The organism is Hyphomicrobium sp., from assembly GCF_036780825.1.
Lineage (GTDB): Bacteria > Pseudomonadota > Alphaproteobacteria > Rhizobiales > Hyphomicrobiaceae > Hyphomicrobium_C.
Map to the genome: position 1 here is coordinate 1 of NZ_DAIQCD010000017.1, position 56,216 is coordinate 56,216.

Here is a 56,216-nt window from a genome sequence, read left to right on the forward strand (position 1 = left end):
TCGTCTACGACAGCGTGCCGGAAAAAGAGCAGCAGGAGTGCATCAACAAAGCCAAAGCCATCGTGCGCGCGGCCGAGGAGGCGGTTCGGTTCGCTGCGCGCGGCGCGAAGACGGGGCGCTAGAGCCGTTCCGGTTTAAGTGGAGCCGGGGTACGGCTCTTGGCTTATGGTGCAAAGCGAGCATCGCCATAGGCGTCGGCATGCTTTGCTTTTCTCGCTGATACGAAACGGGCCGCCTTTAATTTTGCTTGGCCCAGCCAGCTTTGATGGATTTTGAGACCTCGTCGACGAACAGCCGCGTTTTTGCCGGCACCAGCCGGCCCGGCGGGAGCACAGCATAGACGCCGCCTTCGCCCTTGCCGCCCCAACGCGGCAGCACTTCCACAAGCGTGCCCTCCTTGAGGGCGGGGCCGGCGAGCCAGTCTGCCGTGAATGTAATGCCCGCGCCCGCGATCGCCGCGAGCAGCACTGCCTCCGAGTTATCTGCAACGAGCGGGCCTTGCGGGCGAATGGTCCTGCGCTTTCCCGCTTTCCACAACGACCAGTCCGGCCAGCCCGCATAGCTGGAAAAGCCGATGCACGAGTGATTTTTCAGATCGTCCGGGGTGCGCGGCTTGCCGTGAGCTTTGAGATAGGCGGGCGCGGCAACGAGCAAATTTCTGTAGGACGCGATTTTCCGTGCGGTCAGCGTGCTGTCCCGAAGCCGACCCACTCTGATGGCGACGTCGAAGCCATCCGCCACGACGTCCACGAAACGATCCGAGAAGCGAATATCAAGCCTGATATGCGGATGGCTTGCGAGGAACGGAGGCAGCAAAGGCGTGATCCACTGGCGTCCGAACGTCACCGGCACGGACACTCTGAGCAGGCCTTGTGGGCTTGCCGCAATGTCGCTCGCCTCGCGGCTGGCCACCGATAGTTCTTCGAGCAAGCCTTGCACGCGCCGATGGTAGCGGGCGCCGACTTCCGTGAGGACCACCCGCCGCGTGGTGCGCGAGAAAAGGCTGACGCCCAGCTCCTCTTCAAGCTGGCTCACCCTTCGAGAGATGACAGAGGCATCGCGGCTGAGTTTTCTGGCCGCCTCGGTGAAGCTCCCGCTGTCGGCCACAGCCACGAAGGCCGCCAGCAGCTCCAACCCCCCGCGCTCAAATAATTCCTGCATAGTACGCACGAATGAAATGTCACCAGGCCCGATTATCTATGGGCTGTTTTGGAATATCTCCTTGTCATCGCAACGTCGAGGAGAAAACCGACATGAGAACATTCTTAAGCATCGGCGCCGGGCCAGGCATGGGCTTCGAGACGGCCGAACGCTTTGCCAGGGAGGGCTTCGACATCGTTCTCGGCGCCCGCAATGAGGGCACGCTCAAGGAGCTGAGTGATCGGCTGAGAGCGAAGGGCCATAAGGCGAACGTCCGTGCCGTTGATGCCGGCGAAGCACGGAATGTGACCAGGCTCATTGCCGATGTTGAACGGGACTTCGGCCGCATCGATGTGCTGCATTATAACGCCGCATCAATGCGTAATGCGACGATTGCTGACCAGCCTGCCGATACCTTCAATTCAGATCTGGCGGTGAACATAGGCGGCGCACAAACTGCGATACAAGCCGCCCTGCCGGGGATGATCGATCGCGGATCGGGATCGGTCCTTTTGACGGGGGGCGGCTTCGCCCTTCAACCGCATCCCGACTATCTGTCACTCAGCGTGGGAAAAGCGGGAATTCGAGCCCTGGCTCAAGGATTGTTCGAGAGCCTGAAGCAGAAGGGCATTCACATCGCAACGGTAACGGTTGCCGGCTTCGTAGAGCCAAATTCGAAGGATGCAACGGCCGTGGCGGAGGAGTTCTGGAGGCTGTATAGCCAGCCGAAAGATGCATGGGCGGTCGAAACGACCTACACGCCGTAAAGCTTATTCGGGCAGAGCCGTTCACTCTGCCCGATGCCGGCTACCGCGCGAGCAGGGGCAGCAGGGCCTTGGTGATGGCGCTGTTGCCGGCGAGGACGTTGCCGGTCTCGTAGGCCTTGTCGCGGCCTTCCACGTCCGATACGAGGCCGCCCGCTTCGCGCACGAGAACGATGCCGGCCGCGAGATCCCATGCCTTGAGGCCGCGCTCCCAATAGCCGTCGTAGCGGCCGGCGGCGACGTAGGCGAGATCGAGGGCGGCCGAGCCCGAGCGGCGCAGGCCCGCGACCTCCATCATCACGGCGCTCATCTCGTCCATGAAGCGGGGATGGCCCGGGCGACCGCGGTGAGGGATGCCGGTGACGACGACCGCGTCCGCCAGCGTGCGGCGGGCGGCGACGCGAAGCCGGCGCCGGTCATTCAAAAAGGCGCCCTTGCCCTTCTCGGCGGTGAAAAGCTCATCGGTCGCTGGATTGTAGACGAGGCCTGCAACCAGCACGCCCTCACGCTCGAGCCCGATCGAGATCGCAAAATGCGGAATGCCGTGCAGGAAGTTCGTTGTGCCGTCGAGCGGGTCGACGATCCAGCGATGGGTCTTGTCGTCGCCCGGAACCTCGCCACGCTCCTCCATCAGGAAGCCATAGCCGGGGCGCGCCCGCGAGAGCTCCTTGAAGATGATGTCCTCGGCCTTGTGGTCGGCGGCGGAGACGAAGTTTGCCGGGCCCTTCACTGAGACCTGGAGATGCTCGACCTCGCCAAAGTCGCGTGCGAGGGACCGTCCGGCCTTGCGCGCAGCGGAGATCATCACATTCATCAGGGCTGAAGCGGGCATGGTCCTCGGTGTCTTGTCGAAGGGAAAGCGGGGGTGCGGGGCACGAGCGGATGGCGAGGCCATCGCCGTTTCGCAAAGGAACGTCAACCCCTTTTACCGCAACGAGCGCGAAAGAGCGCCGCTTCGCTGCGTCGCGGGCAAGGGAGGAAAAAGGGCCGCGCGCCGCCGTCCGGTGGGGTGATTAAGGCAAGGCAAGCACCTGGCGCTTCTCGCGCCACTCGGCTGCCGCGGCGGTGGCCTTCGCGCGATCGGCCTCGGATAAGGCGGCGACATGGGCGTCCAGCTTCTCGTCCTCGATGCCTTGCGCCTTGGCGATCAGACGCCACTTGGCGGCCTCGATGGGATCGGCCTCGACGCCTGCGCCCTCGATGTAAAGGTGGCCGAGACGGTTCTGGGCACCGGCGACGCCCTGGTCGGCGGCGGCTTGCAGGTAGGCGACCGCCTTCTTCTCATCCGCCTTGAGGCCGCGCCCCTGGAGAAGGAGGACGGCGTAATCGTACTGAGCGGCGGGCAGGCCCTGCTCGGCAGCCTTGGCGCTCCAGCGTGCGGCTTCGAGGGCATCGTTCGGCACGCCATTTCCTTCGAGGTAGAGCGCGGCGAGATCGTATTGCGCCGATGCCACGCCTTTCTCGGCGGCGTAGCGGATGTGCTGGGCGGCGCGATAGGGATTTTCGGGCTTGCCGGTGCCGCGCAGAAACATGAGGCCGAGATTGTAGTTGGCGACCGGGTCCCCCGTGGCGGCCGCTTTCTCGAACATCTCAGCGGCGAGATTGATGTCCTTGGCGACGCCGCGCCCCTCGGCAAGCATGGTGCCGAGCGCCAGCGTGCCTGGGATGTCGCCAAGCTCGGCGGCGCGAGCGTACCAGCGTGCGGCGGCGCTTTCGTCCTTCGGCACGCCGAGGCCGTCGGCATAGATGCGGCCGATCAGAGTGTGAGCCTGCGGATCATCACGGCGCGCGGCTTCCTCCGCGAGTTCGAGCGCCGTCAGGTATTTGCCTTCGTCAAAGGCCGTATAGGCGGGATCATCCACGGTTTCCTTGGCCGCAGGTGCCGGGGGTGCTTGCTCCGGCGCAGCCGGGCGGCTCATGCCGGGCAGATAGGGCGTCAGCATGCCGGTGGCGATGAGCGCGCCGAGGGCACCGAGCGCGAGGCCGGCGCATCCCAGGATGACGAGGTTGATCGTGCGCACGATGCCTCCTCCTCAGGCGGCGCCGGAGGGGGAGCCGAGCGCTGCGATGAGTGCTGCCGCCCACGCCGTGTCGTCTTTTTCCGGGGCCGCATGCGGCAAGCGTACGGCGATGAAGTCCGCGCCGGAATGAATGACCGCGCTGGCTTCGGCGGGCGCCTCTACATCGAAGGCGACGACGGGTACCACGAACAGGTCCGACCACCACGCGACGAGCGCCTGCTGTGTCGCGGGGAACGTTGCGGATCCATCTGTCCCGACCGATCGGCTGAATGCAATGTAGTCGGCGCCGGCGTCGCCGAGCGTCATGGCGTCGTGGCGGGAGCCGCCGGCGTCGACGCCGACGATCGCCCTGTCGCCGAGGGTGGCGCGTGCAGCGGCGTAGGCCTCTTCTATGTCAGGGCGCGAGGTGAGATGCACGCCGTCCGCGTGCACGGACCGGGCGGCTTCCACGTCATCGGCGAGTAGGGTAGCGATATCCATCCCCTGGGACATCTCGACAAGGGGACGTGTAACGCCCGTATCGAAGGCGGCACCTTCGGGCGCTGTCAGGATAAGGGTTTGCGCCTTTGTTGCGGCAAGGGCCGCGCGGAGGCGTGCGAGCCAACCGGCGCCGGCTTCAGCAGACGCGACCAGGCAAAGGCCCGGCTCTGGCTGTGGATCTGTCATGATGTCTCGCATTCTTTGGCCAACAAAAAGGCCGTGAGGCTATCCGGCTCAATTCAGGCGGAAAAGAGACTCATCCCGCCGAACGGGGCTGTCGTTTTGGACGAAGGCCAGCGGCGGCCAGTTCACCCTATGCCGCCGCACCCCTTCCAGCTATCGTCCTTTCTTGCGAATCCGGTGCGCCTGTCGCGTTCACGAGCATGAAATTGCCATGCTGTAACTGCACCTGTGGGTTTTGCCCACGTGCGGGCTGGGGGATTCGTTTCATGTGGTGCCGCGTCCCGCTCACGGAGAGACTGATGCCCACGATTGCTTTCAGGCGCCTTGCCGCGGCCACAGCCGTAATCCTTTCATTTGCGGCCGCTTCCGCGGCGGCCGCCCAGGCGACGGCGGAAAAAGAAGCCGTAAAGGAAGCTGCGCCGGCTCCGGAGACGACGGGCGCCATTCCCGATGTGCGGCCAACCGAGCCCGCTTCGCAGACCGCCGCGCCGGAGGCCTTGACGGACGAGAAAGCACCCGGAACGAAGCCGGTGGATAGCGCGGCCCCCTCGCTCGCGAATGCCGAAACGCCGGCGCCGCCGAAGGATGCTGAACCCGCAGCCGCCGCTCAGCCCTCTGGCGAGCAACCGACCGGTGCAACACCGATGGGCGCAACAGGCGCCGAAACGCCGGAGAAGCCTGGAACAGCCGCGGCGCCGTCATCTGAAGTAACGCCGCCTGCTGCCGCCGAGGCAGCGCCTCCTGTGCCTGTCGTCGATCCGGTGGTTGCGGAGGTGCGCACGTGGCTCTCGGTTTCCGCAAACACGGCGGGCGCGCACAAGGATGATGCGGCGGCCGCCGTCGCCTTCTATGGCGAGCGGAGCGATGGGCCGCTCTGGGTCGATGCCAACGGTTTCACCGCCAACGCAAAGAGCGCGATCGCCGAGGTGGGCAAGGCCGACGACTGGGGTCTTTCGGCTGACGACTTCGAGCTGCCGCGGTTCAACGTCCCCACGCCCTCCACGGGCGCGCAAGCGGAAGCCGAAGCTCGCCTTACGCTCGAGTTGCTTAAGTATGTGCGCCATGCGCGGGGTGGGCGCGTCAATCTCGCGTCGCTCTCGCGTATTCTGGATCAGACGCCCCCGGTCAAGGATCCGAACACGGCTCTTGCCGAGCTGGCCAAGGCGCCGGCGGCAGATTCCTATCTGCGCGATCAGCATCCGAAACACGCGCAGTTCAAGCTCCTGCACAAGGCATTACTCGAAGCGCGCGGGCATAGCGGAAAAGAGGCGGAGATCGATCCCGCTCTCACGGTCAGCCTGCCCGCCACGCGGGAAATGCTCAGGGTGGGTGTGGAGCATCCGAACGTAGCGCTGCTGCGTAAGCGCATGAAAGTGCCGGCGGAAGACGGTGCCAAGGAGACGCTGTTCGATGAGAAGCTGGCACTCGCGCTCACAGCGTTCCAGGCTGAGAAGGGCCTCGCCGAATCCGGCGAGCTCACGGGGGCGACGCGCAAGGCGCTCAACCGCGATGTGGAGGCGCTCCGCGTTCCCGATCCGGGACGGCGCGAGCTGCTTCTCGTTCTCAACATGGAGCGCTGGCGCTGGCTGCCGGAGGAGCTGGGCCGCGTTCATGTGTGGAACAACATCCCCGAATACATGACGCGTGTGATCAAGGGCGACGAGGTGTTGTTCCATGAGCGCATCATCGTCGGCCTGCCGGCATGGGCCACGCCGGTGTTTTCGGAGACGATGAAGACCGTCGTGTTCAATCCGTCCTGGGGCATGCCGGACGGCATCAAGACGCGCGAACTTGCCCCGCGCCTCCGCTCGGCGGGCGGCGGCTTCCTCTTCTTCGGCGGTGGCGGCGGCGGAAGCATCATTCGCGCCTATGGGCTCGACGTGTATCGCGGCGGCCGGAAGATCGATCCCGACAGCGTGGACTGGAGCGTGGCGGATGTGCGCGCCTATAGTTTCATCCAGCCGCCGGGCGGGCGAAATCCGCTCGGCCGGGTGAAGTTCATGTTCCCGAACCGGCATGACGTCTACATGCACGACACTATCGAGCGATCGCTCTTCCAGCAGTCGAGCCGGGCGCTCTCCCACGGCTGTATCCGTGTTCAAGATCCGATGCGGTTTGCCGAAGTCATGCTGGCGGAAGGCAATGGACTGGATGAAGCGGGCGTCGCGCGAGCGGTCGCTTCGGGCGGGGAGGTGAGGCTCAAAAACCCGATCCCGGTACACACCACGTACTTTACGGCGGTGGCCGACAAGGACGGTCACGTCTCGACATTCCGCGATCTCTATGGGCACGACAGCCGCCTCTCGGCAGCCCTCTCGGGACGCGCGTTGCCGCCCGAGACCGTCGCCGAAAGCACTGCTGCACAGCCGGCTTCCGGTAGCACGCAGCAACGCAAGAAGAAGCAAACCTATCAGGCGCCCAATACGCTTGCCGACGTGATCTCCGGCTTTTGGCTGAACTAGAGTGCTTCCGGAAACGTGGGAACCGGTTTTCCGACAAGAAGCACGAAGACACAAAAGCCCGTTTCTCGATTCGACTTAAATCGGAACGGCCCTAGAGCCGGTTCCAGTTTGAGGGGCATTTGGGAACGGCTCGGCGAAAAGCAGTCAAGGCGCAATAAGGGGGGCTTATTGCGCCTTGCTGTTCAGCCCCCGTCCAGTGGTCGAAGGCGTGAAAACGTGGTTCCGCCGCTCGATGGGAGTCACGTCAAGTGGGGCGGATCCGGTGCCGCATCATGGGCTCGCAAAGACAACGGAATCGCGCGCGCGTTGTTCCGCAGCGCACACAAAAAATTCGGTGCACACACGCAATGTCTTGAGGCCGCCCCGTTCGTGGGTTTGACGTGTTGTACAGTGCCTTCGGATGTCGCGGAAGTGGGTGGTGGCGTAGATCCCGGCCTTCGCCGGGATGACATTGAGAAAGCAAGCGGCGCCCACCACGCCGTCATCCCGGCGAAGGCCGGGACCCACGCAAGTCTCCAGCCTTTACGCTGAAGGGGTTCATGGTGCTGCTGATGCAATGTTTTGGAAATGCGCGAAGCTCAGATGGCTTCCGGAAAAGCGGGAGCCGGTTTTCCGAGAAGAAGCACGATCAAACAAAAATTTAGAGCCGTTCCCCGATTCCGCCTAAAGCGGAACGGCTCCGGCGCAGTGCGCGATAGAGGACGCGCCTGTCTGAACGAGCTACCCAAGCGAAGACTTGAACTGCTTCGACTGCTTCCCGAGCAGCATGAAGCGATCCCTGGCAGGAAGAGCATGCTGCAGGTGAGAGCCTGAGGGGAGGTTCGTGTCTGCGTGTGAATGGCCGACGCAAGCGTTCGACGCGAGCCGGTGAGGCTCGCGTCGCCGTGGCGAGACGTTGCGTTTCGTAGGAGGCCCTACGCGGCCTGCTCGAGGTCGGCGTCCCACTTGCCGAGCGCAGCAAGGCCGTTCATGTGTGCACGGTGAGCGAAGGCGCGCTGGGCCGTGGCCACGTTCTCGGACTTTCCGCCCCAGGCCTTCAGCGCCGCCGCCTGCAATGCACGACCATACGAGAACGTCAGCGCCCAGGGCGTGCCGCCGGCGGCGTTCATGAGCGAGAGATGCTTCGTCGCCAACTCGTCCGACTGGCCGCCGGAAAGGAAAGCGATGCCCGGAACCGAAGCCGGCACCGTCGCCTTGAGGCAGCTGATGGTCTTCTCGGCGACCTCTTCGGGCGAAGCCTGGCGGGCGCACTTCTGGCCGGCGATGACCATGTTCGGCTTCAGCACCATGCCTTCGAGAGAGACGCGCGCATCGTAAAGCTCGCGGAAGACGGTGCGCAGCGTCCATTCCGTGACGCGGTAGCATTCGTCGATGTCATGGGCGGAGTGTGCCCCGTCCATCAGCACTTCCGGCTCGACGATGGGCACGATGCCGGCTTCCTGGCAGAGCGCGGCGTAGCGTGCGAGTGCGTGTGCGTTGGCCTTGATGCAATTCCACGTCGGAATTCCCTCGGCGATGGCGATCACGGCGCGCCACTTGGCGAAACGGGCGCCGAGCCCGTAGTACTCGGCGAGGCGATCGCGCAGGCCGTCGAGACCCTCGGTGATGGTCTCGATGCTGGAGGTCGGGCCGGCGAGACGCTTGGCGCCGGTGTCGACCTTGATGCCAGGGATCGAGCCCGCAGCCTTCATGATGTCGACCAGCGGCGTGCCGTCCTTGGCCTTCTGGCGGATGGTCTCGTCGTAGAGAATGACGCCCGAGACGTGGCTCTTCATGGCGTCGGTGGCGCGAAAGAGCATCTCGCGATAGTCGCGGCGGGCATCCTCCGTGGAGGTGACGCCGATGCTGTCGAACCGTTTCTTGATGGTGCCCGAGCTTTCGTCGGCGGCAAGGATGCCCTTTCCGGGCGCCACCATGGCGATGGCAATATCTTCGAGCTTCTCGGTCATGGCCTCTTTCCGTTATCCAATCGTTGCAACTTGCGGCGCGCTGCCGGCATCGGGGCGCGGGGGCGATCAGGCCGCAGTGAGCTTCTTCAGAACCTCCTCCGACACCTCGAAGTTCGCGAAGACGTTCTGAACGTCGTCGTCGTCCTCGAGGGCGGCGATCAGCTTCATGATGCGCTCGGCGCCTTCCTCGTCCACCTCGGCCGTGAGCGTGGGCTTCCAGACGGCTTTGACGCTCTCCGGCTCGCCGAGCTTCTCTTCAAGTGTGCTGGCAACCGTGCCGAGGCTGTCAAAGCTGCAGGTGATGAGATGGCCGGTATCGTCGGAGGCCGCATCACCGGCGCCGGCCTCGATCGCAGCTTCGAGCACCGCATCGGCAGAGCCTGCGTCGGGCTTGAAGCGGATCTCGCCGACGTGCTCGAACATGTGGGCGACGGAGCCCGTCGCGCCCAGGTTGCCGCCGTATTTCGTGAAGGCAGCGCGCACAGCGCCGCCCGTGCGGTTGCGGTTGTCGGTCAGAGCTTCGACGATGACGGCCACGCCGCCCGAAGCGTAGCCCTCGTAGCGGATCGTCTCGTAGGCGTCGCTCTCGCCGCCCTGGGCCTTCTTGATGGCGCGCTCGATGTTGTCCTTCGGCATGTTCTCGGCGCGGGCGGTGGCAATGGCCAGCCGGAGGCGCGGGTTCATAGCCGGGTCGGGCATGCCCTGCTTGGCAGCGACCGTGATCTCGCGGGCGAACTTTGCGAACATCTTGGCCCGGGCCGCGTCCTTGCGACCCTTCTTGTGCATGATGTTCTTAAAGGCTGAGTGGCCGGCCATTTGTCTCCGAGGCTCTAGTGGTTGCGCAGGCAAGGCTCGCGCGGGGCATGATGTCGTGTCGATTTAATGCGGGGCGGCCCGGTGTGGGTCAAGTCCTCCCCATGCTCAAGGCTGTTTCCATTCAAGTGGAAAACGGAACGGCTCCAAGCGCGGGTCCCGCGCATCGAGCAGCACTTTAGGCCGGCACAAACAACTTTCAAAGCTGACGGAATTTTCGGCCTGGAAAAGGGCCGGGCTCGCGAGCCGGGGCAGAATCACATAGGATGTCTCTATACCGCTTCTGCCCAATCGCGGATCTAGGGTGAGCAATGCTCACCGTATGCACTGAGGGCGAGCATGCTCCTCCTCATGCAATTGCCATAACCTCTCTCACTCGACCCAAAAGAGCGGCTCGGTAGGCTCAAGAACGCCACCGAGCCGCAAACTTTTTACGCGTGTTGCCAGCCCCGTCCGGTCGTCGATCTCGACGGCGAGGCCGGCAACCGTCGCGGGGCCGAGCGCAGGCTCGAAGCGCTCGCGCGGCAGGCGCGTCAGGAAGCGGCTGATCGGCTCGCCAGGATCCATGCCGAGGACCGAGTTGTAGTCGCCGCACATGCCGGCATCCGACATGTAGGCGGTCCCGCCCGACAAAATGCGTTCGTCGGACGTCGGCGTGTGCGTATGAGTGCCGACGACGACGCTCACACGTCCGTCGAGGAAGTGGCCGAGAGCCTGCTTCTCGCTCGTCGCTTCGGCGTGAAAATCAATCAGAATGGCGTCCGCGCCGGTATTGAGCGGACAGGCCTGGAGCTCGTTGTCGATGGCACGGAACGGGCAGTCGATCTCGTTCATGAACACGCGGCCCATGGCGTTGATCACGAGCACGTCGGCGCCGTTGCGGGCCTTGAGGAGGGCAGCGCCCCGGCCGGGCGTGCCCGGCGGAAAGTTGATCGGGCGGATGAGGCGATCCTGGCGCTCGATGAAGACCAGCGTATCCTTCTGGTCAAAGGCGTGATTGCCGAGCGTCACGGCGTCGGCGCCGGCATCGATCAGCTCGAGGTGGATCGTTTCGGTTATGCCGAAGCCGCCGGCTGCGTTCTCGGCGTTGATGACGACGAAATCGAGATCGTAGCGTTTGCGAAGGCGCGGGATGGCTTCGACGGCGGCGCGCCGGCCGGCACGGCCCACGATGTCGCCGAGGAACAAAAGGCGCATCAGAAGAGCCCTCCCGGCAGCGGAACGCTGCCAGCTCCGCGCGTGCGAGGAGAGGGGAGGCTAGGCCGAGAAACGCTGCTCTCCCGATGCAGGCGAGAGGACGGCGGCAAGCTGCCCAGCGGATTCGCGTCGATCGAGGCGGTCATTCCAGCGTCATTGCGTCCGGCACTTCAACGGCCCCGAGGGGGTCAAGATCCAATCCAGACGCTCGTCATAATCGCCATAAGGCACGGCGTCGACTCGCTGCTCGTCGAAGGCGAGGCCGATGGAGACGACGGGCTTGAGTGCGCGCAGGCGGGCCAGCGTGCGATCGTAGAAGCCGCCGCCATAGCCGAGACGATAGCCCTTGGCGTCAAAGGCGAGGAGAGGGCCGAGCACGATGTCCGGGTCGAGAACGGGTGCCTCGGGCAGGGGCTCGCGAATGCCCCAGGCGGCTTCGCCCATGGGGTCGCCGGGAGACCACGCGCGGAAGATGAGCGGCTTGCCCTTTCCCTCCATGATCGGCAGGCACAGGCGGTAGCCTTCGCCGAGCAGGCGGCGCATCAGGGATCCTGGGTCGATCTCGTCGCCGATGGGGAAAAAGCCCGAGACGATCGCCGGTGCGGGCCGCCCTGCGAACGCGATTCCGTGGCGTGTGATGGCCGCCGCAGCGTCTTCGCCCGCGCGGACGAACGCCTCTTTGCGGATCGAGCGCGCCTCGCGGCGCATCGCTTGCTTGGCGTCGTCGGTGGAAATGGCGGCGGCCCTTTGCGAAGATCAGGGAGACGAGCGGGCGGGAAGGCAACTCCGCCGGGCACGCCGGCGGAAGCCGAAAAGGAAAGAGCCGCGGTGGCCGTTGGAACGGTTGATCTCGCCGGGTCCCTACAAATGTAAGGTGGGCGCCATATGTCCGGGGCCACGGCCCCGGCCAGGGACAGCTCCCAGGCAGATCTTATAGGCCCTGGAGATGTGTGTTCCTGACGAGCCCCGCAGCGCTCGTAACATAGGGGGACCGGGAGAAAAAAGCGAGGGCTCAGCCGTTCTTTTCGACCACGGTGGTCAGCGACTCGATGATCCAGTCGATGCGGTTGGCGACAGCGCTCCGATTCTCCTCAAGCGCCGCGATTCGCTGGCGGGCGGTTTCGAGCTCGCGTTTCAAGGCATCGCGCTCCCGCTCGAGTGTGCGCACGCGCGTATCTGCGGACCCCGCAGGCGCTGTCGCTTTGGCGGCGGCGCGCGGCGATGTCTTGGAGGCAGCGCGTGCGGACGTCTTGGACGTCTTGGACACTTTGGATGCGGCGGGCGCCGCGGTTTTGCGTGCTTTCGCGCGAGCGGCTGGACGCTTTACTGTTTCTTTCGGCCGCTGAGCCATGAATGACCGCGCCCCCTCCTTGAGCTAAGGATAGCAAGGACCCCCTTGGGGCCGTCGTCCCCCCGACGGCCTTCTCGTCCGACCGTCAGCATAAGTAATCTCATCGTGCGGCGCAAGAAATCAGCCGGTTCAGCCTCTTGAGCGCGCGCGCGACAGTGTGCGGCGGGCAACAGCATTGACAGGCCGGAAAGTGCCCAACTTAATGGCGTCCGCTAGGTAGACGGCGCGGCGCATGGAGCCGCATTCAAAGGGCCGCCCGGCAGAAACTTCCCAGGCATCGGAGGACGTTCATGGCAGTCAAGGTCGCAATCAACGGGTTTGGGCGCATCGGCCGTAACGTTCTGCGTGCGATTTACGAATCGGGGCGCACCGACATCGAGGTGGTGGCGATCAACGATCTCGGCCCGGTGGAGACCAATGCGCACCTCCTGCGTTTCGATAGCGTGCACGGGCGGTTTCCCGGTGAGGTGACAGTCAAGGGCGATGCGCTCGACCTCGGTCGCGGTCCCATCAAGGTGACGGCGATCAAGAACCCGGCGGAGCTGCCACACAAGGACCTCGGCGTCGACGTCGCGCTCGAATGCACAGGCATCTTCACGAGCAAGGAAAAGGCCTCGGCGCATCTCGCAGCCGGCGCCCGGCGCGTGCTCGTCTCGGCGCCCGCTGAAGGGGCGGACCTTACGGTCGTCTACGGCGTCAATCACGACAAGCTCGCCAAGGATCATCTCGTGGTGTCGAATGCGTCCTGCACGACCAACTGTCTGGCGCCCGTGGCGGCCGTGCTCAACGACCTGGTCGGCATCGAAAAGGGCTTCATGACAACGATCCACAGCTACACGGGCGATCAGCCGACGCTCGATACGCTGCATAAGGATCTCTACCGGTCGAGGGCGGCAGCCGTGTCGATGATACCGACGTCCACGGGCGCGGCGAAGGCCGTGGGCCTCGTGCTGCCGGAGCTCAACGGCCGCCTTGACGGCACGGCAATCCGGGTTCCGACCCCCAACGTCTCGGCCGTCGATTTCAAATTCGTGGCCAAGAATGAAACCACCCGCGATGAGATCAATGCCGGCATCGAGGCGGCCGCGCGGCAGCATCTCAAGGGTATTCTCGGCGTCACCGATCAGCCGAACGTGTCGATCGACTTCAACCATGACAGTCGGTCGTCGATCTTCCATCTCGACCAGACGAAGGTCATGGATGGCACGCTCGTGCGCGTTCTCGCCTGGTATGACAACGAGTGGGGCTTCTCGAACCGCATGGCCGATACCGCCGTCGCGATGGGCAAGCTGATCTAAAACAGGAACGTCAGAGATGGGAGCAATGCTCCCATCAAAAACGTCGGGCTCTCTCTCGGACAGAGCAGGAGAAGCCTGAAAGGCGATGCCTTGAGCCGGACGATGGGCCGGCTCAAGGGGAGGGAGCGGCCTTGCCCTTCCACCAGAGCGCCAGCAGAACCAGGATCGATCCTGCAAACGATGCCACAACATCGCGAAGCGAGATCGTGATGGACTCGAGCTGCGGCAGAAGCCCGAGCAGGCGGAACAGAAGTCCGCCAACAAGAGCGCCGGCCAGGCCGAGGCCGAGATTCCTCCAGAAGCCGAAACCGCGCTTTTCGCCCTTGGCGAGCAGCCCGGCGAGGCTGCCTCCCAACAGCCCGATGATGATCCAGACGATGATCTGATCGAGGGTGACGTTCATGGCGACCTCCGCGGTCTCGGCGCGGCGATGGCTCCGCGCACGGGCGCAACATTAGCACGGGCTGCGCTTCCTGAGACCGTTCCCGTTCTCTCCCGGGGCAGGCTGCATTCCCATGGTTTATGAAGCCCCGTTCCCGTTAAGGTGAACGGCTGGTCCGCATACCTCTGTAGAAACCAGAAGCCGGTGGCCGCGTTATCCTGCTCGGGGTATCATGATGTGGGGGTGATTTCATTCCGGCCCAATCGGGAGTATTGGCCATGCAAGCTTCGCCTTCCACTTATCCTCCAGGAACCGTCAGAATGCGTCCCATGCTCCACGCGCTGGCGCAAAACTGGTGGCTTATTCTTCTGCGCGGCATCGTGGCCATTCTGTTCGGCGTGCTCGCCTTCGTCTGGCCCGGCATCACCCTGCTCACGCTCGTCCTGTTTTACGGCGTATTCGCGTTTTTCGACGGTGTCCTGTCGCTTGCGGCTGCCGTTCGTGGCGGTGCGCCAGCGCCGCGCTGGTGGCTGGCTCTCGTGGGCGTGTTCGGAATCGCGGCCGGTATTCTCACCGTGTTTTGGCCGCAGATCACGGCCCTCGTCCTCTTGCTCTTCATCGCCGGCTGGGCGATCGTCACTGGAGTTCTCGAGGTCTGGGGAGCGATCAAGCTCAGGCACGAGATCGAGGGGGAATGGCTGTTGATCGCAAGCGGCGTTCTCGCGATCGCGTTCGGCATCCTGCTCGTGATGTGGCCGGGCGCCGGCGCACTGGCCATGGTGCTCGTTATCGGCTCCTTCGCGATCATGTACGGATTGCTGCTGATCGGTTTCGCCTTCCGGCTGCGCAAGCATGCCACGGTGCATATCTGACCATCCGACAAGCCGCTTTCGGCGCGAGGATGCTGGAGTGGCTGACGCTTGAGCTTGCGGCCGCGGGAACTGCCCAGGCCGGAAGCTCGCCGTGGCGCCAGTCGGCATGACCATAACGTGCTCATTCCCGCAGCCTGCCGGCCTTAACCCCGCGTGCGGCGACGAATCATATGCCCCATGGTATGCGGGGGCATGCAGGGGGAGAGACACGTTCGAATTATCGGTATCGATCCGGGGCTGCGGCGGACCGGCTGGGGCGTCATCGAAACTGATGGCGTGCGCTTGGTCTATGTCTCGTCGGGGGTGATCACGTCCACCGCGGGCGAGGCGCTCGCCTATCGTCTACGCGAGCTGTTCGAGGGGCTCTCGGGCATCATCGCATCCTCGCAGGCGGGAGAGGCCGCCGTGGAGGAGACCTTCGTCAACGACAATCCGCGGGCGACGCTGAAGCTTGGCCAGGCGCGCGGCATCGCGCTGCTGGCGCCGGCAATGCGGGGGCTCAGCATCGCCGAATATGCACCCAACCTGATCAAGAAAGCGGTCGTGGGGACGGGGCATGCGGAGAAGCGGCAGATCCAAGCCATGATCGGGTTTCTGTTGCCGAAGGCGCGGTTCGAGAGTGCGGACGAGGCCGATGCGCTCGCCATCGCCATCTGTCATGCGAGCCATCGCGGGGCGGCAGCCCTCGCCCGGCGCGTGGCTAGAGAAGGGGTCTAGCGGTATGATCGGCCAGCTCAAGGGCAAGATCGACGCCATCGGGGAAGCCCATGCCATCGTCGACGTTGGCGGCGTCGGCTATGAGGTGCAGCTTTCGGCGCGCACGCTGCGCAATCTCAGCCTTGGCGAAGCGGTCGTGCTCACTATCGACACCTACGTGCGTGAGGACGCGATCCGGCTGTTCGGATTTCAGAGCGAGATCGAGCGGAGCTGGTTCCGCAGCCTGCAGAACGTGCACGGCGTCGGCTCGAAGGTGGCCCTCGCCGTACTCGGGGTCCTCTCGACGCAGGAGCTTGCCAACGCCATCGCCCTCGGTGACTGGGCGGCGGTGGAGCAGGCGCCGGGCGTCGGCAAGAAGCTGGCGCAACGCATCATCTCCGAGCTCAAGGATAAGGCGCCGGCGCTGTCGGCTGCTGGCCTCAAGGTAACGGCGCCGGCCGGCGTGGGAAGCGCGCCCGCGGACGGCATGGCGGCGGCCGAGGCCATCTCAGCGCTTGTCAATCTCGGCTACAGCCCCGCCCAGGCCTCAATGGCCGTCGCCGCCGCTATGAAAGAGCTTGGAGCGGACGCGGACACGGCCAAGCTCATCCGGCGCGGGCTCAAAGAGCTGGGCCGATAGGAGAACGTGCATATGAGACGGCTGATCTCGTTTCCCGCCTGGTTTGTGCTGTCCCTGATCTGGACGGGCATCGTCGCTTATCTCGCCTATACGACGCTGCCGTACGTGCCGATGGACATGTCGCCTTCCGATCCCGCGACACAGGACGCGTTTCGCGCGACCATGACCCGGCACCTCATTCTGTACGGCCTGCTGGCGGCCGGGCCGCCGGCGATTGCGCTGGTCTTCGGGAGCCTTCTTTGCCGGCGAGCGTAGCTCGCGGCAGACGTACGGGTCTGATGTAGATTGACGACGAGCGCGGTCCACCCGTACTTGACCGGTAGCGCGAACACAGCCACAGAACAAAACATGACCGATCGCCTCATCAGCGGGGCGAAGCGCGAGACGGATGCCTACGAGGCGTCGATCCGCCCGCGCTCGCTCTCGGAATTCGTGGGCCAGGAGCAGGCGCGCGCGAACTTGCGTGTTTTCATCGAAGCGGCCCGCGCGCGGGGCGATGCCCTCGATCACGTGCTGTTCGCTGGGCCGCCCGGTCTCGGCAAGACGACGCTCGCGCAGATCGTGGCCCAGGAACTGGGGGTCGGCTTCCGCGCGACCTCCGGTCCCGTGATCTCGAAGGCCGGCGATCTGGCGGCGCTGCTCACCAATCTCGAGGAGCGCGACGTTCTCTTCATTGACGAGATCCATCGCCTTACGCCCGCAGTCGAGGAGATCCTGTATCCAGCGCTCGAGGACTTCCAGCTCGACCTCATCATCGGCGAGGGACCGGCGGCGCGCTCGGTGCGCATCGATCTCGCCAAGTTCACGCTCGTCGGAGCGACGACGCGTCTCGGCCTGCTCACGACGCCGCTGCGCGACCGCTTCGGCATTCCCGTCAGGCTCAATTTCTATACCGTCGCGGAGCTCGAAGCGGTGGTGACGCGTGGCGCGCGGGTGCTGGGCGCGCCGATTGCGCCGGACGGGGCCGCTGAGATTGCACGCCGCGCCCGAGGTACACCGCGCATCGCCGGGCGGCTTCTGCGTCGGGTGCGCGATTTCGCGGCGGTGTCCAAGGCGCCGATCATCGACGCGCGCATGGCGGACGTGGCACTCCGGGCGCTCGAGGTGGACGAGGCGGGGCTCGATGCGCTCGATCATCGCTACCTCCGCTGTATCGCCGAGGCCTACGAGGGTGGGCCGGTCGGCATCGAGACGCTTGCGGCGGCGCTCTCGGAGCCGCGCGATGCGCTCGAGGAGATCGTCGAGCCGTTCCTCCTCCAGCAGGGTTTCATCGGGCGAACGCCGCGTGGGCGCGTGCTGACGCTGAAGGCGTTTCGGCATCTCGGCCTCGAGGGGCCAGCGCGCGGCGCCTCGCCGGAGCTGCCGTTCGAGGGCGATGAGCCGTAGCCGGCCGCATGTGCCGCACTGAGAGCGGCGCTCGCAGCGGATCGGTGCCGCATGGCGTCGCCGCGTTCAAGATGGGATTGGATCGGAAGCAGGCTTGCTATCACGTAGACAAATTCTGAAGGGGCTCGGACTTGCGGGGGCCAGCTTCGCCGCGCTCGGCGGTTATGCCCTGGCTGAGCCGCTCCGCGTCGGTATCACGCGCTTTACCGTTTCGCCGCCGGGATGGCCGGCGGGCTTGACGCTGCGGGCCGCGCTCCTTGCTGACCTCCACGTGGCCGAGCCATGGCTTGGGCTGGATCGCCTCGGCGGTATCGTTGCGCGCACCAATGCGCTTCAGCCGGACCTGATTCTTCTGCTCGGCGATTACGTCCAAGGCCGAACGCTTGCGTTGTGGAGCCGGCCCGTGGCACCCGCCGCATGGGCTGCCGTGTTGGGCAAGCTCACCGCGCCGCTCGGCGTGCATGCGGTGCTCGGCAATCACGACTGGTGGGAGGATGCCGAGGCGATGCGGCGGCGCGCTGGGCCCGTGGCCTCGCGCGTGGCACTCGAAGGAGCCGGGATCGCGGTCTACGAGAACGACGCTGTGCGGCTTGAGCAGGGCGGATTTCCGTTCTGGCTCGCAGGGCTCGGAGATCAATGGGCCTTCCGGCCCGCGCGTCACGCGGAAGACGCGCCGGACGGTGTGGACGACCTCGACGGCACGCTCCAGCTTATCGGAGATGACGATGCGCCGGCGCTGCTCATGGTGCACGAGCCGGACATCTTCCCGCAGGTGCCCGCGCGTGTGGCGCTAACGGTGGCCGGCCATACGCATGGCGGTCAGGTGGCGATTGCGGGCTATGCGCCGCTGGTGCCCTCCCGCTATGGTCAGCGCTACCTGCGCGGACACATCGTCGAAGAGGGGCGCAACCTCATCGTTTCGGCTGGGATCGGGTGCTCGCGCCTCCCCATCCGGCTCGGTGCGCCGCCGGAGATCGTTTTCGTCACCCTCACATCGGGGCGTGATTTCGCCTGACGGCGGCATCTGCGCGTGCGCCCTGCCAATTCCATCGGATCTCGATCATGAGCGAAGCAAGCAACACTTGGCCGGATCTCGCCGGCCGCATCATCGACGACGAGAGCGGGCGCCGCCACGTGCTGCCGGTCCGCGTCTACTTCGAGGATACGGACGCGGGCGGCATCGCCTATCACGCGTCCTATATCCGCTGGTGTGAGCGCGGGAGGACGGATTTTCTACGCCTGCTCGGCACGGATTCGCGCCAGCTTATCGACGGCTCGACGAGCACGGAGCCGGCGGCCTTCGTCGTGCGGCGCATGATTTGCGATTTCCTGCGGCCGGCGCGCATGGACGACGTGCTGATCGTGGAGACGCGGGTGAAGGAGCTCGGGGGTGCCAGCGTGACGCTCATCCAGACCGTGCGTCTCGACGGCCGCCGTGTGTTCGAGGCCGAGGTGACGGTGGTGCTCATCGCCGTTTCGGGAAAGCCGCTCCGGCTTACGTCCGCCGTGCGCAGCGCGTTTGGCGGTGGGGAGGGCGTGCAGGTTCCCGGCCCGGGCGCCGCGAAGGCCTGAATGTCAGGCGCACGCGGCCGTTTCAAATGGCATGGACAAGTCGAGATCGTGCGGAGATGATGGCGCGGACAATCAGGGGGTTTTGGCGGGGGCGCCATGACGACCGCGAAGGACGCGAACGGGATCGACCTCGACATCAAGGACGCGATGGAGGGCTACGAGCGCTTCCGCCTCGCGTTCGAGCGCGACCGAGCCTTCTATAAAAGCCTGGCTACAAGGCAGCAGACGCCGCGGCTTCTCTGGATCGGGTGCTCGGATAGCCGGGTGGTGCCGTCGCAGATCACGCAGGCGGATCCCGGCGAGCTGTTCGAAGTGCGCAATATCGCCAACTGTGTGCCGCCTTCCTGGGCGGACGACGAGGCCGTGGGCGCGGCCATCGCCTATGCGCTGGACCATCTCGGCATCGACGACATCGTGATTTGTGGGCACACCGGCTGCGGCGGTCTTGCGGCGCTGGCCGAGCCCATGACGCCCAAGTGCACCTCACATCTCGGGCGCTGGATGGACTATACGCGGCCGGCGCACCGGCTCGTGGCGGCCGCGCGCGTGCCCGAGGAGGAGCGTGGCCTCGCCACCGTCCAGGCGCACGTCCTTTTCCAGGTCGACAATCTCATGACCTACGAGGCGGTGGCGCAAGGCGTCGCCGAGGGGCGGGTTGGTATTCACGGCTGGCTCTATGTCATGGAGACGGGCGAGATCCAGGCCTACGATCGCGAGAGCGGCCACTGGCGCGACCTGCTCGCAACCGCCAATTGACGCGCGCTCCCCTCCGATGAAGCGAGACGCCCTCGAGCGCAATCAGGTCTGGCTCTATCTGGCCGCCGTCGTGGCCGGGCTCGGGGCCGGAAGCGTAGCACCAGGACTTGCGCCTTCGATGGAGCTGCTGCTCTGGCCGAGCCTGGCTCTCCTGCTCTATGCAACCTTTACCCAGGTTCCGCTGGCGCACCTTCCTGCCGCATTCCGCGACATGCGCTTCATGTCGGCGGTGCTCGTCGGCAATTTCCTGGTCCTGCCCGTATTGGTATGGGGCCTCACCGCCTTCGTTCCCGAGGATCCGGCCGTGCAGCTCGGCGTGCTGCTCGTGCTCCTCGTGCCGTGCACGGACTGGTTCATCACGTTCGCGCATCAGGCGGGCGGCGACGTGCGCCGGGCCATCGTGGCGACACCCGTGGTGCTCGTAATCCAGATCGTGTTGCTGCCGCTCTATCTGTGGCTCTTCATGGGCGACGGCCTCGCCGTGCGCCTTTCGGCCGGGCGCATGGCGGCGGCGTTTCTGAGCATCATCGTCGTGCCTCTGGTGCTCGCCGGCCTCACCGAGCGCTGGGCGGAGCAGAGCGGCGTGCGCGGGGAGCGGCTGATCCAGCGGCTCGGGGCCCTGCCGGTGCCGCTGCTCGGGTTCGTCGTGCTCCTGATCGCGGGATCGCAGGTGGAGGCGGTGCTCGGCTCTCTGGACCTGTTCCGCGGCGTGCTGGCTCCGTTTGTCGTGTTCCTTGCCGGTGCCGCGGTGTGCGGCGTGGTGCTGGGACGCGCCTTCTCGCTGCCGCCCGACCAGGCGCGCACGCTTCTATTCAGCTTTTCCACACGCAACTCGTTCGTGGTGCTTCCGCTGGCCTTGGCCTTGCCACCGGGATGGGAGGCGGCCGGGCTCGTCATCGTGTTCCAGTCGCTCATCGAGCTCTTTGGGATGCTCCTGTTCCTGTGGCTCGTTCCGCGTGTGCTGATGCCCTTTCGCGGAACCTGATAGCCCGGGCCGCCGGCCCTTGTTTGGTCATATTACGCGGCAACAAGGTGCTTGATGGTCCGTGCGCGCCAGTGCACGTTGCAGCCCGCCAGGGGGGCGCGATTGCCGAGTCGGCCTACTGTTCTTTACGGGGCATTCTGCCGCCAACCCTCGAGCGCGTTCACTCTTGCCGGAATCCAATCACGCTGTGTGAACGTGTGCCAAGTCTTTGGTTGAGAGACTGATCCATACTCTTGATGCGAGTAGTTGCTTTACGCTTGCCCGGCAACACCGCCCGCGTCGCAAATGATCAGGCTCTAGATAAGATAGGTGAAGCGCTCTCCTTCGGGCGGATCGTCCGCGGCGATCATGGCCCGAGCCTCGAAAGACGGTTGATGCAATGAATCCGGCAGACGTGACGCAGGCCCCTCTTGCGCCCCAGGCGCATGGTGTTTCCTTCATCGAGCTTTTTATGCAGGCTTCGCCCACGGTCCAGATCGTGATGATCGGGCTCGGGCTTGCCTCCATCTGGTCATGGGCGATCATCGTCGAGAAGCTGATCGCCTTCCGGCGCGCGCGCATCGAGGCCGATCGCTTCGAACAGACGTTCTGGTCCGGTCAGTCGCTCGATGAGCTCTACAACGGGCTCTCGCGCGGGCACACGATCTCCATGGCGGCGCTGTTCGTCGCCGCGATGCGCGAATGGAAGCGCTCCGTCGAGGGCAACATCCGCGCGCTCGGCGGCATTCAGCTTCGCGTCGAAAAGGTGATGGACGTCACCATCAGCCGCGAAATGGAGCGGCTGGATCGGCGCCTCCTGTTCCTGGCGACGGTCGGCTCCACGGCGCCGTTCGTAGGGCTGTTCGGCACCGTCTGGGGTATCATGCAGAGCTTCCAGGCCATCGCCATTTCGAAGAACACCAGCCTTGCTGTCGTGGCCCCGGGCATCGCGGAGGCGCTGTTTGCGACCGCGCTTGGGCTCATGGCCGCCATCCCGGCGGTGATCTTCTACAATAAATTCTCGGCCGACTCGGCGCAGATCAGCCAGCGGCTCGAGGCGTTCGCAGACGAGTTCGCCGCCATCGTCTCGCGGCAGATCGACGTCCGGAGCTGACGGGCCCATGGGAATGAGCGTCAATGGCGGGGGCGGCAGCCGGCGTCGGAGAGGGCGCGGACGAGGCGGGCATGCCCCCATGAGCGAGATCAACGTCACGCCGATGGTCGACGTGATGCTGGTGCTGCTCATCATCTTCATGGTGGCGGCGCCGCTGCTCACCGTTGGCGTGCCGATCGAACTGCCGCAGTCGCAGGGTAAGCAGCTCGAGAGCAATCACGAGCCGCTCACGATCTCGGTTTCGTCCAATGGAGATGTTTTCATCGGCGAATCCCAGGTTCCGCTCGACGAGGTGGCCGAGAAGCTCAAGGCCATTGCGAAGAACGGTGTCGACGAGCAGATCTTCGTGCGGGGTGACAAGGGCACCACGTATGGCACGGTCATGAGGGTCATGGGCCGCATCAGCGCCGGCGGGTTCAAGAAGGTGTCGCTGGTCACAGAGGTGGAGGACGGGGCTGCCGTCCAGTGATGGCACGGGCGTGCGCTGGCCGGGGATCGCGGCCGCCAAGCCTTGCGAGGAAGAACGAATGAGGCATGAGGGGCGAGCACACAAGATGCGCACGACCGCCGCTCCCGTGATGATGCCGGGGCTGCGGCCGCGCTTGCGTGGGCTCTCGGCAGCGGGTGATCGCGCCTCCAGCGGTGGGGATCGGACGTGCCGTTCGGACTGACCGTCTCCATTCTGCTGCATGGCGCGGCACTGGCGTGGGCTTACCTCGCCATGCTTTCGACGTCGCCGTTGAAGCCGCCCGAGCCCGAGCCGATCGAGGTGGCGCTCATCACGCCGTCGGAGCTGCTTGCCCTCAAGAAAGGCAGCGTGACTGCAACCGAGCTCGAGGCGAAGGCCAAGGACGAGCCGAAGCCGGAGGTCTCCAAGGTGGAGGCCGAGACGGCGAAACCGATCATCGCGCCCGAGCTGCCGGTGGAGCCAACGCCCGAGCCCGTTGAGGATAAGGCCGCCGAAACGCCGCCTCCGCCGCCTCCCGCCGAGCCCGCCAAGGAGCCGCCGCCCAAGGAGGATCCGATCGCGGAGAAGCTTGCCGCGCTGCCGCCGCCCGATCCGCCGGGCCCCACGCCCGATGAACTGAAGCAGATCGAGGAGAAGAAGGCCGAGGAGCAGCGGAAGGCCGAGGAGGCCAAGAAAAAGGCTGAAGAACAAAAGAAAAAAGAAGAGGCCGAGAAAAAGAAGAAGGCCGAGGCGGAGAAAAAGCGGAAAGAGCAGGAGCGCAGGAAAAAGCTCGCCGAGCAAAAGCGCAAGGAAGAAGCCAAAAAGAAAAAGCAGCAGCAGGCTGACCGGCTTGCCGCGCTTCTCGACAAAGATCCGACGCGCAAGGGGGCGCCCAATGCCGCTGCGCCGCCGCAGTATGAAACGGACTATACCGGCCCGACGGCGGGGGCGCGCGAAGGCGACGCTCCGGTGCTCTCCGTGCGCGAGCAGGATCTTTTGCGCTCGCAGATCAGCGCCCAGCTCCGCCGCTGCTGGAAGCTTCCGGGCGGCGGCGGCGGCATCGAGACCATGGTGGTGACGATCCGCTGGCGGCTTTTCCCCGACGGCTCGCTCGATGGGGAGCCTGCGATCGAGGCGCCGCAGGCTGGGCCCGTGTTCCAGATTGCGGCCGAGGCCGCCATGCGGGCCGTCAAAGCCTGCTCGCCGTTTACGCTTCCGCCCGATAAGTATTGGGCGTGGCGATCGATTATTTGGGATTTCGATCCCCGCGAGATGCTTTAGAGCCGTTCCGGTTTAAGTGGAAACGGGAAACGGCTCTAAGTTTTTGTTTCTTTCTGCTTCTTGCCCGAAACCGGTTCCCACGTTCCGGAAGCACTCTAGGCGTGAGCCGCACACGTTCAGGTGATGATGAGACCGATGACCGAAGCTCTTCCCCCGTCTCAAGGTGCCCGCGCCGTCGCGCCGAGGGCGTCTCTGTTTTGGCCGCTCGTGCTGGCGTTGCTCGCGTTTCTCGCCGCGTTCCCCGCAGCTGCCCAAGTCGACGACGCGTACCGGCCCCCGCAAGGCGGTGGCGGTGGCTTTGGCGATCAGCTGCGCCAACAGGGCTACGATGTCCCGGCACCCGCGCCGCCCCCGCGTGGGGGTATGGGGGACGGCGCCTATCGAGGCGGCGGCCAGGACGGGCTCACCTCCGACGGTTTGCGCGGCACGCAGCGCCAGGGCGTCGTGGCGCCGATCCCCATCGCCATTCCGATTTTCACAGGCGACGATCCCAAGCTCGCGCAGGATGTGGCCCAAGTGCTGATGGCGGATCTCGAGCGCTCGGGCCTGTTCCAGCCGCTCGACCCAGCATCGTTCCTTGAGCGTATCAGCGATATCAATACGTTGCCGCGCTTCCCGGATTGGCGCCAGATCGGCGCCGAGGCGCTTGTCGTGGGGCGCGTGTCGCGCGGCGGGGATGGTCGGCTGACGTCGGAATTCCGGCTCTGGGACGTGACCAGTGGCAAGCAGCTCGCGGGACAGCGTTTCACCACCGGAGCACAGAACTGGCGGCGCGCCGGTCATCTGGTCGCGGATCAAGTCTATGAGCGCCTTACCGGCGAGAAGGGCTACTTCGATACACGCGTGGTCTTCGTGGACGAGACCGGCTCCAAGGCGAAGCGCGTCAAGCGGCTCGCGATCATGGATCAGGACGGCGCGAACGTGCGTCTTCTCTCCCAAGGCCAAGAGCTGGTGCTGACGCCGCGGTTCAATCCGATCGCCAGCGAGATCGTCTACATGGCCTATACAAAGGATCAGCCGCACGTCTTCCTGATGAACCTCGAGACCGGCAAGCGCGAGGCCGTGGGCGAGTTTCCCGGCATGACCTTCGCGCCGAGGTTCTCGCCCGACGGACAGCGTGTCGTGATGAGCCTGCAACAGGGCAGCAACGCGAACATCTTCGAGATGGACCTCAGAACGCGACAATCGCGCCAGCTCACCAATTCGGGCGCACTCGATACGGGTCCCAGCTATGCGCCGGATGGGCGCGCGATCGTGTTCGAATCGGATCGCGAGGGCACGCAGCAGCTCTACGTGATGGGGTCGGATGGCTCGAATCCGCATCGAATCAGCATGGGCGATGGGCGCTACTCGACCCCGGTCTGGTCGCCCCGGGGCGACTACATCGCCTTTACGAAGCAACTCGCGGGACGCTTCCTGATCGGGGTGATCAGACCCGATGGTTCGGGTGAGCGCATCCTCACCGAGGGGTATCATAATGAAGGCCCCACATGGGCACCGAACGGCCGCGTCCTGATGTTCTTCCGTGAAAGCCAGAGCGAGGAGGGGGGGCCGCGAATCTATTCGGTGGACCTCACGGGCTATAACGAGCGAGTCGTGAGCACGCCCTCCTACGCCTCCGATCCGGCCTGGTCACCGCTCCTCAATTGAGGCACCGCTTTACCTGCGCTTAACCTCCAACAGGCTATTCTAACCGCCGCGCCCCTGCATTGCAGTGGGTGCGGTTTTGCCTTTGGAGTCAAAGGCTTCCTGGTGCTCTCCGGGCAGTGTAAGAGCGTGGCGTGGAGCATCAACAACGGCGTGGCATTTTCGCATCTACAAGGGTGGAAAACAGTACGCTCCGACCCTGTGTTCTTGATCAAATCATGTCGTGCCAGTACCCAAATATTCGGCTCGTTGCCGAACAAGCATCAGGAGATGAGACCATGCAGGGTGTGAAGGGGCTGATCGTTCTGTCGGCTGCCGTTGTCGCTGTTGCACTCGGCGCCTGCCGTCGTGAAGAAGCGGCACCGCTGAAACTCGGCGCCGAGGTTCCGACTGCCACGGAAGTGGCTCGCTAAGTCCGAGTTTACTTTGGGACACAACAGGAGATTACTATCATGAAGGGCGCTATCGTTCTTGCCGCCGCTATCGTTGCTGTCGCTCTCGGCGCCTGCCGCCGCGAAGAGGCTGCTCCGCTGAAGCTCGGCGTTGACGCTCCGGCAATCGCCGACGTTCGCTAATAGCGAAATTCAGAGCCGGCCTGAGCCGAAGGCCGGGCCGGCTTGGAATTATTAGGGCTGTCGTGGCGTTGCCGCGGCGGCTCTTTTCTGTTTTGAGAGCCATTCATCTTTTTCGACTCCGAAGGTCCGTCTGTCCCCAGGCTTTTCGCTGCTGCCGCATTTCGCGCCTTGCCGCGTCGGACGGGTTCCCGCATTTTCTCCGCAAGCTTCGATGAGGCGTGGCCCGAATCGCAGCGCCGTGCTGCGCCGGTCCTTCGGAAGCCAATGAGAAAGGCGACGACTGCTATGGCGCTCAGGGTGGATAAATTCGTGACGGTTTCTTTGCTGGGCCGCGCATAGGCAACGACTGGCCACATTTTCGTACTCAAGACTCGGGTACAGGGTGCCCGGGAGATCATGGGGCTCCGGTGAGCGATGCCGCCGTCGAGCCGATGAAAGGATGGATTGATGGCGGCTGTCTTTCGAGCCTCCGGCTTCGCATGCGCTATGCTGCTTCTCGTTTTGGGTGCGGCTCTTGGCGGTTGCGCCAATAATCAGAACGATCCCAACTCGCAGCTCGGCCCCGACGGCCGCGGACCGATAACGCCCGGCACGCAGCGCGATTTCAGCGTCAACGTCGGGGATCTCGTGTATTTCTCGTCGGACAGCAGCGACCTGACGCCGGAAGCCCAAGCCACGCTGCAGAAGCAGTCGCAGTGGCTGCGGCAGTATCCGCAATTCACGATCACCATCGAGGGGCACGCGGACGAACGGGGCACGCGCGAATACAACATCGCGCTTGGCGCACGGCGCGCCACCTCCGTGCGCAACTTCCTGGCGCAGAACGGGGTGGCGCCGAATCGCATCCGCACCATCTCCTACGGTAAGGAGCGCCCGGTGGCGGTGTGCAACGACATCTCGTGCTGGTCGCAGAACCGCCGCGCGCAGACGGTGCTCAACAGTCGCGTCGCGTCGTAGAGCACCGCACGCACGCCTGCTTCCGTCCGTTACCCTGGGCGAGCGCGCTCCGAGCTTTCGGTTGAGGGCCGCTCGCTCACTTTCTCACAAGGCAACAAGAGAGCGGCGGTTGGACACCGCTCCACCGCCGGCCATCGCTTGCCTCCAGCGGGCTCGTATCTCAAACGATCGAGCCTTATGCTGCCTGCCCCCGCGGCCACCTCTACGTGCATCGGGCAATCTCCCTATAATGCCGCTTGAAAGCCTGCCTTCCAACGCTCGCCTGGCAAAGTTTGGCCTCATTGAAGGCGCACAGCTTTTATCTCGACGAATGAGGTGTTTGGCTCATCCGACTGTAAGCGGGAAACGAGGATGCCAAGCAAGTATCGCGCACGCGCGGGACGACAGAGAAAGGCAGGCGGGGCTTGCCGCGTTCATGCCGGCGGCACGTTGGGGCTGCTGTGGCTGGCGACGCTTCTGGTTGCGTTCGCCTATGAGCCGGCACGTGCCGAGGGTGTCGAGAACGGCGGCGACAAAGCTCCACCCCATGACGGTATCGATCTGGGCACTCCGTATGTCGGCTTCTCGGTGGCCGATCCACCGGCCGGTGTTTCCGAACCAAGGCGCGACAGCGCGAGCGAGGGCATCGGACGCTGGTTCTTTCAGAGCTGGAGCGCGAAGCCCGCTCCGCAGGTATCTGCCGAAACGCTCTATACATCAGCCATGGACGCACTCCGGGACAACCGTCGCGATGAGGCGCAGCGGCTTCTGGAACGCCTGATTTCCGAAGCGCCCGAGAGTCCGCGCGCCAGTGCTGCACGCCAGCAGCTCGGGCGCATCTATCGCGGCGTCGACGGCGAAGCTCGGGCGGTGTCCGTAGGGCGCACCGATGGGCGCCGTTTGCCATCCTCATCGCAGAGCGGTGTCCCGGCGCCCGCCAAGCCGGCCCTGGCCGGGCTTTCCCAGCCGCTCTCACAGGGCAGTCTGCATCAGGCGCGCGTTTCACCCGCCATTGATGCGCAGTTTCTCTCAGATGCCGGCGACCGGGTGTTCTTCGGCACTGGCAGCGCCGTGCTCGGTGCGCGCGCATGGGGTGTCATACAGGCCCAGGCGCGCTTCCTCATCCGGTATCCGAACCTGTTCGCCGCAGTCGAAGGCCACGCTGATGACGGCGCGCTGCCCGACGCCGAAACGCTGCGCCTCTCCGAGCAGCGCGCCGCCGTGGTGCGTGACCGGCTGATCGCTGAAGGGGTCGATGCTCGCCGGCTGGTCGCCTACGGCCGAGGCAGAGACGACCGCGTTTCAGATTGTGCGGCCTCCGAATGCATGGCGCAGAACCGGCGCGCCGTCACCGTTCTCCTCAACCGGCGGGTCGCAGCCAAGCCGATGCGGCGGGCGCAGGGTGAAGCCTCGGCCGGCAGCACGGACGTTTCACCAACGCAATGATCATGGAGAGCCGCCTCGAGGGCCGATCAAGTTGACAACGGCCGGCAGAGGACGGAGAGCAGAGGCGCGCCTGCAAGCGGTAGCTGGCGCAGCCTGTAACACTCATCTGGAGGGCGTTTGCCCATGACGTTGGCCAAGCCATCTCTCTGGACGGCGGCCCTTGGCGGGGCTTCGTGTGCGCTGATTGCGCTATTCGCCGGAGCCGGCGGCGCGTTGGCCCAGGGTGTCGCGACCGAGCAGCTTCCAGCCGTCAAGGGCGCGCCGCAGGGCAAGGCGCAGCAGAAGGGGGACGCCAGCAGCGGCGGCGACGCGGGGCTGCGCGAGCGCGTCGAGCAGCTGGAGGGCCAGCTCGTCGACCTGCAAGTGGTGATCGGAACGCTCGAATCGCTGGCACGTACGGGAGGGGCCGTTTCGGCGCCGGTGCGCTCTGACGCAGGTGGCGGCATGGGCAGCGGCGACCGTGCGCGCCTCGACAGCATCGAGACGCAGATCCGCGCCTTGACGGCGCAAGTGGAGCAGCTCGCAGCAGATGTGCGCGCGGGCGGGCAGCGCCGCTCGGACGCGGGACAGGCCGACTTCGGTGACGGAGGTATGGAATTCGGCCGCTTCGGTTCGACCACGGTGACGTCTGACACGGCGCCGCCGTCCGCCGGCTTCGATGGCGGCGGTTTCGGCCCCACAGGGGCGGGTCCTGCGGGCGGGACGTCGAGCTTCGCTGCGCCGCCGGCGGGCGGCGGTTACGGCGGCCCGACCCCGCCGCCGACATATGGCAGCGAAAGCCTGCCGCCGCCGGGTGGTGACCAGTTCGCGGCCGTCGGAGGCGCCGGCATGGGTGCGGCTGCCGGTGGCAGCGTGGCCGCGAGCCCGAAGCAACTTTATGAAACAGCCTACGGGCAGCTCCTGCAGCAGGACTACGGCGCTGCGCAGGCCGGGTTCCGCGAGTTCCTCAAGACCTATCCGCAGGATGCCCTGGCGCCGAACGCACTTTATTGGCTCGGCGAGGCTCATTACGTTCAGCGCCACTATGCCGATGCGGCCGAAGCGTTCGATCTCGTGGTCGCGACCTATGGATCGAGCGGCAAGGCCCCGGATGCCCAGCTGAAGCATGGCATGTCGCTGGCCCAGCTCGGCAAGCGCCAGGATGCCTGCAATGTTTTGCAGGGTGTCGGCGCGAAGTTTCCGAACGCGCCCGTGCAGATTAAGGCCAAAGCCGACAGCGAGCGCCAGCGGATCGGCTGCCCCTGATCCGGCGCGGCTGGGGCCCGGACACGCTCTGGCGCGCGCGGGATAACGGAGACAGCAGGCGGGCCGCACGTGCAGGATGAAGACCTCAATGCCGTGTTCGGCACTCTCTTCGCGCCTTTCAGGCGGGTTGTGCTCGCGGTCTCGGGCGGCTCCGATAGCATGGCGCTGATGCTGCTGGTCCGGCGGTGGCAGGCCGCAGGATTTGCGCCCGCGGGCCTCGCCATCGATGTCGCGACCGTCGACCATGGATTGCGGCCCGGCTCGGACGGAGAGGCGGAGTGGGTCGGCAGACGCGCCGGGGCGCTTGGCTTTCCCCACGCGATCCTCAGTTGGGGCGGCGAGAAGCCGGGCTCGGGGCTCCAGGAGCGGGCGCGCGAGGCGCGCTATCGGCTGCTTGTTGATTGCGCCCTTGGAGCGGGGCTGCCGGCCGCTGTCGTAACGGCCCACACGGCTGACGATCAGGCGGAAACGCTCGTCATGCGGCTTGGGCGCGGCAGTGGGCTCGATGGGCTCGCCGGCATGGCGCGGAGCCGGCCGCTCGTGCCGGACGGTTCCGTCAGTCTTGTGCGACCGCTACTCGGGCTGTCGAAATCCTGCCTCAGGAGTCTGCTCGCGGAGGCTGGCGAAACCTGGCTCGAGGATCCCTCGAACGACCGACTGAATTTCGAGCGCGTGAGACTGAGGCACGCGCAGGCGCATCTGGCGGCGCTCGGGCTTTCGAATGACAAGCTGGCGCTCAGTGCGCAGCGGCTCATGCGCGCGCGCGACGCGCTCGATCGCCTGACCGAGGAGCGAATCCAGGCGCTGGTCGATCTCCACGGCGGCATCTACGCCTCGCTCGGCCGTGATGCGTGGGAGGCAGAGCCGGAGGAGGTTCGCGTCCGCATGCTCGCCCGGCTTCTCGATGCGTTCGGCGGAGCGGCGAAGCCGGCGCAGCTCTCCCAGATCGAGGCGCTGGTCCTGGCGCTTGCGCGCGGCCGGCCCGTGGCTCAGACACTCGGCGGCTGCATCGTCTCGCAGGGGCGCACGACGCTGCGGCTCTATCGGGAGCCGGGTCGTCAGAGGCTTTCGGAACTGGTGCTGGGGGCCGGAGAGGACGTCCTCTGGGACGGGCGCTTCCGCCTCCACTATGGGCCGCACCCGGACCAAGGTGGGGGAGACGCCACCGGCGTGGCGGCGGCAGCGCCGGCGCGCGCCTCCGTAACGGTGAGGCCGCTTGGTTTCGCCGCCTATGCAACCTTGAGGCCGGAGATCAAGACAAAAGAGCGGCCGCCGGCGCGCGCGGCCGCCGGGCTGCCGGCCTTCTGGGAAGGATCGCGCCTGCTCGCCGTTCCGAGTCTCGGGGCGGCGGCACCGGGAGATGGCCGCTTCCACGCCGAATTCGTGGGTTTTAAGTGCCAACCGTGCCGGGATGCCGCGGGGTGACGCCGGGTGTGTCATGGAGGTGCTGCAACCGGCCGTGGCCCGCCGGAATGCGGCGCTCTTGCCCGTATCGGCCGGGCATTGAACTTGGCAAAATAGGGTGCCGCACCTATCTTAGGGCGCAGTTGGACGCGGATCCGGACCGGCGCACCGTCTCGCCTTTCCGCGGTCCATTTCAGGAAAACAGATGAATCCGAATTTTCAGAAGCTTGCGATCTGGGTGGCGGTGTTCGTTCTGCTCGCCGCGCTGTTCAACCTCTTCAACAACCCAAGCCAGTCGCGCCGCGGGGCGGAGATCAGCTATTCGGATTTCCTGAATGCGGTGGATGCGGGCTCCGTGGCCGAGGTGACATTGGCCGGCAATCGCATTTACGGCACTATGCGCGATAACGCCACGCCATTCACGAGCTATGCTCCATCCGATCCGAGCCTCGTCGAGCGCCTCAAGGTCAAGGACGTGAAGTTCAAGGCGCGGCCTTCGGATGAGGATGTGCCGTCGATCCTCTCCGTCATCCTTAACTGGTTCCCCATGCTGCTGCTGATTGCGGTGTGGGTGTTCTTCATGCGTCAGATGCAATCGGGATCGGGGCGCGCCATGGGCTTCGGAAAGAGCCGCGCCAAGCTGCTCACCGAGCGGCAGGGGCGCGTGACGTTCGAGGACGTTGCGGGCGTCGATGAGGCCAAGGCCGATCTCGAGGAGATCGTCGAATTCCTGCGCGATCCGCAGAAGTTCCAGCGCCTCGGCGGGCGCATCCCGCGGGGCGCGCTGCTGGTCGGTCCGCCGGGCACGGGTAAGACGCTGATTGCACGGGCGGTCGCGGGCGAAGCGAACGTGCCGTTCTTCACCATCTCGGGCTCCGACTTCGTCGAGATGTTCGTCGGCGTCGGTGCATCGCGCGTGCGCGACATGTTCGAGCAGGCGAAGAAGAACGCGCCCTGCATCATCTTCATCGACGAGATCGACGCGGTGGGCCGGCATCGTGGTGCGGGCCTCGGCGGCGGCAACGACGAGCGCGAGCAGACGCTGAACCAGCTCCTCGTCGAGATGGACGGCTTCGAGGCCAACGAGGGCGTCATCATCATTGCGGCCACCAACCGGCCGGACGTGCTTGATCCGGCGCTGCTGCGCCCGGGCCGCTTCGATCGCCAGATCGTGGTGCCGAACCCGGACATCGCAGGCCGCGAGAAGATCCTGAAAGTCCATATGAGGAAGAGCCCGATCGCGCCGGACGTCGATCCGAAGGTGATCGCGCGCGGCACGCCCGGATTCTCGGGCGCCGATCTTGCCAACCTCGTCAACGAGGCGGCGCTGCTGGCGGCCCGGCGCAACAAGCGGCTCGTGACGCAGGCCGAGTTCGAGGACGCTAAGGACAAGGTGATGATGGGCGCCGAGCGGCGGTCCATGGTCATGAGCGAGGAAGAGAAGCGCAACACCGCCTATCACGAGGCGGGGCACGCCATCGTGGGCATGTCGGTGCCGTACGATCCCTTGCACAAGGTCACCATCATCCCGCGCGGGCGCGCGCTCGGCGTGACGATGAACCTGCCCGAGGGCGATCGCTACAGCCGTACCCGGCAGTGGTGCGAGGCGCGGCTTGCGGTGCTGTTCGGCGGGCGCGAGGCGGAGATCATCCTCGGCGGTCCGGACAACGTGACCAACGGTGCCACCGGCGACATCCAGATGGCGACGCAGCTCGCCCGCGCGATGGTTACGGAGTGGGGCATGTCCGACAGGCTCGGACGCGTGCGCTACAACGGCAACGAGCAGGAAGTCTTTCTCGGCCATTCCGTGACGCAGACCAAGAATCTCTCCGATGAGACGGCGAAGCTGATCGACGAGGAAGTCCGCCGGCTCGTCCAGGAGGGCGAAGCGAAGGCGCGCCAGATCCTGAACGACAAGATGGACGCGCTGCATGCGGTGGCCAAGGCGCTGCTCGACTTCGAGACCATCACCGGCGATGAGGTGGCGACGATCCTGCGCGGTGAGACGATCGTGCGCAGCGACGACGATTCCTCCAAGGGCTCGCCCTCTTCGGCGGTGCCGACGACTGGCCGGGCGCGGCCGCGCGAGGAGCCGGATGCGGGCGGCATGGAGCCACAGCCGCAGACTTGATGCGCGGAGACTGGCTGGCTAAAGACTTGAACGGCCGCGACGGTGTCGCGGCCGTTCTTTTTCGAGAGATCCTCAATGCAGCGCTCGATCTACATCCGCCCGCTCGGCATCTATGCGGCGCGCCATGACGTACCGGGCGAGCCCCTGCGCGAGGTCTGGGGCGGGCTGCCGCTCACAGGCGGGCCGCTCGCGTTCTCGGCTCTCGAGGTGCTTGAGCGCGGCCCGAGCGGCACTTTGCGGCGGACGCTGGGGCTTGGCGAACTCTTCGAGCGCGATTGGGGCCGCGAAACGCTGGCGGCATCCGATCTTCTCGAGGCGGTCCGAGCGCCTCGGCCGCGGCTCGCGGGGCTCTCGCTCGACAGGCCGCGGATCATGGGTATCGTCAACGTGACGCCCGACAGCTTCTCCGACGGCGGCCGGCATGATGGCGCCGCAGATGCGATCGCACACGCGCTGAGCCTCGTGGAGGCCGGGGCCGACATTCTCGATATCGGCGGCGAGTCGACACGGCCGGGGTCTGATGCAGTCTCCCTCGATGACGAGCTGCGCCGCGTTATCCCCGTAATCGAAGGCCTTCGGGGCCGAACCGACAAGCTGATCTCCATCGATACGCGCAAGGCCGAGGTGATGCGGCGCGCGGCGGACGCTGGTGCGGATATCCTGAACGACGTTTCGGCACTGACACACGATCCGATGTCGCTCGAGGTGGCGGCGGAAAGCGGGCTGCCGGTCATGCTCATGCATGCGCAGGGTGATCCCAAGACGATGAACGAGAACCCGCAGTACGACGATGTCGTGCTCGATGTCTTCGATTTCCTCGAACAGCGCATCCGGGCCTGCGTTGCGGCCGGTATTCCGAAGGCGCGCCTGGTGGCGGACCCTGGCATTGGCTTCGGCAAGCATCTCCATCACAACGTTGCCGTGCTCAACGCTTTGGGCCTCTATCATGGCCTGGGCGTGCCGGTGCTTCTGGGTGCGAGCCGCAAGAAGCTGATCGGCCAACTCTGCAACGTGGAGAACCCACGCGACCGGGTGCCAGGATCGATTGCGGCGGCGCTGCATGGAGTTGCGCAGGGCGTGCAGCTCGTGCGTGTGCACGACGTGGCGGAAACCCGGCAGGCGCTCGCCGTTTGGGAAGCGGCGCAGGCCGGGTCCGAGGCGGCCGTCGGCTGATTTCTCCCTCGGGTGGGCCGCCGGCCGCCCGTAGTTATGATTAACCGTCGAAAAACACTGTATGTGTGAGTCTGACGGCCGTGCGCAGCTTGGCCAGCGGGGGCGACGGACGTAAACTCACGGAGCAGGACGGCTCCGGCCCCGTTCTTCCATCTGCATGCAGAAATTTCAGTTCTTTGTTGTGCCGTGCTTCCACCCAGGAAATTCGTTCCGTCTTTTTAGAAGCACTCTCAGGATGAGGGATCAGATGACACGCCGCTATTTCGGCACCGACGGCATCCGGGGACTCGCCAACAGGCATCCGATGACTTCCGAGGTGGCGCTCAAGGTGGGCATGGCCGCCGGCAAGCTGTTCCAGAACGGCAGCCACCGCCATCGGGTCGTCATCGGCAAGGATACGCGCCTTTCGGGCTACATGCTCGAAGCAGCGCTAATGAGCGGCTTCACGTCGGTCGGTATGGACGTCTTCCTGCTCGGCCCGATGCCGACGCCTGCCGTCGCCATGCTGACGCGGAGCCTGCGCGCCGATCTCGGCGTTATGATCTCCGCCTCCCACAACCGGTCCAACGACAACGGCATCAAGCTGTTCGACCCTGACGGCTACAAGCTTTCCGACGAGGTCGAGCTCGAGATCGAGCAGCTGATCGACGGGCCGGCGGAGCCGCTGCTTGCGCCTGCGGACCGCATCGGGCGGGCGACGCGCGTGGATAGCGCCCAGGAGCGCTACATCGAGTTCGCCAAGCGCACGCTGCCCAAGAACCTCAAGCTCAACGGGCTTCGCATCGTTATCGATTGCGCGCACGGTGCAGCCTACAAGGTGGCGCCGGAGGCGCTCTGGGAGCTCGGCGCCGAGGTGATCAAGATCGGGGTCGATCCGGACGGGCACAACATCAACTACAAATGCGGGTCCACCGCGCCTGATGCGCTGATCGACAAGGTGCGCGAGGTGCGCGCCGATATCGGCATCGCGCTCGACGGCGATGCGGACCGCGTAGTGATCGTCGACGAGAAGGGCAATATCGTCGACGGGGATCAGCTCATGGCCGTCATCGCCGAGAGCTGGAACCGGCGCGGCCGTCTGAGCGCCGGCGGCGTCGTGGCGACGGTGATGAGCAACCTCGGCCTCGAGCGCTATCTCAAGGACCACGGGCTGTCGCTGGCGCGTACGCCGGTCGGCGACCGCTACGTCGTCGAGCATATGCGCCGGCATGGCTATAACGTGGGCGGCGAGCAGTCGGGCCATATCGTGCTCTCCGATTTCACGACGACCGGCGACGGTCTCGTCTCGTCGCTCCAGGTGCTGGCGTGCGTGGTGGCGACAGGCCGCCCGGTTTCGGAGGTGTGCGCACGCTTCACGCCGCTGCCGCAACTTCTGCAAAACGTTCGCTACTCGAGCGGGCGGCCGCTTGATGACAAGCGCGTGCAGAAGGTGATCGAAGAGGCGAAGCAGCAACTCGGTGAGGGCGGGCGCCTCGTCATCCGCCCGTCCGGGACCGAGCCGGTGATCCGCGTCATGGCGGAGGGAGACGACGAGCAACTCGTCGCGACAGTGGTCGGCGAAATCGTCGAGGCGGTAAAGGAGGCAGCCCAGGCGGCCGCTTGACGCCGTTCTATCTGTTCAAGGCGATCGCGGCGAGTGGCCGGGACAGTGGTTTCCTTTAGCGGCGAGCGAGCGGACACTTGCGTGGGCCCCGGCCTGTGCCGGGATGACGTTGAGGTGGGGCATGCCGGCTGCCAGCAATGTCCGTCGTGGCAGACAGTGTTGGCGAGCGGTCCGCCTGGGACCGTGGCGCGAGGGCTCGTCGAGCCCTAAAGGCGGCGCGGCCGCTCAGAGGCGTTCCGGCTTAAGCGGAAATGGGGAACGGCTCGAAGCGTTGTTTCTTCGTGCTTCTTGTCGGACGTTTGAGTTTGTATGACTCCGCCCGGTCTTTCACTTGCGTCGCTCCGCCATGACTGGTCTCCGGAAGCACTCCAAGCATCTTTGCAGGTTGCGCGCTGTTGAGGTCACTATGGCGGACTGGCTGGGCCGTTCCGTTGCTCAATGGCGAGCGTGGAAGTTGGTGCCGGCCCCGGCTCTTCGCTGGGATGATGTCGAGCAGCCGACGCGTCTCCTACACCAACGTCATCCCGACGTAGGTCGGGATCCGCGCCAGCCTCTGCGCATGTGCCGCCTGGCAGAGATCGCGAGAGGTTTCTCGCGCGCCATGACCTGTCAGCGAACGCTTCTTCGGCGGGCATTCTGTAGATCATCTGTCGCAAAATAAGCCCGCGTTTAAGTACCTATTAAACGTTCTCGGACAAAGTCTCCCTTGGACGCCAGTGCTGCGTCGCGATCGGTCCTGCGCGTGCTGTTTGGGGCCCAGTCTTCTGAAGGGAATGTCGATGAGAACCTCACGCGTTTGCGCCGCGGTGGGCGCAGCCGTCAGCGCAGCCATGCTTGCCGTGTCGCCCGCTCCGGCGAATGCCGCAGACTTTGGATACGGCAGCGTCAAGGACATCCCGCCGCCGCCACCCTCGGGCCGTGCCTGGTACCTCAAGGGCACCATCGGCATGACGAACCCGGAGCCGGGCAAGCTCTGGACGGACGAATTCTCGGATGGCGAGTTCTCCGTCCATCACAAGGATATCAAGAGCGGCCCGCTTTACGGTATCGGCATCGGTGTCGAGCACAGTCGCTGGCTGCGCTTCGACATAACGGGTGAATACCGCGGCAAGCAGCTGTTCGTGGCGCACGATTCGTACGTCAACGGCGATTGCAGCGGCGGGGATCCCGGGGAGTTTTGCGGCTCAAACGAGCACAGCGCCAACCTGAGCAGCTGGCTCGGCCTGTTCAACGCCTATATCGATCTCGGCACTTGGCATGGCGTAACGCCTTACGTCGGCGGCGGCGTTGGTCTCAGCGCGATCAACGTGATGGGCTACAAGGACGTCAACGTGCCGGCAGGCGGCTTTGCGTATGCCGTCAAGGATAAGACGACGACGAACTTCGCGTGGGCCGTCTATGGCGGGCTTTCCTATGACGTCACGGATCGCTTCACGCTCGATCTGGGCTATCGCTACACGGATCTCGGCTCGGTCAAGACGGGCGGTGTCCGGACCTACGATGATGCGGAGGTGCTAAGCCCCCTGGAGATCCGCGATATCACCTCGCACGATCTCTTGTTCAGTGCGCGCTATCGCCTCGGCAACCCGGCGCCGATGTATCCGGTCGCTATGAAATAGAATTGAAGACGCGGCTCGCGTATTTGCGTTCCGAGCTGTGTCTTCGTAGGCCGTGCGGTCGGCGGGGTGGGCGTGAGCCTGCCCCGTTTCTGCGTGTGGGCTCCGCCATAAATTTGTCCTGAAACGCCCCCACCTCAAGCGTGCGGATCTCCGCGCGTGTGCTCCGAACCCAGCGAAACGGAGAGGAGGTGCCAGGTTCCAAAACCTGGAAATTTTTCTCCACCGTCAGCGGCCGCCCACTTCGTCGGAAAATGCCCTATGCTCCGGCCGCACCCCGTAACCCGCCAGTCAGTCCAGAGGTCTCATCCGTGAAGCAAGTGTTCGCCGCCGCGTTGGTTTTTCTGGCTTCCGGAGCGGGGCTCGTCCGCGCGGCCGAGGTGGATGCCGTGTCGCGCATCGATGCCGTGACCGTGTTCCCGATGGGCGCGGAGGTGGCACGCGTCACCAAGGTGCAACTCGAGAAGGGCGAGCATACCGTGCTCTTCCGCGATCTGCCGGCTAGCGCCGTCGAAGGCTCGATCCGTGTCGAGGGCACGGCATCTGGCAAGCTCGAGATCGGCTCGGTCGATACGCGGCGCCTGTTCGTGCCGCGCGCGGATGCGGACGCATCGGCTTCCGAACGCAGGCGGATCGAGATGGAGATCGAGACGCTGCGCGACGGACGCGCCCGCCTCGAGGCGCAGGTGCAGGGCGGCGAGACGCAGCAGGCGCTGATCGCCAATCTGGCGCAGCTCCCCACACGGCCTGCACCCTCCGCAGGTGCGGAGCGCGGCGAAGACTGGACGGCGATCCTGGCCTTGATCGCGGCCGGTTCCGCGGAAGCGCAGCGTGCGATCGGAGACGCCCAGGTTCGCATCCGGGAAACCGACCGTAGGATCGAAGATCTCGAAAAGAAGCTCGCCGAGATCGCGCCGGAGAAAACAGAGCGTACGGAGGCGAAGGTATTCGTCGTCGCGCAGTCAGCGCTCGAGGCCGAGATCACCGTGCGGTATCAGGTTTCGCACGCCTCCTGGACGCCGCTCTATGATGTGCGCCTCGAAAGCGGAGGCAAGACCGTGGCGCCCAGGATCGACCTCGCGCGGCGGGCCTCGATCAGCCAGAAGAGCGGGGAAAGCTGGGATGATGCAACCGTGACGCTCTCCACGACACGCCCATCGGCCGGCGCGTCCGCGCCTGAGCTCAGCCCGCTCATCGTTGATTTCGAGCCGGAGGTTCGTCCGCCGCAGCCGGTTGCGGCGGCGCCCATGTCGGCCGCTGGTCGGGCCGGCGGTGACATGATGGTCGCGGCCGAGCCGGAAGCTTTCGATGCCCGGGAGCAGTCAGCAAAGCGTCAGCAGAGGAAGCATGTCGTGGCCGAGCGGCCGGCGGACATGGTGCAGGCGCCGTTCCACGCGCTGTTCACCGTGCCCGGCCGGCTCACCGTCCCCGAGACCGGCGAGGTCAAGCGCGTCCATCTCGGCGCCGAAACGATTGAGCCTCAGCTCATCATCCGCTCCGTGCCGAAGGCCGAGCCCAAAGCCTATCTCTACGCCAAGCTCGTCCTGCCGAAAGGGGCGCCGCTGCTGCCAGGCGCCGCGTCGCTGTTCCGGGATGGAACTTTCGTCGGCAATGGCCGGCTGCCGATGCTGTCGCCGGGTGAGGAGCACGAACTCGGCTTCGGCGTCGACGATCTCGTGCGCGTGCGCCATGCGGTTGCCGCCGAGACGCAGGGCGAGACGGGGCTGATCTCGACGTCGCGCACCGACAACCGCAACTACGTGGTTGCGATCAAAAGCATGCACGAGCGGCCCATCGCCTTTGCCGTGCTCGATCAGGTTCCGGTGGCGGCCAATCAGGAGATCCGGGTCGAGATGACCGGCCAGGCGCCGACCCGGCGGAACGTGGATGAGCAGCGCGGCGTCGTCGCCTGGGATGGGCAACTCGAGCCCGACAAGGAGCAGACCATCACGTTCGGCTATCGGGTCTCCTGGCCTTCCGCAAAATCGGTCGTTTACCGCCAGTAGTGCGGCCGATGCCGCGGCGAAAGGGCGGCAAGGTGCGCCAGGAGCACGAAAGGGCTTTCACTTTCGCGGAAGCCCTTTAAACCTAGAGCAGATCCCGGTCGGGCGGATCGCCCGAACGGGCGAAGGTGCTCGCTCAAACAATAACTAGAGAATTTGCAGTGAGCGCAAGCGAACGGAAAATGCTCTAGGGGCGATGGTTCCCGGCCCCGGCTCATCAGCCGGGGCCATTTCATGACATGTGGTGGAGAGAATGGCTAACGTCGTGGTCGTCGGCGCGCAGTGGGGCGACGAGGGGAAGGGCAAAATCGTCGATTGGCTCTCGGAGCGCGCGGACGTGGTGGTGCGCTTTCAGGGCGGACATAACGCGGGCCATACGCTGGTCATCGGCGATACAACCTATAAGCTCTCGCTCCTGCCCTCGGGTGTCGTGCGCCCGAATAAGCTCGCGGTGATCGGCAATGGCGTCGTCATCGACCCGTGGGCGCTCCTTTCCGAGATCGAGAAGCTTTCCGGGCAGGGCCTCGCCATCACGCATGACAACCTGCGGATCGCCGAGAACGCCACCCTGATCCTGCCTTTCCACCGCGAACTCGACGTCATGCGCGAGGAGGCGGCGGGCGACGGCAAGATCGGCACCACCGGGCGCGGCATCGGGCCGGCCTACGAGGACAAGGTCGGTCGCCGTGCGATCCGCATGGAGGATCTGCGCAACCTCGAAACGCTGGGGCCCAAGGTGGATCGGCTCCTGCTCCATCACAATGCGCTGCGGCGCGGGCTCGGACAGCCGGAGGTGAGCAAGGACGTGGTGATGCGCGAGCTCCATGAGATCGCGCCCAAGGTGGTTCCGTTCATCGACGTGACGTGGGACCTGCTCGACGAGGAGCGGCGTGCAGGCAAGCGCATCCTGTTCGAAGGGGCGCAGGGAGCGCTGCTCGACGTGGACCACGGCACGTATCCGTTTGTCACCTCGTCCAACACGGTGGCGGCGCAGGCTGCGACGGGGGCCGGGATCGCGCCGGGGGCGCTCGGCTTCGTGCTCGGCATCGCCAAGGCTTATACGACGCGTGTCGGCTCGGGGCCGTTTCCGACGGAGCTCAAGGACGAGATCGGCGAGACGCTCGGCGAGCGCGGCCACGAGTTCGGCACGGTGACGGGGCGCCGGCGCCGCTGCGGATGGTTCGACGCCGTTCTCGTGCGGCAGGTGGCGAAGGTCTCCGGCATCGATGGCATCGCGCTGACCAAGCTCGACGTTCTCGATGGCTTCTCCGAGGTGAAGGTGTGCGTCGGCTATACGCTCGATGGCGAGCGGCTCTCGCGGCTGCCGGCGGGTGCGGATGCGCAGGCGCGCATTGAGCCGGTGTGGGAGACGTTCGAGGGGTGGTCGCAGTCCACGCGGGGCGCACGCCGCTGGGCGGATCTGCCGGCCCAGGCCGTGAAGTACGTGCGCTTCATCGAGGAGCTCATCGAGTGCCCGGTGACGCTGCTTTCGACCAGTCCGGAGCGTGACGACACGATCCTGATGAAGGATCCGTTCGAGGATTGAGGCGGGGCGCTTTGCCCTGCGCGCGGTTTCAGCGGCCGGAGACGAGGCCGCTGAAGTTTGCGAGCGTGCCTTCGGACAATTCCACCGCAAGGAGGCGCCCCCGATCGACGGGGCCCGGCAGCGTGATCTGCCCGGGCGGCACGCGCTTGAAGCCAAACCGGCCGTAGTAGCTCTCGTCGCCGACTAGGATGACGATCTTCATGCCGCCCGCGCGGGCGGCATCGAGCGCTTCGCTGACAAGCCTGCGGCCATAGCCCTGGTTCATGTATTCGGGCGTCACGGCGAGGGGGCCGAGGAGCGCTGCCCCGGGCTGGCCGCCGATCGTCACCTCGGACATGCGGAGAGCGGCAATCAGGTGGTCGCCACTGGCGGCAAGCCGGCAAAAGCGCGAAATCTCGTGGCCGGGCCCCATCTCCTCGCGTACGCGATAGGCCGTGCGCGCGAAGCGGCCGGGGCCGAATACGCGCTCGTGAAGGGCTGAAACGAGGGGAATATCCTCCGGCGCTATGGGCCGGTAGAGGACGTGAGCGAGCATCGAACGGTTTCCTGGCGAGGGTGGGGACGAGGAGGCACGTCAGCGCGCACGGCGCGGGGACAGCGCTCGTCGCAAACAACTCTCGCTCAAAACCGTGATCCGGGTGCTCATGGGGCGCGCCTTTAGCATGCGATGCCGGGCGGGTCCAGAGGCTCCGAGCCGCTTCCTGCTGGGGAGGGCAGGGATCTACCAATGCCCGGACCGGGGCTGGCCGGCCAGAATTTCACGCAGCCGCTCGCGGGCCGGTGGGGTCACCTGCTCCGGCAGGGCCTCCCAGGGAAACATGGCCTGCTCGGCAATCTCCATCGTGGGCCCGGGGACCATCTGCTGCTCCCACCCGCGCACCACGAAAAGGGCGATGTGGTCGCCCGGAAACTGGCAGTGGTTGGCGTAAAGGCCGAACAGCTCAGGAGGGCGGGTGAGGGCGACGCCCGCCTCCTCCCGCAGCTCACGGCGAAGCGCGTCCTCGAGCGTTTCGCCCCGCTCGACGCCGCCACCTGGAAAGTGCCAGCCGGGGCGATACGTATGGCGAACCAGCAGCACCCGGTTCTCGCCGTCGAGCACGACGCCTTGCGCTCCGAGCGTCAAGCCGCGAGAGTAGCGCCAGTATCGCTGCAGAGTCCTGCGGATCAGCTTTTCAAAAAACACGCGTCATCATCTCCCGCGGCACGACGCCCCTGAGGTGCGAAACCCATGACCGGCACGTTCACTCTGGCGCATCTTTCCGACGTCCATCTCGCGCCGATCGCGGGATTCCGCTTGAGGTACTGGAACACCAAGCGCGCGCTCGGCTTCCTGAACTGGCAGCGCGGGCGGCGGCGCGTACACGTGCGCGAGGTGGCGGACCGAATCGCGGCAGACGTCCTTGCGCATGAGCCCGATCATATCGCGGTGACGGGTGATCTCGCCAACCTCGGCTTACCCGAGGAATATGAGAATGCGGCGGCCTGGCTCGCGCAGCTCGGCGATCCGCAGCGCGTTTCGGTGGTGCCCGGCAATCACGACATCTACAGCGGCCGGCTCGGGGACAACACCTGCTTGAAGGCCTGGGCGCCCTACATGCGCAATAGCGAATCCTGGACGGACGACGCACCTGTTCAGTTTCCATATGTCCGTACGGAGGGGCCGGTGGCGCTGATCGGCCTGAATTCGGCCGTGCCGACACCGCCGTTCGTGGCGGCGGGACGCCTCGGTCAAGGCCAGCTCGACCAGTTCGCGCTCTCGCTCGAGCGTCTTGCGGCAGCGGGGTATATCCGGGTGGTGATGATCCATCACCCGCCGCTGCCGGGACAGGCGCGGCCGCGGCGGGCGCTCCAGGATGCCGCAGCGTTTGCGAGCGTGCTTGACCGGCACGGCGCCGAACTCGTCCTTCATGGACACAACCATCGTCAAACGCTTGCCTGGCATCGGCACTCCGGAGGCCGGATCCCCGTGCTGGGCGTAGCGTCCGCTTCGGCCGGGCGCCTGCATAACAATGAGCCGCTGGCACGTTATCATCTGATACGCCTCTGGCGTGAGGACGGCGTCCTCCACATCACCTGCGAGACGCGCGGCCTCACATCTCCAGAGGGCGATGTGACCACGATCGAGATGGCGGAGCTGATGGCGGCACCTGTCGCATGATGGACCGGATCGTGGCGTATATCCTTCGAGGCGCGGCGTTTTGGGTGCGCTCATTCGCACCGGACCCTGCCGGCATTCGTGCTAGAGTTTCGCAAAGGCGAGGAACCAGTGTTCCTGAGCTATCACACCTTGAGCGCGCTCATTCTTGCTGGATCGGAACACGGCATGATCGCGCTCTAAGTATTTGTTGAGAGAGAGATTCACGTTCTCGATGCGAGCTGAGGCGCTTGCATCTCAAACGATCAGGCTCTTCTCGTCACTCGCACCCTTCGGATTGCTTTGGAGCCTTGGCTTGCCGCGCTTCAGACGTCGTCTCGCGATCAACCTCGCGCTGCAAGGCGGAGGCGCCCATGGCGCCTTTACCTGGGGCGTGCTCGACCGTCTCCTCGAGGAGGAGGATCTCACGTTCGGATGGATCTCGGGAGCCAGCGCGGGAGCCGTGAACGCCGTGGCGCTGGCGTGCGGCCTGGCCACAGGTGGGCGGGAGGCGGCCCGCGCCAAGCTGCGCGAGGTGTGGGAAGGGGTGCACAAAGCGGGCGTGCCGGACTTCCTGCGGCTCAATCCGTTCTTCGCGGGGTTCAACAACTCGAGCACGTTCGCCCATGTAGCCGGTCTTCTCTCGCCGTATGAATTCAATCCACTCGGCTACGATCCCCTGCGGGAGCTCTTGAACGCGAGCATCGACTTCGAGAGCGTGCGCAAAAACTCTCCCGTCGAGCTGCTGATCGCGGCGACCGAGGTGGCGACGGGACGGCCGCGTCTCTTTCGCCGCGAGGAGGCAACCGTGGATGCGGTGCTGGCGTCTGCCTGTCTGCCGACACTGCACCGGACGGTTGAAATTGACGGGCGCGGATACTGGGATGGCGGTTTCTCGAAGAACCCCGATCTCGTGACGCTGGCGACCGAAAGCCCTGTCAGGGACACGCTGATCGTGCAGATCAATCCGCTCGAGCGGCCCGAGGTGCCGAAGGGCGCACGCGAGATTTCGGGGGCGGTCAACTGGCTCACGTTCAATGCTCCGCTCATGCGCGACGTGGAGATGATCCTCGCCGTGCGCGAGGCGCTGCGCGGGCGGTTTGCGGCCAAGCGTGGCCCGCAGGGGGCACTACTCGCCCATCGGTTTCACCTGATCGAGGCTGGACGCTATACGGCGACGCTTCCGGACGACAGCAAGCTCCGGCCGGACCTCGGGCTCTTCACCTATCTTCACGCGGCAGGCCGGACACAAACGCATAAATGGATCGGCCAAAATCTTGGCGCCGTGGGCCGCCGCGAGACCGCCGATCTCGCCGTGCGCTTCAATCTGAACGGCGGGCAGCCAGCGGAAGAGGGGGCGCGCGATGGTGGAGACGGTGGCGACGATGCCGTTTCGCCACGGGCGTAAGACGAGGCCATAAAGCCGCCAGCGGCCGGCAAGGAGCGACGATAAAACAAAGGCTAGGAACATTGCCGCGATTCGAGGACAACGGGTACGTCGCACGCCATGATCAGGGACGTGCAACTGCCCATCCACAGCGGACCGAAGCTGCCCACTTGTGGACGCAATATCGAGCCAGACAGCGGGAGTGCTACCAGGGCCTTCGGTGGCAGGGAGCTCAATGGAACGGAACATGAAGATATCGAACCTGGCCGTGGCGGCCGGCATTGTGCTCGCGGCCCTCTCATTTCCCGCCTATGCCGGCGGCACAGCGGCCGACGCTGGTGAGCCGGCGGCGGTTGCAGTTCCGGCGCCGGTTCCTGCGTCGCGCCCGAATGCCAAGACAGAGGAGCCGCCTCAGACCGCAGCCCCCGCCGAGGCCAATGCCGCCCCGGATGCGGATACGCAAGGCTCCGGCTGGAACGCAGAAGTTGCCACGCCGGGCGGCGTTCTCGTGCTCAATGATCTGCAGACAGAGGTTGTCCGGAAGGTCAACGGTTACTTCAATACGCTGAACGATCTCAAGGGCGATTTCGTCCAGACGACAGCCGACAACAAGCGCATGCGCGGCAAATTCATGGTCAAGCGGCCCGGCCGCTTCCGCTTTGATTACGCGCGCCCCTCGAGACAGGTCATCATTTCCGACGGTGAATATCTCGCCATCCAGGATCTCGATCTCAACAATGAGGATCGCGTCGCGCTCGACCAGACGCCTTTCCGGCTGTTGTTGCGCAAGGACGTCGACCTGATCCGCGATGCCATGATTATGGAGGTGGAGGAGTCGGATGAACGGATCGTGCTCGCGCTGCGCGACAAGAGTCCGGATGCTCCTGGATTGATTAAGCTCTTTCTGGCCAAGGCGCCGGAGCTCGAGCTGACCGAGTGGGTGACCACGGATGCTCAGGGTCTCGATACGCGCGTGGAAGTGTCGAAGCTGAGCAAGGCGGAGAAGCTCGACGCCAGGCTTTTCAAAATTGAAGCGGTCAGTTTAAACAAATTCCATCCCTGACGGCCGAGAGGTCCGGAGCAGGCAGAAAAAACGACGTTCAACCTGCGCGGGTGCTCGGTAGGAAGTTTCTAACAGCCCATGGTGCAGGCATTTCCCGGTCTGCGGAGGCCGAATCACGGCAAGTTGGGAATATCGGGGAAAAGTAAATCACTTTTTCGTGATCTACCACTTTGCCCCCTATTGAAAGCTGGCATGTTGCGCTTATGTCAATGTCACTCAGGCGAGACCACTCAAATCGGTAGCTCCCCCCGTCTAACCGAGGTCATCGTCTGGAACGCCGGCTTCCCTCCCGGCGTTGCGCGCGAAAGCGCTTGAGCGCCCAGCCCCACCCCCCGGGGTTGGGCGTTTCTCTATCTGCAATCCCGTCTCTTGTGAAGCCTTGAGTCACGTCGCGTGACTTGGCACGCGGTCGTTCGCTGTCCGCCATCAGATGAACCGGAGCTGACGGCGGCATTCAGCATGCGTTCAAGGCCTCAGTCCTATGTCGGCGTCATCCCACGCCGGCCGTTGCGCTTGGCTCTGCCGTCTGCCGACCTCTCAATCCCACGCCTGCACCTTAAGCCGGTCGCGAGACCGGCTCTTTTTTTGTCTTCCGTAGCCGTTGCTTTGAGCGCGAACATGAACGGAATCTGTCGAAACTGTTCAAAGGCCGTTCAAGCGCGATCGACCAGGGTGGACTGCAAGGCCCGCGACAATGACGCCAAGCGCTGGCCTCCGCATCTAAGGAGATTGAGATGAAAACCGCGCTTCTCGCCAAAGTATCGATCGCTGCCGCCGCGGCGATGCTCACCTTCTCGCCCGCTCTTGCCGGCCCTAAGCACCATCACGGCCACGGCTATCATCACAGCTACGGCAAGAGCCACCATCACGCGAAGAAGCATAGGCACGTGCATCGCGGGTATGGCCACCATCATCACCGCTGGCATCGTCATTGGAAGCCACGCGTCTTCGGCTGGAACATCTATCGGCCGTATCGCGGCTGGTAAGCCTGCACAACACGCCCGCCGTTACCCAGCCTGCAACTCAGGGCCGATCCCTCCGGATCGGCCCTTTTTCTGCGTAAGGGCTTGCATACCCGGTGCATTGGCGTGAAACTGGAACCGTTCCAAGGGGCGCCGGAAGACCGGCTGAGATCGCGGTGAGACCCGCGAGCACCCTTCGAACCTGATCCGGCTCATACCGGCGAAGGGATGGACACATGACCAATGCTGAGCTGATTGCCGGCTATGCCGGGCCTCTGTTCGTTGCCGTTGCGCTCGCGCTTCTGATCAACCGGCGCGTCGTGAGCGAACTCGTCACCGGCATTCTCAATCGCCCCGAGTTCATATTCTTCTCCGGCATTTTCACGCTCATCGCCGGCCTTGCCATCGTTCGTGCTCATAACGTCTGGGCGGCCGAGTGGACGCTCATCGTGACGATCCTCGGCTGGCTGTGTGTGATCGGCGGCGCCATCCGCATCATCTGGCCTCAACGCGTCACGACGCTGCGCAACGCGGTGATGGGAACCGAGAACGCGATCACCGCCTGGGCGCTCGTCGCGCTGCTGCTCGGCGCATTTCTCACGGCCAAGGGATACGCGCTCGTCTGAGTGCACCGGGCCACGCCACGATCAATCTCTATTCTGGAGCTTTTCCGATGAACAAGCCTGCCCGCACGGCGGACATGACGCCCGTCAAAGTGACGACCGGACCGCTCACCGGCTCCCGCAAGGTCTACACCGCGCCCGATGCAGTTCCCGATCTCAAGGTGCCGTTCCGCGAGATCGACCTCACGCCCGAGAGCGGCGAGCCGGCGGTCCGCGTCTACGACGCCTCGGGTCCTTACACGGACACCGCGTATGAAGCCGACGTGAACCGGGGCCTGCCGCGCATCCGCGAGGCCTGGATCACGGAGCGGGGAGGCGTGGAGACTTATGAGGGCCGCGCCATCAAGCCGGAGGACAATGGCGACGTGACCGGCCGTCATGCCGCGCGCGCTTTTCCCATTACCCATGAGCCGCACCGCGCAGCCTCTCCGGCTCAGAGCCAGAAAAGTCCGCTCACCCAGCTCGAGTACGCGCGGGCCGGCATCATCACCAAGGAAATGATCTTCGTCGCCCACCGGGAGAACCTCGGCCGCGCCGCGGCGCTCGAGCGGGCAGGGGCCGCGCTTGCCGATGGAGAAAGCTTCGGGGCTGACATCCCCGTGCACATCACGCCCGAGTTCGTGCGCGACGAGATCGCCCGCGGCCGAGCCATCATCCCGGCGAACATCAATCATCCGGAGCTCGAGCCGATGATCATCGGCCGCAACTTCCTGGTAAAGATCAACGCCAATATCGGCAACTCCGCCGTCACTTCCTCCGTTGAGGAGGAGATCGACAAGATGGTGTGGGCCATCCGCTGGGGCGCCGATACGGTGATGGACCTTTCGACCGGGCGCAACATTCACACCACGCGCGAATGGATCATTCGCAACAGCCCGGTGCCGATCGGCACCGTGCCCATCTACCAGGCGTTGGAGAAAGTCGGCGGCGATCCCGTGAAGCTTTCGTGGGAGGTCTACCGCGATACGCTGATCGAGCAGTGCGAGCAGGGCGTCGACTATTTCACTATCCACGCCGGCGTGCGCCTGCGCTATGTGCCGCTCACCGCCGAGCGCGTCACCGGCATCGTCTCGCGCGGTGGCTCGATCATGGCCAAGTGGTGCCTTGCCCATCATCGCGAGAGTTTCCTCTACGAGCGCTTCGATGAGATCTGCGACATCATGCGGGCCTACGATGTCTCGTTCTCGCTCGGCGACGGCCTCCGGCCCGGCTCCATCGCCGACGCCAACGACCGCGCCCAGTTCGCCGAGCTCGAGACGCTGGGCGAGCTGACGCGCATCGCCTGGGACAAGGGCTGCCAGGTGATGATCGAGGGCCCTGGCCACGTGCCGATGCACAAGGTCAAGGTGAACGTCGAGAAGCAGCTTCAGGAATGCGGCGAGGCGCCGTTCTACACTCTCGGACCTCTCGTCACCGACATCGCGCCCGGCTACGACCACATCACGAGCGGCATCGGCGCGGCGATGATCGGCTGGTTCGGCACCGCAATGCTCTGCTACGTGACGCCGAAGGAGCATCTGGGGCTGCCTAACCGCGACGATGTGAAGACCGGCGTCATCACCTACAAGATCGCGGCGCATGCGGCCGATCTCGCGAAGGGCCATCCTGCCGCGCAGCTGCGCGACGACGCGCTCTCGCGCGCCCGCTTCGAGTTCCGCTGGTACGATCAGTTCAATCTGTCGCTCGATCCCGATACGGCCCGCGCGTTCCATGACGAGACGCTGCCTAAGGAAGCGCACAAGGTGGCGCACTTCTGCTCCATGTGCGGCCCCAAGTTCTGCTCCATGGAGATCACGCGCGAGGTTCGGGACTATGCATCGAAGCTGAACGAGCGCCAGCAGGGCATGCAGCACATGAGCGAGAAATTCCGCGATCTCGGCGCGGAGGTCTATGTGCCGAAAACCTGACGTTAAGCTCACGGAGCGGCTTGCCGGCAAGGGCGGCGAATCGGGTGTAGGATCGGGTGGTCTTCTCCGCAATTGCGAGGGCTCGTTCGATGAAGAGCGACCGTCTCCTTCTCCTGGGTGCCGCCATCCTCCTTGGTCTGCCACCTGCTGCTGGGCCCGCCCAAGCTGCCGGGGCTCAGGAGCTCTCGAAGGACATCATCGCCGTCCAGATCCGCAAGCAGGGTTACGAATGCAAGAACCCTGAAAGCGCGGAGCGCGACACCAAGGCTTCCAAGCCTGACGAGGCGGCCTGGATCCTGAAATGCGAGGGCGTCACCTACAAGGTTCAGCTCGTGCCGAAGCAGGCGGCCAAGGTGGAGCGGCTGCCGGAAGAAGCGCAGGACACGAAGCAGGAAGCCGCGCCGCCCGATGCCGGAGCCTCATCAGCCACTAAATAAAGTTCGCCGTCTCGTCGGTCTTTAATCAGCTGCGGCCGCTGCCTGGGGTTTCGCGATCTCCGCTTCGATGGCATTCACGACCCGCTCCGAATTCGGTGCCGTCTGCGAATAGAAAGACGTTACGAGGCGTCCGTCGCGGCCTACGAGATATTTGTGAAAGTTCCACTTGGGCGCGTTCAGCCAGCCGGACTCGTTCCGCGCCCACTTGTAGAACGGGTGCGCGCCGCTGCCCGAAACCACCGTCTTGTCCGCCAGCGGGAACGTGACGCCAAACATGCCCTCGCAGAACTCCTTGATCTCGCCGGCGGCCTTCGGCTCCTGCGCGCCGAAGTCGTTCGAAGGCACCCCGATCACAGCGAAGCCTTGCTCCTCGTATTCGGTATGCAACTCCTGAAGGGCGCGGTACTGCTTGGTGAAACCGCAGAAGGATGCCGTGTTCACCACCAGCAGCACCTTGCCGCGAAAGTCTGCGAGCGGCATCGGCTTGCCGTCGATGGACGTGAAGGAGAAGTCCCAGGCTGTGGTCGCGGTGCTCATGGTGTCTGCTCCGGCGGCAAAGGTCACCCCGCAGACGGCCATGATACTGACGAGCGCCGTCCTTGTGGCCTTGGCTAGCTTCATGCGAGCCTCCTCTTTTCCGGCCGAGCACCGGGATTCCTATCTCAGGGAGGCTCGGCGAAAGCGCGGGAGCGTCCGGATCTCCGGCGGGGTCAGATCGCCCCAACGAGCTTTGCAATTCATGGCGAAGCATGGCACGCTTCGGTCAGGTTTCAACAACTGAAAGGAGGTGATCCGATGTCGAGTGGGATCTTGAGGACGGCGATGTCGCGATCGCTCGGTTTCAAGGCGGATCTGCCTCTCGAGGCAGCCTGAAGCAGACGATAGCGGCACGACGCAACAATCGTCGGCAACGCCGCCCGAAAAACATCTCACGGGGGCTGCTCGAAGAGCGGCCCCTTTGTGTTTTCTACTGCAGGTCCGACCGGTGCACCGTTGGCAATCACACCTCGGCAAGCCGCAGCTTGAACCGGTCGAAATCATCGTAGCGGCCTATGGAGATGCGCGGGAGCGCGAAACGGTTCGCTCCGCGCCGCCAAAGCCGGCCCCCGAGCGCCATGGCCGAGACGAGCCCCGCGTCCGAGACGATGGCCTGCACGGCGGCCGTGTGATTGCCGTTGGGGTAGGCGAAATGCCGGACGGGCCTTCCGGTCCAGTCTTCGAGCAGCCTGCGCGACTTCCGAACGCTTGCTCGAGCGTCGGCAGAGGGAATCCGGTCGAGCAGACTGTGGCAATGACTGTGGGCCGCAATGGTGATCCAGTCGCTCTTCGCGAGTTCTTTCAATTGCGCAATCGATAGCGGCTGGAGGGGCTTGAACCGGCCTTCTCGACGGGGCGGCGCCTGTGCGATGACGGCAGAGGTAAGCGCCGGCCGATCTGCCGGCGGCGCGCGCTTCAGCGTCTCGAGAATTTGCGAGATGAGAGCCCATCGCGCGGGTCCAAGATCGCGTCCAACCCGCCACACGGGAAGTCCCGCTGCTGCAAGATCGATCGTGAAGGCCCCCTCTGCCTGTAGCGCGTTCATCACCGTATCGAACCAGTACGGCTGCCCGCTCTCGATCTCACCTGTCGCGATGTAGAGGGTGACCGGAATGCGCAGATCCTCGACGAGCGGCAGTACGCCGTCGAAAAGCCCCGTATCGCCATCATCGAACGTTACCACGGCGCGCGGACGTCCGCTCCGCGCGCCGTCATCCGCGAACGCCTCATCAAGGCTCACAATGTCATAGTGCGCACGGAGAAACTGCATCTGGCGCACGAAATCGCGCTGACGCACCGCGGTCCACACATCGATCTGCTCATGGTCCGGGCGCAGGGTATGGTAGCAGAGAACGGTGATCGGCCGTCCTCTTTGCGCGTGCGCCATAAGGAGCGCGTAGAGAGGATCGCTGGCCAGAATCCGTCTGGCAAGCTGTCGTGGTGCGATCGCTCCGTAGAGGTGCAGCGCGCGGCCCCCCGGTCGGGACCTGACGCGGAAATCGTCTTCTTCAAGGGCAGAAGCTAGCTCTGCCTGGCCCATCAAGGTGTCTCCGTAGACGGTTCCGTTAGAAACAGGCCCGCAAGCTTCCGGACCTCCGTGTCGATACTGTGCCGATCGCGGGCGCGCCGGTGAGCAGCGGCACCCATACAGGCGAGCTCATCCTTGGAGAGCCCCATGCTGTCTTCCATGACTCTTTCAAGAGCCTCCGCATCGCCGGATGGTACCAGCCAGCCCACCTCTCCCGGCACCACGAGCTCTGGAATGCCCGCGATATAGGTCGTGATGACCGGGCGGGCGAGCGCCATGGCCTCCATCAAAACAACCGGCAGGCCCTCCTGCAAGCTGGGTTGCACGATTGCATGGCTGGCGCGGATCTCCTCCCGCACTGTCTCGCCACCGATCCAGCCTGTGATGCGCACCCGATCCGTAAGCCTGAGATGGCGGATCCGGTGCTCGATCAAGCTTCGCAACGGCCCGTCGCCAGCCAGCACGAGACGCGCTTCGGGATAGCGTGCCGCGATGTGTGAAAAGGCATCGAGCAGGATCAGGTGTCCTTTCTCGGCGCTGAGACGCCCGATGCAAAGAAACCGCGGTGCGTCGGGGAAAGGGGTAGTGCCGGGCTCGGCGAAGGATGCGCCGTCGAGGCCGCAATGCACCACGTGGATCTTGGACCAGTCTTCGGGCGGTACATGCCGCAGGAGCTGGCTGCGGGTGTAGGAGCTGATGGCGACCGCGAACTTGGCGTGATGCACCTTCCGATCGAGATGCAGGTATTTTCCATCGTCGGCCTCATCGGCGCCGTGCACGGTGAAGCTGTAGGACGGCCCGCCGAGAAGATGGAGCAGCAAGGCGACCTCAGCCGAGTTCGTGCCGAAGTGGGCGTGCAGATGCTCGACCGGCGTCTCGCCAAGAAGCTCCTTCAGGCGGCAGGCGTGCGCCAGATAGACGAGATGATAGGGCAGCGGGCGGATCGAGCGCCTGGACATGCCGACCGCCGCCCGGAGCGCTCGAAAGAAACGCCGCGGCTCGGCTAGGCAGGCGCGCATGGCGGCGGCCGCAAGGGGCATCAGTCCGCCTTCGAGCAGATAGCGGGTGCGCGCGCGCTCGGCCCTGTCAAGCGGATCGACCAATTCGCCGTCCCATCCGCGGAGCGCAATCCGCTCCACGGTGAAGCCAAGCCGCTCTGCCGCCAGGATTTCGCGCCGGATGAAGGTGTGACTCACCTTCGGATACTGATTGACGAGATAAGCGACGCGGGGTCCGCCGCTGCCCGCTCCAGGCGCGGCGACAGCCTGCGGCGCCGGGCTTGTCAGCTCCCTCTGCAAGTCTTCGATCACGCTTCGCTTCCTGGAATCCAGCTGCCTCGGCAATTTAGGCAATAGTGCCTATTCTCATCAGCGGATAGAACATGATGCGATTGCTATTAACGCGGTTCGCCAATCCGACCCGCTGACAAAGAGAGTGACCGCAAGCCCATGCCGCTGCTTCGTTTCGACCTCATCGAAGGCCGCTCGGACGCCGAGATCCAGGCCCTGCTGGACGCCGCCCACCGCGCCATGCTGGCGGCTTTTGCAGTCCCCGAGCGCGACCGCTACCAGATCGTGCATGAGCACAAGCCTTCGCGCATGATCGTGGAGGATACGGGGCTTGGAATTCCGCGCACGGACAAGGTGGTTCTGCTTCAGGTCACGACGCGGCCGCGCGGGCGGGCCGCTAAGGAGCGTTTCTACCGGCTGCTGGTCGAGGAGCTCGAGCGGAGTTGCGCCATCCAGCCATCCGACGTCATGGTGTCGATCGTCGAGAACACGGACGAGGATTGGTCCTTCGGACATGGGCGCGGCCAGTTTCTGACCGGGGAGCTTCCCGGCGGGGGCAAGGGCTGAGGGCCGCCGCACCTCACGCTCCGGCGTAGAAATTTGTACCCGCTCACGCATTAACGACGAATTTCCTCCATCTCACCGCAATTGTGCCCATAGTGGCGTCAGTTGCGCGCGTATCAGGGGAGGTTAGCGTGTTCAGTCGCGGCTCAAGTTCCGATCCCGGCCTGCCGAAGCCACCGAGCCCGCCGAGTGGGCTGGAAAGCACGCCGATACCCGCCAATGGACGCGCATCGCCCTTCGGGGCCGCCTCGGTCATGGGCGCGTCGGTGATCGGCACGGACCTTACCATTCTTGGCGAGAAGATCACGATCATCTCGCAGAACCGCCTGCAGATCGACGGCGATATTCGCGGCGACGTCACCGGTAAGCAGGTCGTCATCGGCGAGGATGGCTCGGTCATCGGCACGGTGTGCGCCGAACAGATCGAGGTTCGAGGCGGGGTGCGGGGCGCCATCAAGGCGCAGTCCGTGACGCTTCACCCGACCTCGGTCGTCGAGGGGGATATTTTCCACCAGACCCTCGCCATTTCCGAGGGCGCCCAGTTCGACGGTCGCGTGCGCCGCGCGAAGGATCTCTCGGAGATCGCACCCAACCTCGACGTCAGCACCTATCCGGCGCCGGTTGCGCCTGTCACAACCGGCTGAACCGGCGGCCCAGGAAAACGTGTGAGCTTGGAGACGGTGTCCCCGTCTTCAAGCCGGCCGCACCTCGCGCTCCACTAGACTGCTTCGGGGGAGGGCTTGGCTCTCCGTCAGAACGGCCTGCGCCCGACGCTGTTGGCATCGATGCAGGCGATGTGGACGCGGTTGTCATGCCCGATGAACTGGCAGACGTTCCGCTTGAGGTTGGGGTTATTGCGAACGGCCGCCGCTGAAACCTTCATCCCATATTCGCGGGCCACCCGTGCCACCAGATCGTCCTGGCAATAGGGCGTTGCGATCGGGGAGCCGTTCACGATCTGGTTGCCGTTCACACAGCGTATGCGCGCCTCGGCCGGCCCGGCGGAGAGCGTCAGAATTGGGACGAGCACGAGGGCCAATGCTGCGCCGGCGTGACGGACCCTGGGAGGCCCCCGGCGGACGCGGTGAAAGGCACGGCGCTGTAGCATGGACAATCTCCGGAGGCGGTCTCGCAACTTCGTCATGGCTTCGTATCGAGGTATGCAGGCCGCCAAGGAAAAGCAACGAGAGAGGTAACACTCGAGATCCGCGGTTCCTCCTGGCACCGCATCGTATGACACAATATTGCCGTATTTACAGACGCTTCGACGACCTCTTTCATAACGTGTCTCCTGCGGCGCGCCGTCGCAGATATTGCGCTGCAGCATAAAAAGAGATGTAAAATCAAAGCGAGTCATAACGACGTCGAACGATGTTCAGCGTTGATCGTTGATTTCGCCCAATTCGGCTGATCTTGTGCGCGCCACCAGGACGGGGGGCTGCAAGGGACCCTCGGAATAGCAGAGTGACAGAACACGTTCTGGAGTTGCGCTGAGGCTCTTTTGGAGCACCGGTACCCCAACCAACTGCGTTGGTTGAAGATCCGTCGCACGGCGGGTGGTCGAGCTTCGTCCAAGGGGGAAGCGGCCACGAGGGAATCGGGCCGAGCCGCGGCACTGTCGCTCGCGAGGATGGAGATCAGTATGCGATTTTTCGCATTTGCAGCGTTTGCGGCGCTTTCTTTCGCCGTGATCGGCGCACACCCGGCGAGCGCCGGCAACAAGCACTGCAGCAAGGCGAGCGCCTGTGGCAAGACGGCGTCTCACCACACGTCGAAGAAGACGGCCCACAAGAAAGCCGCACACAAGCGCGGCCACGCCAATCGCTCTCACGCCACCAAGGGCATCGCGTCCTATTACTGGCAGGGTCAGAAGACCGCGTCTGGTGCGCGCTTCAATCCGAACGCCATGACGGCTGCCCACCGGACGCTGCCCTTCGGCACCAAGGTGCGCGTTACCAATCACAACAATGGCCGCTCGGTCACCGTGACGATCAACGATCGCGGACCGTTCATCAAAGGCCGGGTGATCGACCTCTCGAAGGCCGCCGCCGGCGTCATCGGCATGCATGGCTCGGGAGTCGCACCGGTGTCGATCGCCGTACTCGGCAGCGGTTGATCAAAGACGGTTCACGTCGCATTGGAGGCGGGTCGCTCAGCGGCCCGCCTTTTTTAATGGTCGAAGGCCGGGCTCGCGGAGGCGCTTTTCCGGCGGACGCTTGGGACGGCGGCAAAATCCCGTATATTGCGGAAAGTTGTTATCCGTGACGTGGATTGCCGCGATGAAACCCAAACCGACGAGCAAGGAACGCGTTGCGGCCATCGCCGTCATCCGCACCGCCATGGTCGAGAAAAAGCTGACCCAGGCCGGGCTCGCGGACGCGGCGGACTGCCACGAAAAAACCGTGCAGAACCTGCTTCATGGCAAGCCCGTGCGGGAACAGACGCTGTTCGACGTGGCAATGGTTCTGGGCCTCGACTACCAGCGCCTGAAAGAATCCTGGTTCGGCACGATGTCCACCGCCCAGCCGATGGAGCTCAAGGGCGAGGGCGGCGTGGTGGCTCCGGTCTACATGGGGGCCTATACGCGCGCCGCCGTGGACCATTACATCGGCAGCTATCTCACCATCCGCCCGGCGTTTGCGAAGTCCGACACGATCGTGGCCTACCGCACCGACATCATGTGGGATCCCG

General features: G+C 64.9%; 55 protein-coding genes, 1 other RNA gene and 1 riboswitch (1 of these 57 running past the window's edge). Of the genes, 39 read left to right on the forward strand and 17 right to left on the reverse strand.

Annotation, left to right across the window (positions count from 1 at the left end):
* Positions 1-237 precede the first annotated feature (237 nt).
* Positions 238-1,161, reverse strand: a complete 924-nt coding sequence (locus V7P99_RS08820; protein ID WP_333794438.1) for a LysR family transcriptional regulator — start codon at positions 1,159-1,161, stop codon at positions 238-240.
* Between the two features lie 92 nt (positions 1,162-1,253).
* On the opposite strand from V7P99_RS08820, the gene V7P99_RS08825 reads away from it, so the two are divergent.
* On the forward strand, positions 1,254-1,907 hold the full coding sequence (locus V7P99_RS08825; RefSeq protein WP_333794497.1) for an SDR family NAD(P)-dependent oxidoreductase: 654 nt from the start codon (positions 1,254-1,256) through the stop codon (positions 1,905-1,907).
* Between the two features lie 40 nt (positions 1,908-1,947).
* On the opposite strand, the gene V7P99_RS08830 is transcribed toward V7P99_RS08825, so the two are convergent.
* The 3 genes from V7P99_RS08830 to V7P99_RS08840 all read right to left on the reverse strand — a co-directional run bounded on the left by V7P99_RS08830 (position 1,948) and on the right by V7P99_RS08840 (position 4,591).
* Entirely contained in the window at positions 1,948-2,736 is a 789-nt protein-coding gene (locus V7P99_RS08830) for an inositol monophosphatase family protein (RefSeq protein WP_333794439.1), read from the reverse strand.
* A gap of 181 nt (positions 2,737-2,917) precedes the next feature.
* Positions 2,918-3,925, reverse strand: a complete 1,008-nt coding sequence (locus V7P99_RS08835; protein WP_333794440.1) for a tetratricopeptide repeat protein — start codon at positions 3,923-3,925, stop codon at positions 2,918-2,920.
* A 12-nt stretch (positions 3,926-3,937) separates the two neighbouring features.
* On the reverse strand, positions 3,938-4,591 hold the full coding sequence (locus V7P99_RS08840; RefSeq protein ID WP_333794441.1) for a thiamine phosphate synthase: 654 nt from the start codon (positions 4,589-4,591) through the stop codon (positions 3,938-3,940).
* A 296-nt stretch (positions 4,592-4,887) separates the two neighbouring features.
* Here V7P99_RS08840 and V7P99_RS08845 point away from each other — a divergent pair, with 296 nt between their 5' ends.
* Positions 4,888-7,050 carry a L,D-transpeptidase family protein gene (locus V7P99_RS08845; protein ID WP_333794442.1) on the forward strand — a complete coding sequence of 721 codons (2,163 nt, stop codon included), beginning with the start codon at positions 4,888-4,890 and terminating at the stop codon, positions 7,048-7,050.
* A 914-nt stretch (positions 7,051-7,964) separates the two neighbouring features.
* Here the strand turns inward: V7P99_RS08845 and V7P99_RS08850 are convergent.
* From V7P99_RS08850 to V7P99_RS08875, 6 genes are all read right to left on the reverse strand, one after another.
* Positions 7,965-8,999: a class I fructose-bisphosphate aldolase gene (locus V7P99_RS08850; RefSeq protein ID WP_333794443.1), complete on the reverse strand. Its 1,035-nt coding sequence runs from the start codon at positions 8,997-8,999 to the stop codon at positions 7,965-7,967.
* Between the two features lie 66 nt (positions 9,000-9,065).
* On the reverse strand, positions 9,066-9,815 hold the full coding sequence (locus V7P99_RS08855; RefSeq protein WP_333794444.1) for a YebC/PmpR family DNA-binding transcriptional regulator: 750 nt from the start codon (positions 9,813-9,815) through the stop codon (positions 9,066-9,068).
* A gap of 369 nt (positions 9,816-10,184) precedes the next feature.
* On the reverse strand, positions 10,185-11,009 hold the full coding sequence (locus V7P99_RS08860) for a TIGR00282 family metallophosphoesterase (RefSeq protein WP_333794445.1): 825 nt from the start codon (positions 11,007-11,009) through the stop codon (positions 10,185-10,187).
* Positions 11,010-11,162: 153 nt separating this feature from the next.
* On the reverse strand, positions 11,163-11,717 hold the full coding sequence (locus tag V7P99_RS08865) for a 5-formyltetrahydrofolate cyclo-ligase (protein ID WP_333794446.1): 555 nt from the start codon (positions 11,715-11,717) through the stop codon (positions 11,163-11,165).
* A 108-nt stretch (positions 11,718-11,825) separates the two neighbouring features.
* Positions 11,826-11,987: non-coding RNA, 6S RNA (ssrS, locus tag V7P99_RS08870), on the reverse strand.
* A 34-nt stretch (positions 11,988-12,021) separates the two neighbouring features.
* Entirely contained in the window at positions 12,022-12,276 is a 255-nt protein-coding gene (locus tag V7P99_RS08875; protein WP_333794447.1) for a hypothetical protein, read from the reverse strand.
* A gap of 374 nt (positions 12,277-12,650) precedes the next feature.
* Between V7P99_RS08875 and gap the strand changes: the two genes are divergently transcribed.
* Positions 12,651-13,658, forward strand: coding sequence for a type I glyceraldehyde-3-phosphate dehydrogenase (gap, locus tag V7P99_RS08880; RefSeq protein WP_333794448.1), 1,008 nt, complete (start codon positions 12,651-12,653; stop codon positions 13,656-13,658).
* Positions 13,659-13,770: 112 nt separating this feature from the next.
* On the opposite strand, the gene V7P99_RS08885 is transcribed toward gap, so the two are convergent.
* Entirely contained in the window at positions 13,771-14,061 is a 291-nt protein-coding gene (locus tag V7P99_RS08885; protein WP_333794449.1) for a GlsB/YeaQ/YmgE family stress response membrane protein, read from the reverse strand.
* 299 nt (positions 14,062-14,360) lie between these two features.
* Here V7P99_RS08885 and V7P99_RS08890 point away from each other — a divergent pair, with 299 nt between their 5' ends.
* The 25 genes from V7P99_RS08890 to V7P99_RS09010 all read left to right on the forward strand — a co-directional run bounded on the left by V7P99_RS08890 (position 14,361) and on the right by V7P99_RS09010 (position 41,094).
* Positions 14,361-14,912 carry an HdeD family acid-resistance protein gene (locus V7P99_RS08890; protein WP_333794450.1) on the forward strand — a complete coding sequence of 184 codons (552 nt, stop codon included), beginning with the start codon at positions 14,361-14,363 and terminating at the stop codon, positions 14,910-14,912.
* 192 nt (positions 14,913-15,104) lie between these two features.
* Positions 15,105-15,629, forward strand: a complete 525-nt coding sequence (ruvC, locus tag V7P99_RS08895; protein WP_333794451.1) for a crossover junction endodeoxyribonuclease RuvC — start codon at positions 15,105-15,107, stop codon at positions 15,627-15,629.
* A gap of 4 nt (positions 15,630-15,633) precedes the next feature.
* The gene (gene ruvA / locus V7P99_RS08900; protein ID WP_333794452.1) at positions 15,634-16,248 is read left to right on the forward strand and encodes a Holliday junction branch migration protein RuvA; all 615 of its coding nucleotides are present in this window, start codon (positions 15,634-15,636) and stop codon (positions 16,246-16,248) included.
* A gap of 12 nt (positions 16,249-16,260) precedes the next feature.
* Positions 16,261-16,503, forward strand: a complete 243-nt coding sequence (locus tag V7P99_RS08905) for a hypothetical protein (RefSeq protein ID WP_333794453.1) — start codon at positions 16,261-16,263, stop codon at positions 16,501-16,503.
* Between the two features lie 93 nt (positions 16,504-16,596).
* Entirely contained in the window at positions 16,597-17,634 is a 1,038-nt protein-coding gene (gene ruvB / locus V7P99_RS08910) for a Holliday junction branch migration DNA helicase RuvB (RefSeq protein WP_333794454.1), read from the forward strand.
* A 94-nt stretch (positions 17,635-17,728) separates the two neighbouring features.
* Positions 17,729-18,649 carry a metallophosphoesterase gene (locus V7P99_RS08915; RefSeq protein WP_333794455.1) on the forward strand — a complete coding sequence of 307 codons (921 nt, stop codon included), beginning with the start codon at positions 17,729-17,731 and terminating at the stop codon, positions 18,647-18,649.
* A 47-nt stretch (positions 18,650-18,696) separates the two neighbouring features.
* Entirely contained in the window at positions 18,697-19,206 is a 510-nt protein-coding gene (locus V7P99_RS08920; protein ID WP_333794456.1) for a YbgC/FadM family acyl-CoA thioesterase, read from the forward strand.
* Between the two features lie 96 nt (positions 19,207-19,302).
* A complete protein-coding gene (locus tag V7P99_RS08925) occupies positions 19,303-19,962 on the forward strand; it encodes a carbonic anhydrase (protein ID WP_333794457.1) in 660 nt (219 codons plus the stop codon).
* Positions 19,963-19,978: 16 nt separating this feature from the next.
* Positions 19,979-20,947: an arsenic resistance protein gene (locus V7P99_RS08930; protein ID WP_333794458.1), complete on the forward strand. Its 969-nt coding sequence runs from the start codon at positions 19,979-19,981 to the stop codon at positions 20,945-20,947.
* A 379-nt stretch (positions 20,948-21,326) separates the two neighbouring features.
* A complete protein-coding gene (gene tolQ, locus V7P99_RS08935; protein ID WP_333794459.1) occupies positions 21,327-22,040 on the forward strand; it encodes a protein TolQ in 714 nt (237 codons plus the stop codon).
* Between the two features lie 7 nt (positions 22,041-22,047).
* Entirely contained in the window at positions 22,048-22,509 is a 462-nt protein-coding gene (gene tolR, locus V7P99_RS08940; RefSeq protein WP_333794460.1) for a protein TolR, read from the forward strand.
* 186 nt (positions 22,510-22,695) lie between these two features.
* Entirely contained in the window at positions 22,696-23,769 is a 1,074-nt protein-coding gene (gene tolA, locus V7P99_RS08945) for a cell envelope integrity protein TolA (RefSeq protein WP_333794461.1), read from the forward strand.
* A gap of 363 nt (positions 23,770-24,132) precedes the next feature.
* The gene (gene tolB / locus V7P99_RS08950; RefSeq protein WP_333794498.1) at positions 24,133-25,419 is read left to right on the forward strand and encodes a Tol-Pal system beta propeller repeat protein TolB; all 1,287 of its coding nucleotides are present in this window, start codon (positions 24,133-24,135) and stop codon (positions 25,417-25,419) included.
* 275 nt (positions 25,420-25,694) lie between these two features.
* Entirely contained in the window at positions 25,695-25,829 is a 135-nt protein-coding gene (locus tag V7P99_RS08955; RefSeq protein WP_280173052.1) for a hypothetical protein, read from the forward strand.
* Between the two features lie 39 nt (positions 25,830-25,868).
* The gene (locus V7P99_RS08960; protein WP_333794462.1) at positions 25,869-25,991 is read left to right on the forward strand and encodes a hypothetical protein; all 123 of its coding nucleotides are present in this window, start codon (positions 25,869-25,871) and stop codon (positions 25,989-25,991) included.
* Between the two features lie 447 nt (positions 25,992-26,438).
* Positions 26,439-26,948, forward strand: coding sequence for a peptidoglycan-associated lipoprotein Pal (gene pal, locus V7P99_RS08965; protein ID WP_333794463.1), 510 nt, complete (start codon positions 26,439-26,441; stop codon positions 26,946-26,948).
* A 351-nt stretch (positions 26,949-27,299) separates the two neighbouring features.
* A complete protein-coding gene (locus V7P99_RS08970) occupies positions 27,300-28,373 on the forward strand; it encodes an OmpA family protein (RefSeq protein ID WP_333794464.1) in 1,074 nt (357 codons plus the stop codon).
* 123 nt (positions 28,374-28,496) lie between these two features.
* Positions 28,497-29,618, forward strand: coding sequence for a tol-pal system protein YbgF (gene ybgF, locus V7P99_RS08975; protein ID WP_333794465.1), 1,122 nt, complete (start codon positions 28,497-28,499; stop codon positions 29,616-29,618).
* Positions 29,619-29,687: 69 nt separating this feature from the next.
* The gene (gene tilS / locus V7P99_RS08980) at positions 29,688-31,043 is read left to right on the forward strand and encodes a tRNA lysidine(34) synthetase TilS (protein ID WP_333794466.1); all 1,356 of its coding nucleotides are present in this window, start codon (positions 29,688-29,690) and stop codon (positions 31,041-31,043) included.
* Positions 31,044-31,227: 184 nt separating this feature from the next.
* Positions 31,228-33,153, forward strand: a complete 1,926-nt coding sequence (gene ftsH, locus V7P99_RS08985) for an ATP-dependent zinc metalloprotease FtsH (protein ID WP_333794467.1) — start codon at positions 31,228-31,230, stop codon at positions 33,151-33,153.
* Between the two features lie 75 nt (positions 33,154-33,228).
* A complete protein-coding gene (folP, locus tag V7P99_RS08990; RefSeq protein ID WP_333794468.1) occupies positions 33,229-34,326 on the forward strand; it encodes a dihydropteroate synthase in 1,098 nt (365 codons plus the stop codon).
* A gap of 247 nt (positions 34,327-34,573) precedes the next feature.
* Positions 34,574-35,929 (forward strand): phosphoglucosamine mutase, encoded by a 1,356-nt coding sequence (gene glmM, locus V7P99_RS08995; RefSeq protein ID WP_333794469.1) that lies wholly within the window; start codon positions 34,574-34,576, stop codon positions 35,927-35,929.
* A 779-nt stretch (positions 35,930-36,708) separates the two neighbouring features.
* On the forward strand, positions 36,709-37,548 hold the full coding sequence (locus tag V7P99_RS09000; RefSeq protein WP_333794470.1) for an outer membrane protein: 840 nt from the start codon (positions 36,709-36,711) through the stop codon (positions 37,546-37,548).
* A gap of 308 nt (positions 37,549-37,856) precedes the next feature.
* Positions 37,857-39,551, forward strand: a complete 1,695-nt coding sequence (locus V7P99_RS09005; RefSeq protein WP_333794471.1) for a mucoidy inhibitor MuiA family protein — start codon at positions 37,857-37,859, stop codon at positions 39,549-39,551.
* A 250-nt stretch (positions 39,552-39,801) separates the two neighbouring features.
* Positions 39,802-41,094 (forward strand): adenylosuccinate synthase, encoded by a 1,293-nt coding sequence (locus V7P99_RS09010; RefSeq protein ID WP_333794472.1) that lies wholly within the window; start codon positions 39,802-39,804, stop codon positions 41,092-41,094.
* Positions 41,095-41,122: 28 nt separating this feature from the next.
* On the opposite strand, the gene V7P99_RS09015 is transcribed toward V7P99_RS09010, so the two are convergent.
* Together V7P99_RS09015 and V7P99_RS09020 are read right to left on the reverse strand one after the other, a co-directional pair.
* A complete protein-coding gene (locus V7P99_RS09015; protein WP_333794473.1) occupies positions 41,123-41,629 on the reverse strand; it encodes a GNAT family N-acetyltransferase in 507 nt (168 codons plus the stop codon).
* Positions 41,630-41,815: 186 nt separating this feature from the next.
* Complete coding sequence (locus V7P99_RS09020) at positions 41,816-42,277, reverse strand: NUDIX domain-containing protein (protein WP_333794474.1); 462 nt, start codon at positions 42,275-42,277, stop codon at positions 41,816-41,818.
* A gap of 45 nt (positions 42,278-42,322) precedes the next feature.
* Between V7P99_RS09020 and V7P99_RS09025 the strand changes: the two genes are divergently transcribed.
* The 7 genes from V7P99_RS09025 (at position 42,323) to V7P99_RS09055 (ending at position 49,607) form a co-directional block, all read left to right on the forward strand.
* Positions 42,323-43,252, forward strand: a complete 930-nt coding sequence (locus V7P99_RS09025; RefSeq protein ID WP_333794475.1) for a metallophosphoesterase family protein — start codon at positions 42,323-42,325, stop codon at positions 43,250-43,252.
* 292 nt (positions 43,253-43,544) lie between these two features.
* Entirely contained in the window at positions 43,545-44,636 is a 1,092-nt protein-coding gene (locus V7P99_RS09030) for a patatin-like phospholipase family protein (protein WP_333794476.1), read from the forward strand.
* 226 nt (positions 44,637-44,862) lie between these two features.
* A complete protein-coding gene (locus tag V7P99_RS09035; protein WP_333794477.1) occupies positions 44,863-45,678 on the forward strand; it encodes a LolA family protein in 816 nt (271 codons plus the stop codon).
* A gap of 734 nt (positions 45,679-46,412) precedes the next feature.
* The gene (locus V7P99_RS09040; RefSeq protein WP_333794478.1) at positions 46,413-46,664 is read left to right on the forward strand and encodes a hypothetical protein; all 252 of its coding nucleotides are present in this window, start codon (positions 46,413-46,415) and stop codon (positions 46,662-46,664) included.
* 112 nt (positions 46,665-46,776) lie between these two features.
* Positions 46,777-46,886, forward strand: a riboswitch (TPP riboswitch).
* Entirely contained in the window at positions 46,877-47,266 is a 390-nt protein-coding gene (locus V7P99_RS09045) for a hypothetical protein (protein ID WP_333794479.1), read from the forward strand. Its footprint overlaps the riboswitch before it by 10 nt.
* A 47-nt stretch (positions 47,267-47,313) precedes the next feature.
* Entirely contained in the window at positions 47,314-49,170 is a 1,857-nt protein-coding gene (gene thiC / locus V7P99_RS09050; protein ID WP_333794480.1) for a phosphomethylpyrimidine synthase ThiC, read from the forward strand.
* 89 nt (positions 49,171-49,259) lie between these two features.
* Entirely contained in the window at positions 49,260-49,607 is a 348-nt protein-coding gene (locus V7P99_RS09055) for a hypothetical protein (RefSeq protein WP_333794481.1), read from the forward strand.
* Between the two features lie 21 nt (positions 49,608-49,628).
* Here V7P99_RS09055 and V7P99_RS09060 read toward each other — a convergent pair whose 3' ends face one another.
* From V7P99_RS09060 to V7P99_RS09070, 3 genes are all read right to left on the reverse strand, one after another.
* Positions 49,629-50,228, reverse strand: coding sequence for a glutathione peroxidase (locus V7P99_RS09060; RefSeq protein ID WP_333794482.1), 600 nt, complete (start codon positions 50,226-50,228; stop codon positions 49,629-49,631).
* A gap of 379 nt (positions 50,229-50,607) precedes the next feature.
* Entirely contained in the window at positions 50,608-51,684 is a 1,077-nt protein-coding gene (locus V7P99_RS09065; RefSeq protein ID WP_333794483.1) for a polysaccharide deacetylase family protein, read from the reverse strand.
* Positions 51,684-52,982: a glycosyltransferase gene (locus V7P99_RS09070; RefSeq protein ID WP_333794484.1), complete on the reverse strand. Its 1,299-nt coding sequence runs from the start codon at positions 52,980-52,982 to the stop codon at positions 51,684-51,686. The genes V7P99_RS09065 and V7P99_RS09070 overlap by 1 nt, the downstream gene beginning before the upstream one ends.
* A 138-nt stretch (positions 52,983-53,120) precedes the next feature.
* Between V7P99_RS09070 and V7P99_RS09075 the strand changes: the two genes are divergently transcribed.
* Complete coding sequence (locus V7P99_RS09075; protein ID WP_333794485.1) at positions 53,121-53,528, forward strand: tautomerase family protein; 408 nt, start codon at positions 53,121-53,123, stop codon at positions 53,526-53,528.
* Between the two features lie 128 nt (positions 53,529-53,656).
* Positions 53,657-54,169 carry a bactofilin family protein gene (locus tag V7P99_RS09080; RefSeq protein WP_333794486.1) on the forward strand — a complete coding sequence of 171 codons (513 nt, stop codon included), beginning with the start codon at positions 53,657-53,659 and terminating at the stop codon, positions 54,167-54,169.
* A gap of 107 nt (positions 54,170-54,276) precedes the next feature.
* Here V7P99_RS09080 and V7P99_RS09085 read toward each other — a convergent pair whose 3' ends face one another.
* Positions 54,277-54,633: a hypothetical protein gene (locus V7P99_RS09085; RefSeq protein WP_333794487.1), complete on the reverse strand. Its 357-nt coding sequence runs from the start codon at positions 54,631-54,633 to the stop codon at positions 54,277-54,279.
* Between the two features lie 534 nt (positions 54,634-55,167).
* Here V7P99_RS09085 and V7P99_RS09090 point away from each other — a divergent pair.
* The gene (locus V7P99_RS09090; protein WP_333794488.1) at positions 55,168-55,641 is read left to right on the forward strand and encodes a septal ring lytic transglycosylase RlpA family protein; all 474 of its coding nucleotides are present in this window, start codon (positions 55,168-55,170) and stop codon (positions 55,639-55,641) included.
* Positions 55,642-55,804: 163 nt separating this feature from the next.
* Positions 55,805-56,216: the 5' portion of a helix-turn-helix domain-containing protein gene (locus tag V7P99_RS09095; RefSeq protein ID WP_333794489.1), read on the forward strand. The gene runs 365 nt beyond the window's last position; 412 of the gene's 777 nt are visible here — the first part of the coding sequence; the start codon lies at positions 55,805-55,807; its stop codon lies beyond the right edge, outside the window.

What these genes read in the sequence shown, in the direction of transcription:
- V7P99_RS08820 (WP_333794438.1), bottom strand. Translation starts at nt 1,161, where the DNA reads ATGCAGGAATTATTTGAGCGCGGGGGGTTGGAGCTGCTGGCGGCCTTC.
- V7P99_RS08825 (WP_333794497.1), top strand. Translation starts at nt 1,254, where the DNA reads ATGAGAACATTCTTAAGCATCGGCGCCGGGCCAGGCATGGGCTTCGAG.
- V7P99_RS08830 (WP_333794439.1), bottom strand. Translation starts at nt 2,736, where the DNA reads ATGCCCGCTTCAGCCCTGATGAATGTGATGATCTCCGCTGCGCGCAAG.
- V7P99_RS08840 (WP_333794441.1), bottom strand. Translation starts at nt 4,591, where the DNA reads ATGACAGATCCACAGCCAGAGCCGGGCCTTTGCCTGGTCGCGTCTGCT.
- V7P99_RS08845 (WP_333794442.1), top strand. Translation starts at nt 4,888, where the DNA reads ATGCCCACGATTGCTTTCAGGCGCCTTGCCGCGGCCACAGCCGTAATC.
- V7P99_RS08850 (WP_333794443.1), bottom strand. Translation starts at nt 8,999, where the DNA reads ATGACCGAGAAGCTCGAAGATATTGCCATCGCCATGGTGGCGCCCGGA.
- V7P99_RS08855 (WP_333794444.1), bottom strand. Translation starts at nt 9,815, where the DNA reads ATGGCCGGCCACTCAGCCTTTAAGAACATCATGCACAAGAAGGGTCGC.
- V7P99_RS08860 (WP_333794445.1), bottom strand. Translation starts at nt 11,009, where the DNA reads ATGCGCCTTTTGTTCCTCGGCGACATCGTGGGCCGTGCCGGCCGGCGC.
- V7P99_RS08865 (WP_333794446.1), bottom strand. Translation starts at nt 11,717, where the DNA reads ATGCGCCGCGAGGCGCGCTCGATCCGCAAAGAGGCGTTCGTCCGCGCG.
- gap (WP_333794448.1), top strand. Translation starts at nt 12,651, where the DNA reads ATGGCAGTCAAGGTCGCAATCAACGGGTTTGGGCGCATCGGCCGTAAC.
- V7P99_RS08885 (WP_333794449.1), bottom strand. Translation starts at nt 14,061, where the DNA reads ATGAACGTCACCCTCGATCAGATCATCGTCTGGATCATCATCGGGCTG.
- V7P99_RS08890 (WP_333794450.1), top strand. Translation starts at nt 14,361, where the DNA reads ATGCGTCCCATGCTCCACGCGCTGGCGCAAAACTGGTGGCTTATTCTT.
- ruvC (WP_333794451.1), top strand. Translation starts at nt 15,105, where the DNA reads ATGCAGGGGGAGAGACACGTTCGAATTATCGGTATCGATCCGGGGCTG.
- ruvA (WP_333794452.1), top strand. Translation starts at nt 15,634, where the DNA reads ATGATCGGCCAGCTCAAGGGCAAGATCGACGCCATCGGGGAAGCCCAT.
- V7P99_RS08905 (WP_333794453.1), top strand. Translation starts at nt 16,261, where the DNA reads ATGAGACGGCTGATCTCGTTTCCCGCCTGGTTTGTGCTGTCCCTGATC.
- ruvB (WP_333794454.1), top strand. Translation starts at nt 16,597, where the DNA reads ATGACCGATCGCCTCATCAGCGGGGCGAAGCGCGAGACGGATGCCTAC.
- V7P99_RS08920 (WP_333794456.1), top strand. Translation starts at nt 18,697, where the DNA reads ATGAGCGAAGCAAGCAACACTTGGCCGGATCTCGCCGGCCGCATCATC.
- V7P99_RS08925 (WP_333794457.1), top strand. Translation starts at nt 19,303, where the DNA reads ATGACGACCGCGAAGGACGCGAACGGGATCGACCTCGACATCAAGGAC.
- V7P99_RS08930 (WP_333794458.1), top strand. Translation starts at nt 19,979, where the DNA reads ATGAAGCGAGACGCCCTCGAGCGCAATCAGGTCTGGCTCTATCTGGCC.
- tolQ (WP_333794459.1), top strand. Translation starts at nt 21,327, where the DNA reads ATGAATCCGGCAGACGTGACGCAGGCCCCTCTTGCGCCCCAGGCGCAT.
- tolR (WP_333794460.1), top strand. Translation starts at nt 22,048, where the DNA reads ATGGGAATGAGCGTCAATGGCGGGGGCGGCAGCCGGCGTCGGAGAGGG.
- tolB (WP_333794498.1), top strand. Translation starts at nt 24,133, where the DNA reads ATGGGGGACGGCGCCTATCGAGGCGGCGGCCAGGACGGGCTCACCTCC.
- V7P99_RS08955 (WP_280173052.1), top strand. Translation starts at nt 25,695, where the DNA reads ATGCAGGGTGTGAAGGGGCTGATCGTTCTGTCGGCTGCCGTTGTCGCT.
- V7P99_RS08960 (WP_333794462.1), top strand. Translation starts at nt 25,869, where the DNA reads ATGAAGGGCGCTATCGTTCTTGCCGCCGCTATCGTTGCTGTCGCTCTC.
- pal (WP_333794463.1), top strand. Translation starts at nt 26,439, where the DNA reads ATGGCGGCTGTCTTTCGAGCCTCCGGCTTCGCATGCGCTATGCTGCTT.
- V7P99_RS08970 (WP_333794464.1), top strand. Translation starts at nt 27,300, where the DNA reads ATGCCAAGCAAGTATCGCGCACGCGCGGGACGACAGAGAAAGGCAGGC.
- ybgF (WP_333794465.1), top strand. Translation starts at nt 28,497, where the DNA reads ATGACGTTGGCCAAGCCATCTCTCTGGACGGCGGCCCTTGGCGGGGCT.
- ftsH (WP_333794467.1), top strand. Translation starts at nt 31,228, where the DNA reads ATGAATCCGAATTTTCAGAAGCTTGCGATCTGGGTGGCGGTGTTCGTT.
- folP (WP_333794468.1), top strand. Translation starts at nt 33,229, where the DNA reads ATGCAGCGCTCGATCTACATCCGCCCGCTCGGCATCTATGCGGCGCGC.
- glmM (WP_333794469.1), top strand. Translation starts at nt 34,574, where the DNA reads ATGACACGCCGCTATTTCGGCACCGACGGCATCCGGGGACTCGCCAAC.
- V7P99_RS09000 (WP_333794470.1), top strand. Translation starts at nt 36,709, where the DNA reads ATGAGAACCTCACGCGTTTGCGCCGCGGTGGGCGCAGCCGTCAGCGCA.
- V7P99_RS09010 (WP_333794472.1), top strand. Translation starts at nt 39,802, where the DNA reads ATGGCTAACGTCGTGGTCGTCGGCGCGCAGTGGGGCGACGAGGGGAAG.
- V7P99_RS09015 (WP_333794473.1), bottom strand. Translation starts at nt 41,629, where the DNA reads ATGCTCGCTCACGTCCTCTACCGGCCCATAGCGCCGGAGGATATTCCC.
- V7P99_RS09025 (WP_333794475.1), top strand. Translation starts at nt 42,323, where the DNA reads ATGACCGGCACGTTCACTCTGGCGCATCTTTCCGACGTCCATCTCGCG.
- V7P99_RS09035 (WP_333794477.1), top strand. Translation starts at nt 44,863, where the DNA reads ATGAAGATATCGAACCTGGCCGTGGCGGCCGGCATTGTGCTCGCGGCC.
- V7P99_RS09040 (WP_333794478.1), top strand. Translation starts at nt 46,413, where the DNA reads ATGAAAACCGCGCTTCTCGCCAAAGTATCGATCGCTGCCGCCGCGGCG.
- V7P99_RS09045 (WP_333794479.1), top strand. Translation starts at nt 46,877, where the DNA reads ATGACCAATGCTGAGCTGATTGCCGGCTATGCCGGGCCTCTGTTCGTT.
- thiC (WP_333794480.1), top strand. Translation starts at nt 47,314, where the DNA reads ATGAACAAGCCTGCCCGCACGGCGGACATGACGCCCGTCAAAGTGACG.
- V7P99_RS09055 (WP_333794481.1), top strand. Translation starts at nt 49,260, where the DNA reads ATGAAGAGCGACCGTCTCCTTCTCCTGGGTGCCGCCATCCTCCTTGGT.
- V7P99_RS09060 (WP_333794482.1), bottom strand. Translation starts at nt 50,228, where the DNA reads ATGAAGCTAGCCAAGGCCACAAGGACGGCGCTCGTCAGTATCATGGCC.
- V7P99_RS09065 (WP_333794483.1), bottom strand. Translation starts at nt 51,684, where the DNA reads ATGGGCCAGGCAGAGCTAGCTTCTGCCCTTGAAGAAGACGATTTCCGC.
- V7P99_RS09075 (WP_333794485.1), top strand. Translation starts at nt 53,121, where the DNA reads ATGCCGCTGCTTCGTTTCGACCTCATCGAAGGCCGCTCGGACGCCGAG.
- V7P99_RS09085 (WP_333794487.1), bottom strand. Translation starts at nt 54,633, where the DNA reads ATGCTACAGCGCCGTGCCTTTCACCGCGTCCGCCGGGGGCCTCCCAGG.
- V7P99_RS09090 (WP_333794488.1), top strand. Translation starts at nt 55,168, where the DNA reads ATGCGATTTTTCGCATTTGCAGCGTTTGCGGCGCTTTCTTTCGCCGTG.